Source organism: Rhodococcus sp. MEB064, assembly GCF_000834565.1.
In the GTDB taxonomy this organism is placed as follows: Bacteria; Actinomycetota; Actinomycetes; order Mycobacteriales; family Mycobacteriaceae; genus Rhodococcoides.
This window is the reverse complement of record NZ_JXQS01000014.1, coordinates 1-57,671: the sequence shown is the minus strand read 5'-3', so window position 1 is coordinate 57,671 and position 57,671 is coordinate 1. Positions and strand designations below refer to the sequence as shown.

The following is a 57,671-nucleotide window of genomic DNA, read 5'->3' as shown; positions in this document are numbered from 1 at the left end:
GCGGTGAAGCCGGCGCGCGCAAAGCATTGAGCGGCTGCATCGAAGATGTCCTGGCGCGTCTGTTCCACACCGGGACGAGTGCGGATCGTGGGACCGACGGCGTGGCGTTCAGGTTTACGTCGAGATTCGGCTCTCGTGGAGTTCACGAATCCGACGCCCGTGGTTGGTTTGGTAGCACGTGCTCAATATAGCTGCCCGGTAGGCGCCCTGGCTTCCCCCGGACGGGCGACATCGGATGGGGTCCATACCGTGGAACGGACCCCTGGCTGTAGGCCGGATTGATTGTGATTCTGACAACACGTAAACATCACCGGTTTCGTACCAGTCGAGCAGCGAGGGGAACAGGACATGAGTGGGTCAGTCAAAGAATTGGATTATGCCGTCGGCCGAAGGCCGTCGGACGAACGGGCACGGTTCGATTTCAAAGTTCAGGGTCGGGCATCAGCAATGTTCGTCGGTTCCGCCCGTTCGGCGGTTCACGCATGAACGAGAACGGTGTCCGCATGTCCCACAACGGAGAGTCTCGCTGGAATGCCACCGAGCAACTTGTGGACACTACTGCGGGAATGATCGACCCGCGGGTCTATTCCGACCCGGACATCTACCAGCGCGAACTCGAGCAAGTGTTCGGTCGCTCGTGGTTGTTCCTCGCGCACGACAGTCAATTACCCAAACGCGGCAGTTTCTTGCAAACCTATATGGGTGAAGATCCCGTGCTCGTCGTACGGCAAAAGGATGGGACGGTCAAAGCCTTCTTGAACCAGTGCCGCCACCGCGGAATGCGTATTTGTAGGTCCGATGAAGGCACTGCCAAGAGTTTCACATGTAGCTATCACGGCTGGTCTTACGACCTCGAGGGCAACCTGATCAACGCGCCGATGGAGGAGCTTGCCTACGGCACTCACCTCGAGAAGTCTCAGTGGGGTGCTGAGAAAGTGGCACGAATCGTTGAATATAAAGGCTTCCATTTTGGCACCTGGTCCGACGATGCGCCCAGTTTCGAGGACTATCTCGGCGATTTCAAGTATCATTTCGACTCCACTGTCGATCGGTGGGACGACGGACTGGAATTCGTGAAGGGCGCAAGCAGGTGGGTGATCGACTGCAATTGGAAGTTCGCGGCAGAGCAATTTGCGAGTGATATGTACCACGCACCCGTATCGCATGCATCTGCTCTGGCCGCGCTGGTGGAGGACCCCGCGATGCGGTCCTACCCGCAGGTGAACGGGGTGCAGTATTCTGCAAACGGTCATGGAACAGGGACCATTCCCAATCCGAATTTCGGGCCGGACCCGTTTGTCGGTCCTGAATTCAGCGAATGGAACACCGCGAACAGCCAGCAGGTATACGACCGTGTCGGAACGCAGCGGGCAGAGAACGTCATGGTGCACAGCACTCTTTTCCCGAATTTTTCCTGGCTCGCGACTGGAGCGCCGATTTTCATGGCTCCTACTATGCGGGTCTGGCATCCGCGTGGGCCGAATCAAGTGGAGGTCTGGTCATGGGTTTTCGTACCCAAGGGTGCACCGGCCGGTGTGAAGAACAGAATTCGAGAGTTGAGCTTGCGCCAGTTCAGCCCCGCCGGCGTCTTCGAGACCGACGACGGTGAGAATTGGACGGAGATTCAGCAGGTACTTAAAGGATGGAAAGCGCGAACTACGAAATTCAATGCTCAGATGGGCTTGGGGACCGAGTCCAACAATAAGGACGGCGTTCCGGGCCTGTCCAGCGGGTTGTTCAGTGAGGCCGCAGCGCGCGGCTTCTATCATCGGTGGCAAGACCTGATGTCGGGACGTTCTTGGGCGGAGATCACCGATCGCGAACATACTCGGCGCACCTCCTTCGACAAGAAAGTGGAGTCGTTGTGACTACATCGATGGACGCAGCAGCAGGGCCCACGTACCGCGAGACCGGATTCGAAGAACAGCACCGTGTGGAGAAATTCATCGCGGCGGAAGCAGAGTTGCTGGACGACCATAGATATGCCGAGTGGATCGAACTCTTCGCGGCTGACATCCACTACTGGATTCCTACACGGATGACCCGGACGTTCCGCGAGAGAAATCAGGAGATTGCCGGTCTCGGCGAGAATGCGATCATCGACGATGACTTCATTGCGCTGCGGGGTCGAGTCCGCCGGATCACCTCCGGCCAGCAATGGTCGGAAGAACCCCCGTCGAGAACACGACGATTGATCACCAATGTTCGTATCGATGCCCGTGCAGACGGCAATCTGGACGTTCGGTCGAACTTCTGGGTGTATCGCAGCCGGTTGGAGAGACACCAGGACTGGTTCGTGGGTGAACGGTTCGACACGCTTCGTCCGTCCGATGGACCGTATCCGTATCTCATCGCGAAGAGAAAGATCGTCTTCGAACAGTCCACTCTTTTGTCGCCGAGCGTGACTCTGTTCCTCTGACACCGGAGCGAACCGACACTCTCCGCATCTGAAAGGTGACCTCGACCGCGCCGAGCGGCGGTCGAGGTCACCTGGACAGCGACGCCGGTGGAACGCGGCTCCGACCCTGGAGCGGGCGGTAGGCGCAAGGCCACCGGTTTCGGCAGTTGATGCGTGTCAGCAGAGTGCGTGGGAGGACGTCAGGCGGTCCGAGAGCAACTGTGACGCATTGTGCACGCGCTGCCGAAAACGGGCGCTGTTGACATGGCCGGCAGACGTGCTGACCGAAATCGCAGCGATCGGGCGGCCGGTGTTCCAGTCCAGAATGGGAGCAGCGACGCAGGACAAGCCGGGGCGGCACTCGGCTGTTTCCGTGGCGAATCCCTCATCGCGTGCACGCGACAATTGCACGAGCAGGGCCGAAACGCTACCGACGGTGTTGGGTGTGGTTTTGTCGAGTCGACCATCGTGGGTGAGACCGTGAACGAGGTCCACGCTGGTCCGTGACAGCAGTGCCTTGCCGAGCGCCGTGGCGTGCGCGCGGTTCCGTCCACCCACAGTCGTCGGGCAGGGTGGGCCTCCGTGGCCGAAGATCTTCTCAACGTAGAGAACGTCGGGGCCGTCCAGAACGGCCAGGTGCACGGTGCTCAGCGTCTCACGATGCAGTTCCGTCATGTACGGAGTCGCGATGTCGCGCAATCTTCGTAGTCCCGAGACGTGAGAACCCAGCTCGAAGACTCGTGAGGCCAATCTGTAGCGATTCCCGACCCGCTCAATGTATCGCTGGGCCAGAAGGATTCCCAGCATACGGTGAGCGGTCGATTTGGGCACACCCGCTGCGAGAGCGACGTCACTGACGCCCAGTACCCCGAGCGGGCCACCGAACGTGTCGAGCACAGCGATCATTCTGCTCGCCGCATTGGTCGAGGGACGCCTCTGGGCACCGGCGATGTACTCGGTCGATTCTCCGGCGATGTCGGCGTCGTGCGTCATGGCATCGAACGGTGCCGGGAGGGGTGCCTCCACGTGGACTAATTGAACGCTCATTTATTTAACGTAGTGTGAGGTGAGTCACTTGGCAAGCAAGAATTGACGTGGGGTTCGGCAGGGGTCTCGGTGGACTTTCGGGAGAGGTTCCATCTGCCGGGACGCGTGGTGGGGAGTCGCCCTCGAACTGTGGTCTAGTCGGGATCGACCGCACCGGCGGCACGACCGTGTGAGTACCTATGTAAGGAGTGAGATGTCCGAGGCATTGACCGACAAGGGCACGAGACGAATCGTCGAGACACCTGATTACAAGATCCAGATCAACGAGGCCGGAACCGGGCATCCCGTGATTCTCATCCACGGAACAGGACCTGGCGCCACCGGCTGGAGCAACTTCTCACCCAACTTGCCGGCCCTGTCGCAGAAGTACCGATGCATCGCGGTAACCATGCCAGGGTGGGGACTCTCCAGCGCTCAGACCGTTGATACCGGCCGCGACCAGGTCGCAGCGATTCTTCAACTCATGGATTCGCTGGGAATCGACAAGGCTGCGTTCGTCGGCAACTCGATGGGCGGCGCCATCGCGCTTCAGATTGCGGCTAAGCATCCCGATCGGATGTCGCACCTGATCACGATGGGGTCGGGCCTCGGGTTGGGAAGCTGGGTATTCAGCCCGGGAATGTTGTCCGAGGGTATGCGAGTCCTGATCGAAACTTACAAGGATCCGACACCGGCCAACTTCAAGCGGTTGGTCGAGGTCATGTGCTTCGATCCTAAGAACGCCTCCGACGAGCTGGCCGCCGAGAGGTCGAAAGCTGCGATGGAGTTCCCGCAGCACAATCAAAATTGGCTGGACATGTGGAACGCGCCCGGGCATGACGGGTCTTGGGAAGATGTGACAGTCGCGCTCCGAACGAGCACGATTCCCACCATGGCGATTCATGGCCGGGATGACCGCACCGTTCAGTTCGAAGCAAGCATGCGTATGGTGTCGACCATTCCGGATTCTCGACTGGTTCTTTTGAACCGTTGCGGCCACTGGGCGCAACTCGAGCACGTTGAAGAGTTCAATCGGCTTGTCGATGGATTCATTTCATCCATGTGATTCTTGCGGTGAAATCACCCGGTCGAGCACTCTTCGAGTGTTCGACCGGGTTCGCGGTCGTCCTCGTATCTCGGTTTTACCGAGTTGACACCGTGATCGACTATCGATCGAAAGTGAACTGCTCCGAGGTGAAGACTCCAGCATTCTTGGTGGTAACCGTTGTCAGCGTGGTGTCGATGTTCGGGACAGCGGTTCCGTCGCCGCTGTATCCTACGTACCAGGGCCTGTGGAATTTCTCGCCATTCATCCTGACTGTCATTTTCGCGGTGTACGTGCTGACGCTCTTGATGACGTTGTTGGTCGTGGGCAATCTGTCGGACCATCTCGGACGACGTTATGTCCTGATGCTGGGGCTAGGGCTCACCGCAGGCGCGATGGTCATCTTCGCCACCGCTGGGGGAGTCGCCGACCTGGTCGTGGCGAGAGCCGTACAGGGTGGGGCAACCGGTCTGATTGTCGGCGCAATCAGTGTCACGCTGGTGGAACTACAACCCAGCGCTCGACTAGGCTCGCTGGCGATAGCAGCGGCACCGACGGTGGGGCTGGGGTTCGGTGCCATCGTCACAGGCCTGCTGGTCGAATTTGCTCCGGCGCCGCGACAGCTCGTGTACCTACTGCTCCTGGGGACAATCTTGCTGCTGATGGTGGCTCTCAATCGATTGCCGGAGACGTCTCCGATACTCGGCTTCGAGTCGCGGCGACACTTCGTCCGCTCGCTACGTCCGGACGTGAGCGTTCCGAAGCAGACACGAAGAACCTTCTTTGCGTTCTCGTTCGCAATGGTGGCAATCTGGGCCCTCTGCGGCTTGCAGCTGTCCCTGGGGTCCTCGATCGTTCGAGTGCTCGACCCCAGCAGCCCGCTGGCGCCGAGCTTCGCATCAGGACTATTTTTTCTCGTCGGCGCACTTTCTTCCGCACTGGCAACGTCCTCGTCCACACGGGTCGGAATGGCACTCGGACTTCTATGCCTTGCGGCCGGGCTGTTCGCAATGCTGGCCGGGATCGTGTATTCCGACAATCTGCTGTACGTCGGGGGATCCGCTCTCACGGGATCAGGTTTCGGATCCTCCTTCGTCTCCCTGATCGCAGGTCTGAGCGCAATCACTACTCCGGAGTCGCGACGTCAAGTATTCGCGAGCATGTTCGTCGTGAGTTACACCGGTTTCAGCGTCCCAGCCCTCGTGGCGGGAATCGTGGCCACACACATAGGTCTTCGTCCGACCGCCGTTGTGTATGTAGTCATCCTGGTTGTCCTCGTCGGCCTTGCCGGCGTTGCCAGCGTGTACGCACGAGAGCCGGCGGAACCGACTCGGCCGCGCTGATTCGGGATGCGAGGCTGCGCTTCATGTCCCGTCAGCCGGGACGCTCACTTCTCCTGGGGCCATTCTGAACGACAATTCGAACAGGGCATATCGGCCGCGTGAATGTTGATCGTTGGATCGCCGGGCGCCCTCCATCCACTAGGAGATCATCATGCCAAAGCCGCATTTCGCGATAGTCGGAGCCAGCGCTGCAGGAATATCCGCCGCGCTAGCTATGCGCACATCCGGTTTCGAGGGCATCATCACCTTGCTCGACAAGGATCCGCGAATACCGTACGAGCGCCCCCCCTTGTCGAAGAAGTTCGATGATATGGCAGTGCTGAAACCTATCGTGGCTGAATCGACATTCGTCGACAACGATATCGACCTGGGCCTCGGGGAAACCGTGACGGCGATGGACCCCGCCACCGGAACCGTGTGTACTGACGAACGCACGATCCGTGCCGACCGTGTTCTACTGGCTACTGGACTGTCTGCCATCACAATAGATGTTCCGGGGGCCGCGCTGGACGGTGTCATGACTCTCCGCGACGCCGACGATGCGTTCGAGTTGTCACAAAGGCTTGCCAAGGGCGGCCGGCTGACGGTACTCGGCGGGGGTTTCATCGGTCTCGAGCTTGCTGCCGTTGCCAGCACTCTCGGAATGGATGTCACAGTCGTCGAGTTGTCGGCGACGCCGCTGGGGGCTCTCAACCCCACCGTCGGCGGACTGCTCCGAGAGCGTCATGAAGAAATGGGAGTCCGCTTCCGGTGTGGTGTGGCGGTGACGTCGTTCGAGGGAGACGGCGCGGTGCGCCGAGTGGTCCTCGCAGACGGATCGCGGATCGACGCCGACGTCGTCGTCGTGGGGATCGGAGCGCGGCCTCGATACGTGCCGACCGGTGAGAACGGAATCAGTCTGGATTCCGGAATCGTGGTCGATCATCACGGCGTGACCAGCAATCCATCGGTGTTCGCTGCCGGCGACATCGCTAACAGACCTCATCGCTCTACAGGTAGACGAGGCCGGATCGAGCACTGGGATGTCGCTCTGCGCCACGGTGCAGCAGTGGGTGCTTCCATGGCCGGTGTTCCCACCGAGGACGTCGAGATTCCGTATGCATGGTCGGATCAGTACGACAACACCCTCCAGATGTACGGTCGTCCCACGGCGGGCGACCGGTTCGTCCTGCGATCCGATGCGACGCCGTCAACATTCATCGCATTCTGGATTCGGTCCGGATCGATCAGCTCCGCAATCGCGTACGGCATGCCTCGCGACGTCCGAGTTGCCAAAGCGTTGATCGAACAGTCGACTCCTGTGTCAGAAGCTGAGCTGGCCGACTCCGCCAACTCCCTACGAGACATCATGAAGGGCGCGCGAAAGATGAAGGAAGTTCATGGCGGTGACTCCGAGTGACGGCACAAGAATCGCGAATGGTGTTCGCCGTTCGCGCCCCATCCTTGATGGATGCGGAGATCTTCACCGACGAAGGTGTCGCTCGACTGTACGCATCCACTATTGCGGAATCTTCCATCGTCGAATCACCCTTGCGGACGAGCCTGGACGGCGCAGACTTGATCGTGGAAAGGACAGTCGTCGTGTCCGCCGGCCAAGTTGTCGCCGACTCGACCCGAACCACGTGGAATTTCCGCGATCCTGGCACATCGGCTCCGGGCGTCGATGTCGAAAGCTATCGGTGTCGGTCGAGACACTGGCACATTCTCGGATTCGGGTCGGACGAAAGCGCGGTCTTCTCGGCGACGCGGGACGCTGTGCAACGCGCAATCAATGATGCTGACGTGTCCGTCGTGGTGACGGCCAGTATGGATCGCAACCGTTGCGCGTAGGGTGCGAAACCCGGTGTGCGGCGCACGTGCCCTGCCATTTCCGCGCGGCGTCACTGATTTTTGCTGTAGTAAGCAGTGGGCACAATGGCGACATGATCCTGCGTGAGGCCGATCAATTTTCCACCCGGATAGAGAAATCCGTGATGTCGGTGCCGTTACTCGCACCCCGATTCCAGTGGGTCTCGACCGAACCGGCCATTAGCATTCCTTGATCGGCGCTCAGCTTGTGGCGTCGTTCGACCGCCGATTGCCCGTCGTGCGTGCCGTGACGACTCCGCCGACGAACACGACGACGATGATGCCTAGGAGCAGCCCCGCCAGAACCGACGACCCGCCAATCAACAGAGTGAAATTGTCCAAGACCAGACCGGTAATGACGAGCAACCCCACACATCCCAGCACAGGTGCGATGCGGGTGTGCCACAGTCGAGTATCCACGCCGGATCGGGCGAAGAATGCCGTGATCGCGACGCCGGTGAGAACCATCAGCAAGAGAATACTCACCGTTGCCAGACCGGACATCCACGTAAAGAGCTGGAGAACGGGATCAGTGCCGGCCGCGGCGAACACCCCGACGACGACGACCGCCGATGCCGACTGGAACAGCGAACCGAAATGCGGCGAACCGTGTCGGGGATGAGTGCGCGCCAGTTTTGCCGGTGCTGCACCCTGACGCGCTAACGCGAATACGTAGCGGCCTATCGCGTTATGGAACGCCAGCAAGGCGGCGAACAGGCTCGTCACCAGCATGAACACCATGACCTCAGCCCACACGTCACCGAGGTAGGTGGCGGCAGCACCGAAGGTGAGACCCGCCGTATCTCCCACCGCTGCGGCGGCCACATCGGCACTGCCGTAAGCCAGCACCACTGCCCAACTCGATACTGCGTAGACCAAACCGATCAGAATTACTGCGGCATACGTCGCTTTGGGCACGGTCCTTGTGGGGTTGCGTGCTTCCTCACCGTAGATCGCGGTCGCTTCGAAACCGATGAACGACGCTATTGCAAACATCAGCGCGATCCCGGGTGATCCTGAGAAGAACGATGACGGTGTGAAAGAGACGACATCGATCCCCGTGGAGCCGCCCTGCACGAGCACCGCGCCTGAGAGAACCAGAATGATGCCGATTTCGAGGACCAGAAGAACCGCGAGAACCTTGGCGCCGAGGTCGATACTGCGATATCCGAGCGTACCGACGATGGCAACCAGCACGAGAGCCCAGATCCACCAGGCGATGTCGGGTCCTCCGTAAGAGACCACGAGATCGTGAATGGTCGACGCTGCCAAGCCGTAAATCGCCGCCTGGATTGCGGTGTACGTCAACAACGCCAGTGCTGCCGCGCCCAGGCCCGTCTCCCTCCCGAGACCCGTCTGTACATAGGCGTAGAACGCGCCGGTGTCGACCATATGACTGCTCATTGCGGCATAGCCGACACTGAAGACGAGTAGAACTGCCGCGGCAACGATGTACGCCATCGGTGCCCCGGCCCCGTTGCCGGCGGCAATCATCACTGGTAAAGCCCCGCCGATGGCCGTGAGCGGTGCGGCAGCGGCAATCACCAGGAACACGATCCCGGTTACTCCGATCGAACCGCGTAACCCGCTTGCCTCCGAAACGCCTGTCCGCTCTGGTGTTTCGGTCATGACGCATCGCCATCGTGGCACGCAGTGGCACAGTGAGCGGACGTCGAGGCGGGAACGTCGAGTGTCGGATTCCGGTCGAAGAAACCGGACGGCTTCAGGGTGAATCCGGTGTAGTCCACGGGCATGATCGGCCAATCCTCGGGGCGCGGGAAGTGCGTCAGACCGAACGTGTGCCACACCACGATGTCGTCGTTGTCGACGTTTCGATCGGCCGCGGCATACATAGGAAGGCCTGCCCCTCCTAGGTGTTGATTGACGAAATCACCGGCGGCATAGCGCTCGTCGGGATGATACTGAGTCACCCACAGGTGCTTCGTCGCGAACGCTGCGCGCCGCGCAATGGGCGATCGATCATCCGCCAACAAGAGCGGTCGGCCTTCGGGGTGCAGTGAATATCCGACCGGCCGCCCGAGCGCGTTCAGCGAACCGGGGTTGCTGATATGCCAGGTCCGGCCGACTGACCCGTCGGCAACCCGCTGAGCATCGGACTCATGGGTGAGGGGCGTACGACGCTGCGTGAATGCGTTGCCGTGCGGGTTGTCCGGGCCCATCGCGATCCGCGCAGTGTCGACTTCCTCCACCGAATTGGATGCTCCGTCGACCATCATGTCCAGTCGGGCACTGAAGAGGTGCTGGTGAAAAGGTGCACCGAGTCCCGGGGCAATTTCGGTCGCGTAGGGGTACTCGCCACCGGGGTGTGCCGAGGTGAACACGATCCCTGTCGCCTTGACTTCGAACTCGATGGTGCCGTCGAGGTAGAGGTACCAGAAGAATCCGTAGTCGTAATTCCCGATGGTGGTAAAGAACGAGATGACCAATCGCCGTTGGCGACGTGTCTGTCGAGATCCGCTCCAGATGTCGGTGTGCTTCCACAGCACTCCGAAATCTTCCTCGTGCATGCACACCGCGTTGGACAGAGTTTTCGGGTTGCCCAGTTCATCGGCGATGACCGCATCGAAGTAGGTGATGTCGCCGACACAGTCACATCCCAATTCAAGCGAATTGGCATAGCGACCCACGAGGTATTCGCCGGTGTCGAAGTAGTTCTGCCACGACCGGACCGGCGACGGGTCTCCGTAGGGCACCACCATCTCCGCAATCGAGGCGCGGTGAACAATGGGCCGAGTCGTACCGTTGTCCTCGAACCCGATCTGGTGAAGCACCAGACCCTCGCGGGCGTCGAAACCGACGCGTAGTGACCACTTCTCCCAGTTCACGAGATTCCCTTCGACGGTGAAGCTGGGTCCGTCGGGCTGCGTGATCTCGATGGGTTTCTGGGTGGTGCGCATCGGACCGGTGACGTCGGGGTCGTCGAAGTTGCCGGACTGTTCGGGTACTGGAACCGTGCCGAAATCATGCACTGCTTGAACAGTTCTGTTCATGACGTCGACGAAAGCGAGGAGCCCGTCAATGGGGTGCGCCCAGGCGCTGTCGGCCGGGTGATCCTGCCGGAACGCGAGTCCGCGGAGGATGCGCCTGCCTGCTTCGTCGGGGTAGTCGAAGGTTCCTGCGGACAGTGGTGCGACCCGCACCTGAGTGACGTCGAGACCGCGGCGCTCGAGGGCGGCTAGCCACTGCGGGTCGGTGGCGAGCACCGTTTCGACGAGCTCGAATTCCTCGTCCAGAACCGGCATCTGGCCGTCCTGCTCGGCGTCGAGGGTTACCGACGACAAGACCTCACGGCTGGTGGCGGAGACCAGGACGTCGCGTGCGTTCGGCGACGAGGCATCGTGTAGCAGCACCCGAAAAACCCGGTCGATTGCCGGGTTGGTCTGGTAAAGAGCAGCTTTCGGTGGCTCTTCGAGCCCGGTGTAGACAAATCTGGTGTCCGACGTGATCAAGCCGGCATCTGTGAGGATCTGCCGAACGTCGTCGATCTCGCCCGGGGTGGCAAGCGAGAGTGGGTGATCGATTCGGGTGGGGGACAAAGTGGGCATGGCCGTCCTCGGGATTGTTGACCGGTCGTATCGCGTTGTGAAGGAGGATGATCGAGGTGTGGGTTGCTCAGTGCCGCAATCGGTCGATGAAGTCGTCGACCATCGCGATCTGACGTGTGGGCGACGTCCGCTCCGGCGTGAGGACGCCGAGTACTTGCATTCCCATCGTCATGTTCAGGAGCTGTTCGACGGTCAGTGCGACATCGATGTCACCGATCTCGTGGAGCTCGCGAGCGTCGTCGAGGTGCTGGGACATCGACAGGCGCCAGTGTTCGAGGGTCCGGCGATTCGCGTCCTCGAGGTGCTGGTCGTACATCGCCCGGTGCCACAAAGACACTGCGATACGAGCTTCGAGCACCGTCTCGGCCGTCGTGGGCATGACTTCCATGCAGAGGACGCGCAGGGCCGCCAATCCCTTCGCATCCCCGGCCACCGACGCGGCGCGTTCGTCGGTCGCTTCCGAGACCAACTCGAACGCCGCCCGCACTATCTCGTCCTTGCCCGAAAAGTAGTGACTCAGAGCGCCGTTCGTATACCCAGCCGCAGCGGCAATGTCGCGCATGTTGGCAGCATCGATGCCTTTCGAGGCAATCAGTCTCCATGTCGCTGCGGCAATCGCGCGGCGGCGTTCGTCGTGATCGACCAGCTTCGGCATAATTGAAACGTAGCGTGTCGGCGCCGGCGGGTCGGTCAGATCTCGGCCACGAGTGCTGCGGCAGCATCGATCGCCTCCTTCTGATGTGGCTGCAGCTCTTTGCCGCCGAATCCGCCGACGACCACGTAGTACGGGTCCTCGCGCGACTCGACGCCGGCAAGTGCTTCTACGCAGGCGAGCGCGCAGAACGGCACGTACAGGGGGCTGTAGCCACCTTCCTGAACGACGACGACTTTTCCCTCGCACACCTCGTTCGCGACGGCCAACACACGTTCGGTCATTGCGCGAAAGCCGCGCGAGGTGACGAGCATGCGAGCCAATGGGTCCATCGCATTCGGATCCATTCCCGATGCAATGACGATCAGGTCCGGCGCGAACGCTCGAAGGGCGGGCACCACCACGGTGTCGATGGCATAAAGGTAGCCGTCGTCTCCGGTGCCGGGGGGTAGAGGAGCATTGATGTTGTACCCGAAGCCGGCGCCCTCGCCGCGCTCCGTGAGAAATCCGGAGTTGGGGGGAAAGCAACGGTCCTGGTGTACCGACACGGTCAAGACGGAGGGATCCGACGCAAAGATGGCTTGCGCGCCGTTGCCATGGTGCACGTCCCAATCAATGATTGCGATCTTTTCCACGCCCATCACCTCGCGTGCGTGGGCAACAGCCACGGCGCCATTGTTGAACATGCAGAATCCCATACCGGTGTTCGACGGTGCGTGATGCCCGCAGGGGTGGACCAGGGCATAACCGTTGTCGACCTTCCCGCTGACGACAGCGTCGACCATCTCGATGACACCACCGGCGGCGAGCGTTGCGATCTCGTAACCGCCCTTGCCGAACGGCGAGATGCCGTCACCGGCGTCGCCCCCTTTGGCTTGGGTGCTCTCGTGGCGAATGCGGTCGACGTGCTCACGGGTGTGCACTCGAAGCAGCTCCGCCTCCGTCGCGTGTCGCGGAGTCAGCCGATCGAGACTGTCCACAAGGCCGGACACCACGATGAGTTCGTGGATACGCCGCTTGGTGTCGGGATGTGCGACGTGATGGGAGATCGGTTGCAGACCGACACCCGCGTCCGCAGGAAAGAGACCGCCGCTACCGGTATCGCTCCATCCGTACAGCTCGTGCCAGATGTATCCCGTGGTCATCGCTACCCCTCGATTTTTGTTTCTACGTCCGTTGAATAAAGAATCCATGCGTTCGGTGACGGTCCTTGTACGGGCCCGTGACGATCATGTGAACGATGTCGCGGCTGTGCGTGCCCCGGGGATCGTTCCCCGAGACACGCACCGCAACGTCTTACAAGACGATCGTGACGACCTTCTCCTCGGTGTTGGCCTCGATGCCTGCCCATCCGAGCTCACGGCCGGTTCCGCTCGACTTCATCCCGCCCCAGGGAAGCGCCGGATCGATGGCAGCCCAGCCGTTGACCCACACCGCACCGGACCTGACGCGTGCAGCCATCGTGTGCGCATGCGAGACATCGCGGGTCCAGATGCTCGCTGCGAGACCGTAGGCGGTGCCGTTCGCGATGGCAATGGCTTCGTCGGCCGTGTCGAATGGAATGACGGTTCCGACGGGCCCGAAGATCTCTTCCTGGGCGATCTTCATGTCGTTGTTCGCGTCGGCGAAGATGGTTGGCTCGACGAAGAAGCCGTCGCGGTCCGGTTGTCCGCCGCCGGCGGCCACGCGGGCACCCCCATCGCGGCCGGCCTGGATGTAGGACAGCACCGAGTCGCGCTGCTTGGCGTTGACCAGTGCACCCATGGTGGTGGTCGGATCGAACGGGTCACCGAGCACCTGCGCCTGCGCTGCTGCCGAGAGGCCGTCGACGACGGTGCCGTACAGCGATCGATGAACGAGCACGCGGGTACCGGCAGCGCAGACTTCGCCCTGATTGAAGAACAGTCCCATGGCGGTCCCGTTGATCGCCGCCTCCACGTCGGCATCCTTCATGATGATCTGCGGGGACTTTCCGCCCAGCTCCAGCGTCGTTCGCTTGAATGTGTCCGCTGCCCGTTTGGCGATGATCCGGCCGACTCTCGGGCTACCCGTGAAGCTGATCTTGTCGACGCCGGGGTGGCCCACGAGAGCATCGCCGGTCACTTCTCCGAGCCCCGGCACCACGTTGACGACGCCGGCGGGTACGCCTGCTTCCTGGATCAAACGCGCGAGATGAAGGATCGACAACGGCGCGTCCTCCGGCGGCTTGACGACGAGGGTGTTCCCGGCCGCGAGAGCAGGAGCCATCTTCCACCCGGCGATCATCAAGGGCGTGTTCCACGGCACGATCGCGCCGATGACGCCGACCGGTTCTCGCACGGTGTATGAATGCGTCGGCTGTCCGAAGTAGCCGGCAGTCGCGATGGTCGAGCCGTGAATCTTGTCGGCCCATCCCGCGAAGTGACGGAAGGTGGCGATGGCATTGGGGATATCCAGCATCGCCGGCTGACCGACGGGCTTGCCAACGTCGTGCGCTTCCAGGCGCGCCAGAAGCTCTGCGTCTCGTTCGATCAGGTCGGCGATGCGGTTGAGCAGCTTGCCACGAATTGCGCCGGGAGTGTTGCCCCATTCCCCATCCATTTGGGCACGGGCCGCGCCCACGGCGACGTCGATGTCGTCTGCCGTTCCGGATGCAATATCCACCAGCAGCTTTCCGGTGGTCGGGTTCAGATCGGCGAAGGTTCCACCGTCCGACGCGTCTTGCCATCGGCCGGCGATGAACAGTTGGGTGGCGGTGTTCTCCGGCAGACCGGATTTCATGCGTTCCTCGACAGCAGTCATCGTGCAGCTCCTAATATGAGATCGGATGCGCGCTCGCCGATCATGATCGACGGCGCGTTGGTGTTTCCGGCAGGGACGGTGGGCATGATGGACGCGTCCGCGACGCGCAGGCCGTCTACTCCTCGCACTCGCAGGTCAGGTCCTACGACGGCGTGGTTGTCTCCGGGTGCGCCCATCCGGCAGGTACCGACTTGGTGGTGGTAGGTGCCGGCGGTCTGACGAACGAACTCTCGCAGCTGATCTCGGGTCGTGGTCGCGGGTCCCGGTGCTATCTCGGACTTACGCCACGGGGCGAACGCGGCGGACGCGCCGATCTCCCGGCACAGCTCCACGGCATCGACCATGGCTTCGAGATCGTACGGGTCGGCAAGGATATTGGGGTCCGCCAACGGCAATGCGGTCGGGTCCGACGACGCCAGCCGAAGCGTCCCGCGAGACTTCGGCGCAACCAGGCCGGGTGCGATGGTGTACCCGTTCTCAGGGACCGGGTAGCCGTCAGCGGGATACGGAATGTGCATGAACAGGGGCTGCAGGTCAGGAGCGCCGCCGACCCAGCCACTACTCTGCGCGAACAGTTGGGCCTCGAGCAGGTTGTTCGTTCCGGCGGTGAGCGGCTCGTAAGATTCGTAGATATTGCTCAGTAGGAGGTGATCGTGCAAGTTCTCGCCGACACCGGGGAGATCCACCACCGCGTCCACTCCGACCGACCGCAAATGTTCAGCGGGTCCGATTCCACTGAGTAGCAACGCCTTCGGCGAACCCAATGCGCCGCCACTGAGGACCACCTCTGCATCGGCGTAGGCACGTTCGGGAGAGTTCGACCCGACTGAAAATTCGACGCCGATTGCGCGGGAACCGCCGAGGACGATGCGGTGAACGAGGGCACCGGTGGTGACAGTGAGGTTGGGGTGGTCCAGAACCGGCCCGACGAAACCCTTCCATGCGCTGACACGTTCGCCACCGGATGTCGTGGTGTGGTTGTACCCGGCCCCGACCATTTCCTCGGCATTGAAATCGTCGATGCGTTTGTGGCCCTTCTCCACCGCGGCGTCGACGAACGCGGCAGACAAGGGATGGGGAGTTCCCATCAGCGAGACAGGGAGGGGTCCGTCGCCCCCGTGGTACTCGTTCGCCCCGAGTTCGTGCGACTCCGATCGTTTGAAGAGCGGAAGCACATTGCTCCACGCCCAACCGTCGTCACCGGTGGCCCGTGCCCAGCTGTCGTAGTCGGCGGCGTGCCCGCGCACATAGATCATTCCGTTTAGCGAGCTGCTACCACCGAGAACTTTCCCTCTCGGCCAAAAGATTCGTCGCCCGTTCGCGTGCCTCTGCGGCGTGGTGAATAGACCCCAGTCATGATCTCCACCAAGGAGACTGGGCCACCCTTGTGGGGAGTGGATGGCCGGATCGGTGTCGACCGGGCCGGCTTCGAGGACGTGGACGCTGTGTCCGGCGTCGAGGAGGCGTCGCACCACGACACTCCCGCTCGAGCCTGCGCCCACCACGACGTAGTCCGCCGAAGTTTGCGGTTGTGACATGAACCCTCGCTCTCGTTGATGTGACTACTGCCACAACTATGGAGCGCCGGAAGTCGCAGGTCTTGGTTGTGGGCGCACACTCCTGGGCCATACGCGCACTCCTCTCGGTTCGACCTCGTCGCGGTGGTCCGTCATAGAGTGTCGACCGAAGCGGTGGGTGACGACTACGACGAATGTGCGGCCACCACGACGTGAAGCACGGCGGTCACCCTTCCGGCCGAGTCCGTGATCGGCACGTTTTCCGGGTACCAGTAGCGCTCGCGGAATTCTCCGCCTTCGACTGCGGGTGGTGCGTCGTATCGTTGCCGTGGCAATTTCTCGGACTGCCCGCTGGTGAACGCCCTTTTCAGGGACGCTCGCATGACGGCCGTTCCGTCCGCATTCGGATCTGCGGGATTGTCCGGAAACGTTTCGAAAACGTCTGCTCCGACTACGGCGTCGCGAGGGCGGCCTATCTCATCCAGCAGGCGGTCGGTGACGGCGACAATCTTCCAGTCCTCGGTCACCACGTATGCGACAACCGGCATCTTGTCGAAGTAGGCCCGGATCTCGGCTTCGGTAGGAGGCATCGAACCGGGGCTCCCTGGTCGACACGCTTGGTTGACCTGATCATCACACCGTCACCGTCTCGCCGGGACTCATCGCCAGGACACGATCGCCGACGCCATGCGCGTCCGCCGCGTTCTTGGCGCTCACGGTTGTCTGCGTGAAGTGCTCCCACGAGTCGGCGTGCACAGGAATCACGATGGCGTCGGCCAAGACGTCCGCGACCTCCACGACAGTGTCGTCCGACAGGGCTATATATTCGCCACCGAAGGCCTCGAACTTGGGGCCACCAGCATTCACGACGGCTACTGCAATGTCGGGGAACTCGCCTGCCACTTCCCGCACGACCTCGACCGAACAGTTGTCACCGGAAAAGTAAAGGGTGCGTTCTCCCGGGCTCGTGAGAACGAACCCGAGTACAGGTCCGAGCGCTTCGCGAAGAGGGCCGGGTCCGTGATGGGCAGGCACAGCAGTGATCGTCACCGTCGATGTGTCAGGTCTCGACACCTCGCGCGACTCCCACTCCTGAAGCACCGTCGTGTTGGGGACAGCTGCTGCGACGACGTCAGGACCGAAGACATGGGGAACGCCGGCGGCGAACTCTCGTCCCGATTCATCCAGGTTGTCCCAGTGTTCGTGTGACGCGAGCACCACATCGACACGACCCAGTTCATCCAACTGCACCGCGGGACCCGCGTTCTTCACCATCACGATGCCCTCGACGCCGTGCTTTTCTGGCCCATACGAGGATGGCGGGTCGAATGTCGGATCCGTGACGAAGCGGAGTCCCGCATAGTCGATCACGGCGGTGGGGCCACCGACGAGGGTGACGGAGATGGACTGGGTGCGTGTTCGGGTCATGATTCCATCTCAGCGCCGTGTTCGATTTACGTATAGTTCGAGAATCGAACCGATTGCGATCCCCCGCGACCCTGTCTGCTGTGTGTTAGCCTGCGCTTTCAGCGCCGGAGGTAGCTATGAGTGTTCATAATTTGGTATCGGCCTCGGCGCGCGCGGATCGGTCACCGTTACACGCGGATCGAGACGCCATGAGCACAGCGCTCCACCTGCTGGGAGATCGCTGGTCGTTGCTTCTACTCAGAGAACTCGCAGTAGGGAATGGTCGATACGGCGAGATACTGACTGCGCTTCCTGGCATTTCTCGGAGTCTTCTCTCGTCCCGACTCCGACATCTCGAGCGCGCCGGCCTGTGTGCACGGTCGGCGATCGCCGGCGACAAGCGATCGCCACACCGATATGTGTTGACGGAAGCGGGGGCGGAGTTGAGTCCCGTCATGGACAGCCTTGCGCGGTGGTCGACACAGTGGATGACGCATGTAGACGCCAGCGAGCAGCTGAGCGTCTCCGATCTGATCGAGCAAGTGAGTACCGCGGTCGACCGAACCCTTGTGCCCGACGGCCGTGTCCGAATCGCTTTCGTGTCCGGCAACGCTGGGCGCGAAGAAGGGTGGGTCGACGTCGGCGATTTCGGAAGCCATGCTGGACTCGGCTCTACCGCCGCCGAAGCGGATCTGACCGTCAAAGCATCCTTACGGGTGCTCAACGATCTCTGGAGTCGCCGACGATCCTGCGACGATACGGTCCTGCGGCGAGATATCGCGTTCGATGGGCCCATCTCCTACGCCCGAGCTTTCACGACGTGGTTCCCTCGGCGGCCAGGCGACGCCTCGTCCAGCACGCCGAGCTGAATGCGACGCAATGCGAGTAGCGTAGCTGGACTCTCCCGCGTCACCGAGGATGCGGTCTTGTCGCGGTTCATCTTTAGCGCCCGGGCCACGGCCGCCGCGCCTGGCAGTTTCGCGCAGACACGACGGCCGCGGGCCGACTGCAGGAGGAGAAACAGGGAGTTGAGTTGGCCGACAACAGCCACGGTTCTCAGTTGCCGCCGAACGACTCGGGTCAGTAACTGATGATCTGCGGTGCCCCGAGCTGTTTGAGGCCCTCGACGCCGAATTCCAAGCCGTAGCCGGACTGCTTTGATCCGCCGAAGGGAACGCGCGGGTCTACGGCGCCGTGCTTGTTGATCCACACAGTGCCCGCCTCGATCCGAGCGGCGACCTCACGTGCCTTATCGATGTCTGTCGACCACACGGACGCGCCGAGACCCACGTCGAGGGCGTTCGCCATGGCGACGGCCTCGTCGATGGTGGAATAGCGAATGATGGGCAGTGCCGGGCCGAATTGCTCGTGCGTGACCAGGTCATTGGAGTTGTCGATGTCTGCGACGAGCGTGGTGGGGTAGAAGTAGCCCGCCTGTTCTGTGGCAGGGTCACCTCCGACAAGGACCGTTGCTCCCGATTCCCGAGCCGTTTCGACCAACGCTGCCACGATGTCGAACTGGGTTCGGTTCTGCAGTGGGCCGAGGACGTTCTGCTCTTCCAGACCGATACCCATCGGCATACTCGCGGCAACCTCGACGAGCGCATCGCACACCTGCGCGTAGACGTCTTCGTGGACGTACAGGCGCTTGAGTGCGGCGCAGGTCTGTCCAGTGTTGATGAAAGCTCCCCAGAACAAATCCTGGGCAACGGCCTTGACATCAACATCGGGCAGAACGATTCCTGCATCGTTTCCGCCGAGTTCGAGTGTCAATCGTTTCACGGTGTCGGCTGACGATCTGATGATTGCCTTACCCGTCGCCGTCGACCCGGTGAACATGAGCTTGTCGATACCTTCGTGCGCTGACAGCGCTTCTCCGATATCGCGCCCTCCTGCGACGACGCTCAACACGTCGGGTGGCAGGACAGTGTTCATCACGTACGCCAGGGCCAGAACCGACAGTGGCGTGTACTCGGACGGCTTGACCACGACAGTGTTACCCATGCGCAATGCTGGAGCCACCTGCCACACTGTGATCATCATCGGCCAGTTCCACGGACCGATCGCACCGACGACGCCCAATGGTCGATAGTGCAATTCGGCGTGTCCGACTCCGTCGTCCACGACTTTCTCGGGTTCGATCTCGAAGCTCGCGGTGGTGCGGAGCCACGAGGAGCACGCGCCTACTTCGAACCGTGCATTGGGGCCGTTCAGTGGCTTGCCCTGCTCCCGTGAAAGAAGTTCGGCCAGCGCCTCGCTGTTGGCATCTACCGCGTCGGCCGCCTTGTCGAGGTAGGAACTGCGCTCTCTGTGCCCGAGCTGAGCCCATGATCGCTGAGCGGCACGTGCGCGCGAGATCGCGGCGTCCAATTCAGCGGTGGTGCGCTCTGGCGCGCGACCGACAATTGCACCGGTGGCGGGATCGAGAATGTCACGGCCGCCGTCGCTCGGGGCAATCGCGTCGAGCAATTGTGCCGTGGTGAATACACCGATATCTATGGTCCGGGTCATCGGAGTCCTTCCGTCGTGGACTTCCATTGTATATACGAATCGTTCAAAATATATACGTATAGTCTAAATAACTTGTTGCCGGCAGAAACTTGACAGGACGCCGGCTCAAGCTGACGTCGAGTCGGGTCGTGCGCGAGCCGACTCGGCCATGCCGACCGCAAACCTTCGCTGCTGGACCGCTAGTGCTTGACGGATTCGAGGGATCGTTCGAACGCGTCGAGAGCAATCGGTACATCGGCCGGGCCGAACGCCAGGGGAGGGCGAATCTTGAGAACCTCATCATGGCGTCCTACGCGGCCGATAAGAACGCCGTTCTCGCGCATCGCGTCGACGACGGCTTTCGCAGTCGAGCCGTCGGGGGCTCCGGTCGCCGGGTCGACGAATTGCATGCCCATGAACATGCCGGTTCCGCGTACGCCGGTGAGCCGGTCGTCGCCGTGGACAAGCTCTTCGAATCCCTTCCTGAACAACGTCGAGGATTCGCGCGCCCGCTCCATCAGACTCTCGCTGTCCATCACTTGCAGGACCGCGTGCCCCGCGGCCGCGGCAGCGGGGGTTGTGGCAAACGTGTTGAAGTAGGTGTTTGCTGCGGAGAAGGGTTCGACGATACCTGCCGGTGCGATGACCGCACCCAGAGGAAAGCCATTTCCCATCGGCTTACCCAGAACGACCATGTCCGGCACGAATGCGGCCGCTTGGAAGCCCCATACGTGCTCGGCGGTGCGGCCGAAGCCGCTCTGGACCTCGTCACCGATAACGAGGCCGCCGGCGGCTCGCACTCGGGCGCACAGGCCGTCCATGTAACCGTCGGGAACGTCGGGAAGGCCTTCCGTGGAGAACAACGGATCCAGGAGCACGGCTGACACACCGTGACCGCCACGTTCCAAGTCGGCGATAGCGGCGTCGACCTGGGCAAGAGAATCGGACAGTGATGTGGACGTGACACGAGAGTCGGGGGCACGGAATGTTCGCACGTGATCGCCGAGCGGTTCGGACATTTTGATACCGGTCGTCAGCGACATCAATGCCTGCGTGTTGCCGTGATAACTATGATCGCTGATCAACACGCCGGTATGGCCCGTCTGGAACCTGGCCAGACGGAGCGCGAGATCGTTTGCCTCAGATCCGCTGTTGGTGAAGAACATCCTGTCCAGACTCGACGGGAACAGGTCGAGCAACGCTTCGGCGTAATCGATGGGTGTGTCGGTCAGGTACCGGCTGTGCACATTGACCCTTGACATTTCCCGGGTGATGGCTTCGATGACCCGGGGGTGGCAGTGCCCCACGTGCGGGACGTTGTTGTACGCATCCAGGTACGTGCGACCGTCCGACCCCGTGACCGTGACCCCGGTCGCCGACACGATCTGCAGCGGGTCTTCGGAGTAGAACAGCGGTGTGTTAGGACCCAGAACGGACTCTCGGCGCGCGAGCAGGTCCCTATGACCCGAGCTTCTGCGTGTCGTGTCCGAGGAATTCGTTGCGGTCATCGATGCCTCCGAGTGGAGTGAGAGTGGAATGTCGGCCGTGGTCGTCCGGGCAGTTGACTGCTGCTCAGCAGACAGGGCGGTCGAGGACCATGGGTGGTGTCAGTGCCCGCATGGCTACGGCAACGTCAGCTTCGTCCCTCTGGCAATAAAAGTCAATACGGTTCGTTCAAAAAATGTACGACTAGGGTAGGGAGACACCCTCCTGCGCTCCGAGGCAGGCAAGGAGCGCAGGGTCGCCCGAACGAAACGAACCTACTGCGGCGGTGCAGGAATCACTGTGTGGATGACGTAGCGCACCGAGCCGTCGTCGTCGAGCACAGGGACATTCTCCGGTAACCAGTAGCACTCCCGGAATTCTCCTCCTGCTTCGGCGGGTGGTGCGTCGTATCGCTGGCGGGGCAGCTTCTCGCTGTGACCGGTATCGAACGCGCGTTGCAGCGACTCGCGCAGCACCCGCGTGCCATCGGCGCTCGGATCGGCTGGGTTGTCAGGAAACACGTCGAAAACATTCTGGCCGACTATGTGATCGCGTGAGCGATGGATCTCGTCGAGCAGTCGGTCGGTCGCAGCCACCAGCTTCCACTCGGTGTCCACGGCGTAGCCGACAATCGGCATCTTCTCGAACAAAGATCGGTAGAAGGAGTCGGGAGTAATGGTCGCCGCGTTCACGGACGTTCCGTGTTCGCCATTGACTGGTTGATTCACGATGAGCTCTTTCCTCGAAACTAGTTGTTTATTTTTTGTCATGGCGCCTTGTTCATGCAACGAGCAGGACGGTTCCCACCACGGCCGAGATGGCAGTGGTCATTGCAGTGGTGACCATCGCGGCACGTGGTCTGGACAAAGCGAGCGGTATGAATCCGGATCCGTCTTGGCTGATCAGGTAGGTAATGAGTCCCGGGAGCGGTATACCGCCCGCGACGAACAAGCCTGCCACTGCGAGCTCGACGCCACAGGCGGGTATCAGCCCGATGAGGGCGGCGGTGACGACCGCCACTATCCCGGTGAGCGGACTCGAAGTCACAGCGGCGAACCAACTGGTTGTGGCCAGAAGATCCCAAATGACAAAAGCCGCACCTGCCCAGACAGTCACGCGAGACGCTTCTCTGACGCCGACCACCCATGCCGCTCGAGTGTCTGTGCCGCACTCTCCGCATTGACGCCACGACGACGTACGCCACAGGACTACCAGGCTGAGAGCGAATCCCACCGATCCGAGAACCAAGTAAGCGTGCGGTCCCCCCCACCACCACGCCACGACGTCCTGATCGACGGCGTGGACCGCGACGGCGGTCGACAAGGGCAGCGCCGCAAGGCTGACAAGCGCCAAGGCGCCGGTCGACCAGCGCCCGCGCTCGCTCGGTGCCGTGGGGAGACCGATCGTGTCTACAGTTGTAATATCCAGCGCTCGCGCATCTGAAGTCATTGAAGGCGACCCCGGCTGCAGGGTCGAAGGGACGATGGTGCCGCTCGCGGACGCGCTCTCAACGAGGGTCGGAGCGGGTACCAGGACACCCAGTCGGTCGACGACCGAGCCGACTGCGACACCGAGCAGTACCAACGCTGCTTTGAGACCGACAGTGAGCATCGGGTGTGTAGCGAGAAGCAGCCACGCCGAGTCCCCCATGGTTGCGAGGAACGCGGCCAGGAGAGTGCCGTAGGTGACGCGACCGGATGAATACAGCCTTGCCACTGCCAAGACACCGATGCAGCCGGGGGGAAGGGTCGCTGCAGCACCGAACAGCGGACCCAACCCCGGTCGGTCCGAAAGGGGCGCGGAAATGCGTTCACCGAATATCCGGAACAACCAGATACCTGTCCCAGCGAGTGCGAAAACCAGAGTGCCTATCGACATGTACGCGTCGGCGAGTGACTGCAGCACAACGGAGGTCATGGGGACGCCTTCGGCTCAGTCGAGAGTGGTTGTCAGAACACGGCAATGGGCGCGACCATCGACCCCGTTGAGCCTTTTGTTTTGATCGGGGTGCAGACGAACAGGAATTCCGCGCGATCCCGTCCGACCAGGTCTTCGGTCTTCATGTTCTCGAGGAGGTAAGTTCCGGTCTCGGCGAGCATGTGCTGATGAACGACCATCGGGGCGTCTGCCTGCTCTCCGGGGAGGACTTCGATCGCCCAATTGTCGGCGCCGACGAGAGAAACGCGGCGGTCGGTGAGCCAGTGAGCGGCGTCCCAACCGATGCCCGGGGAGTTGCCGTTGTACTTTTCGTTGTCCACCATCCACAGGGCGGCGCCGTACCCGGTGTGGATGATGACTGCGTCGCCCGCGCGCACCTCGACGTTTGCAGCAGTGCAGGCTGCCTCGAGGTGGTCGGGAGTGATGACGAAACCTTCGTCGAGCATGTCTGTTCCGACGACCGCAGCTATGTCGAGGAAAACCCCACGTGACATCCAGGGCTTGACCGATTCCATCCCGAACTTCGTGACACCGGTCGGCGTGTAGAAGTCGCCGTACTTGTTCCCGTTGTAGTGGGTTCCATCGATACCGACGTGACCGAATCCGTCGAGATGAGTTCCGATGTGGTAGATCTGGGTGACCTGTTCCTCGAACCAATTGACTCGGTTGCCGTCTTTCCCCCACCGGGTCTGCTCGAGAGTCCCGTGTGCGAGCGTCACTTGGTGGTAAAGCCGGGACCCTCCCATCGTGGGAGCCCCCATCTCGAGGACGCGCGCAAGTTCGACGATGACGCCTTCCTTCACCAGACTTATTGCAGCGAGAAGTCCCTCCGACGTGAGCTCATTTCCGGCGCCAAGCAGATCGTCAGCGCCGTACCTGGAGGGCCACCATTGGTCGGTGGTGTGCGCATTGCCGTTGAAGGTACCCGGTTCGGCCGGGAAGACGCAGTCCGCGTTTCCTTGCGCTGCCGGGATGTTGCTGACGTTGCACGCATTGCACATAACTTGTTCTCCAGTTCGGATCGATTGTGGATAGTTCAGGCGAAGCTGAGCGATCAATTCGAGCGAGTCGACGGCTATCGTCGGAATCGCTGGGTGGCGGAGAGATAGTCCCGCGCGTTATCGACGACTTGGGAAACTAGTTGCGCGGCAATGAATTCCGCGGTCTCATCACCTCGCCTCCTGGCGGCCCAACCGAGGTAGGTCATGCCGCGCGCGAACAACATCGCAGCAATCATGTGGTCATCGATCACGCCGCGTGTGCTCGCGTATCCGGACACTGCCGCGTCACGGAACTCGGAAAACTTATGGTGTCGCTGGAACCAGAAGAGCAGTGTCGCCAGTTCGAATGCGTGCCAACCGGATCCGAAGTCATCGAAATCGATCAGTGTCATTGTCGAATCAGCAACCAGAATGTTCTCGGGTGTCATATCGGCATGGATCACCGAGTAGTTGGTCGATGTCTTTCCGATCGACGTAAGGTGCGCTCGAAGTGCTTCCGACGCTTCGTCGAGTATATCGCGCACTGGCGTCACCTCGCTGAGTTCGAACGGGTCGCCCCAGATGGCATGCTCGCCGACCAGTCCCTCGTAATCCCACGCCTGACGCTTGTCACCGGTGATGGTGGTATGTCCGGCGAGGTGGTTGTGCAATCGTCCCGCCAGTTCCCCGCAGCGACGAAATGCGTTTGGAGTGATGGTTGAGCTTCCATCGAAGCCCGACTCGATAGAACCCAACGGTGTGGCCTCCGGAACCCATTCCAGCACGCTGACGTACTGGTGGACGTCTCCGTTTCTCACCGAAGTGAACAGCTCGCCGTTCTTGGTGTCGATTACTTTCGGAACGGAGAATCCGGCCTGATCCAGCGAGCGCAGCAAATGCAGTTCCGACTCGATCGCTGCGCCGTCGTTGTAGTGGGCGCGATGGAGTCGAACGGCGAAGTCGCCGCGATCGTTCGTCAGCCGGAACACATGATTTTCACGGTATTTCACCAAGTGAACCGGTCCCGTGAGTCCGTACTCGACGAGTGCCGAGATCACCGCGTGTTCCGCTGTGGCGGACTGATCAGTCATATCTTCGAGTCTTTCTCGGTGAGTTTCCGTTGGAAAGCGCGTGTCACCCGAGGCCGGCGACCACGATGCGGTCCTGTCTCAGCAGATCGCGATGGGATGGAGTGGGCTCTGCACGGCACCAACAAGTTTGGGTGCTGCCATGACGAACATGAATTCGTGAACGTTGTCCGCCGCCAGGTCTTTGGTCCAGACGTTCTCGATGATGTGTACTCCACGTTCGCGAATCAAATAGCCGTGGACTGGCAGGAACTGCTCAGGATCTGCAGCCGGAATGACCTCACATGCCCAGTTGTCGGCTCCGATCGTGACCACTCCGAGCTCTTCGACGAGGTACTTCGCTGCGGGAATCCCGATGCCGGCCTCGGTCTCTGCGAACTTTTCGGTGAAGGTTACGTCGTTGATGGTGCCGGTGTTGATCAAGACCACGTTGCCAGGCGTGATCGCGATCTGCTGGCGCTCGAGCGTGTTCTTGATGTCGTCGACCGTGATCTCGTAACTGTTGTCGAGGCTGTCGACGCCTCGGGTGGCCGCGATGTCGAGCAAAACGCCGCGGGTGGCGACGGGTGGCACGGTCTCGATCCCGTGCTTCACCGCGCCGCGCGAACGAATGACGTCCGCGGTATCGAAGTCACCGTAGTGCTTGCCGTCGATGGCGATATGACCGAAACCGTCGAGGTGGGTTGCCACCCCGCACCACATGGAGATGTAGTCGTCGACGCCCGAAAGCTTGTTCGATCCGTACTCGGCATCGTCGCCGACCCAGATAGTGTCCGTCAGGACTTGAAAGGATCGTCCCGGCCATGCCGGGCTCTCCGGGTTCGTCTGTACTGCCAGCGAGTAGATCTTGCCACTCTGCACCAATGCAGCAGCGTCGCGAGTGTTGCTGGCGTCGAGGGTGGCGACAGCACCGCCCTCTACGAAAGTGTGTGATGAGTCCATTGACGGCTCCAGATTCTTGTCGAACACCGAGTGTCGCGGGGGGCGCTATGTGGCATGCGCCGGCGCGTTCGACGGTGACGGCGCTCACGTTGACGCCGCTGGACCAGCATCGCCGACGCTCGACCCAGAGTCAATACGAACCGTGTAAATAATGAACGGTGTAGTCAAAATTAACGCTGTTGGAACAAGATGCAGCGTCGACCTAGCCCTACACGGCCGAAGAATTTCGCGCGCCCGTTACATCGGACTCTCGGCGTCCAGCATTCGTAGGACTGCGTGCCAAGCGGAAGCGCGAGCCGCGGTGGAGGAGTCGAAGTAGCTGATGCATACCAGTGCGATGCTTGCCGGACTCCGCCCCGCTCGGGCTACGAAACCGGAACGGTCTCCGAGACCGTCAGGTCGATCGGGTAAGAGTCCGTGGCTAAGTATTGGCTAAGTAGCAGTGGCTACCAGACCCTCGGCGAGCGCTCGCATCGCGCGAGTCACCTCATCACCGGTCCGTGAACCGTGCGCAACGCTGATGAGCGCGGTACGCATAGCCCCGGTGAGTAGCTCAGCGACGGTGTGGGAGTCTGCGAAAGGCGTGCCAATCGGATCCTGGCGCGCGAGGAGCTCCGCGTAGTCCTCGGCGATGAGCTGAGCGATGACGCTGGACGCGTGGCCTCTCACCGGGGAGAGTGCCTGGTCGAGTGAGGGGTCGTCGATGGCGTAGAAGCGGCCCAGCTTCGGGCGGGCAGCGACGTCGGCGACCGCGGAGGTCATGGCGACGACACGATCGACGAAGCCGGACTCCGCGGCGTGGATGGCGGTCGCGGTGTCGATGAGTTCGCCGTTGATCTCTTCGTAGAGCTCACAGAACAGCTGCTCCCGGCCCTGCGGGAAGTAGGTGTACAGCGTCCCCTTGGCCGCTCCGGCCCGCTCTGCGATGTTCTCCACTGATGCAGAACCGTAACCAGCCTCGGCGAACACCTCGAGAGCGGAATCTAGGAGCGCTCTGCGGGTTTGAAGGCGGTTGCGCTCTCGCAGTGTCATCCTCGGCGCCTGCGTGTTCGTTCCCATGTCCGCTCCTTCCGTTCCGCCGCAGCGGGGCCGGCGCGAGTTCGATCCGGCGGTGCTGCCGGCGTCTCCTGCAGGCGGCCGCGTGTGCGTGCCGCGTCAGACCTCGACTGCAGCGATCGTATACGCGGCGCGTCGGTGCGCAGGCGCTCGGTGACTCACGGCGGCGCGTCTACGCGGTGGAGGAGATGGTGCGGCTGTCACCGCGAAACTCTGCGACCACTTCGGTGCCGCGCGTGACGCGCACGTCGTAGATGCCGTTGCGGCCGAAACGGGCCCGTTCGACGGCTTCGGCGACGAGGACATCCCCGGCCTTGGTCGGGCGGAGGTAGCGGATGTCGCATCGCGCGGCGACGGCGGAATCGCTGTAGCTGTTGCACGCCATGGCGAACGTGGTGTCGGCGAGGAGGAAGACGAATCCTCCGTGGGTGATGGCATGACCGTTGACCATGTCGTGCGTGACCGTCATCGACATCACGGCATGCCCGTCGCCGAGTTCGACCATCTCGATCCCGAGCTTCTGCGACGCGACGTCGGCGGCGAACATGGCGTGAGCCACTCGGTGTCGTTCCATGGCGCGCACTCTCCTGGGCAGGGGTGGATCGGAGGTTGGGGCCGGCGGGACACGGGGTCACGGGGTCGGTGACGCGCCCGTGACCCGCCGGGGTTTCAGAGCGCTATGCGCTGATCGTTCTGGGCGAACATCGTGACGCCGCCGGTGGCGAAATTGCGGACGTCCTTGCCTGCGGCGCGCATCTGCGGGGAGGCCAGTGCCGCCGCCAACGAGTCGGCATCGGCGAAGTGGAGGTACGCCACCGCGTAGTACGGGGGCTCCTTCCCGTCCATCGATTCGACCTTGCCCCAACTGAACTCGGTGAGCCCGGGAACGGCAGCAGCGAGCGGTACGTGCACGGAGGTGTAATGCTCGTCGAACGCAGCGTTGTCCTGCGGTGCGCCGTAGCAGATGACGATCCGTGAACTCATTTCTGTCCCTCCGGCTTCGCGACGAGGGTGAGCACGTCGTAGGTGGCGACCGGGTCGCCGTCCTGGTTGACCACCACTGCGTCCCACCGCACTTCGCCGTAGTCCGCGGACTGGCGGGGGGTGATGAGCTTCGCCGTCAGGGTCACCGTCAGCGAGTCCTCCGCCTTCACCGGGGAGAGGAAGCGGAGGTCGTCGACGCCGAAGTTGGCCAGCACCGGACCCGGATCGGGGTCGACGAAGAGTCCGGCAGCGAGCGAGACGACGAGGTAGCCGTGCGCGACGATGCCGCCGAAGAGCGGGTTCGCGGCTGCGGCCTCGGGGTCGGTGTGAGCGTAGAAGGTGTCACCGGTGAACTCGGCGAAGTGGTCGATGTCGGCGCGGGTGACCTGACGGGGTCCGCCGACGATGGTGTCGCCGAGCCGCAGCTCGCCGAGGTTCTTGCGGAACGGGTGCACGTCGCCGACGGTCTGCTCCGAGCCCGTCACCCACTTGTTCCCGATGCTGGTCAGCATGTCGGGCGTGGCCTGGATCGCGGTGCGCTGCATGTGGTGCAGCACTCCGCGGATACCGCCGAGCTCCTCGCCGCCGCCGGCGCGCCCCGGCCCGCCGTGCACCAGGACCGGAAGGGGAGACCCGTGACCGGTCGACTCACGGGCGTTCTCGCTGTTGAGCACGAGGATGCGGCCGTGGTACGGCGCCGATCCGAGCGTGACCTCGCGCGCGAGTGTCCGGTCCTTGGTGACCAGGGACGCCACGAGTGAGCCCTTGCCGCGGGCGACGAGGTCGAGCAGATCTGCGGTGTCCTCGTAACCGATCACCGTCGAGACGGGGCCGAAGGCCTCGATCTCGTGCGGTTCCGGTGCGGTCTTGTCACCGGCCGTCAGCAGGACCGGTGCCATGAACGCGCCCGGCCGGGGGTCGACGCTGTCGGGGTCACCGAAGACGACGGACGCCGACTTCGTCAGGCCTCGTACTGATTTGAGAACTTCGTCGCGCTGATCGATGCTGGCGAGGGCTCCCATCGTGACGCCCTCCTCGCGGGGGTCGCCGACGACGACGGCGCCCAGGCGAGCGGTGAGTGCCTCGACGACCGGGGTGAGCATGGCAGTGGGCACGAGTACGCGGCGGATGGCCGTGCACTTCTGGCCGGCCTTGGACGTCATCTCCTGGAACACGCCCTTGACGAACAGGTCGAACTCCGGATCCTGCTGCGTCACATCGGAACCGAGGATGGAGGCGTTGAGGGAATCGGCCTCGGCGGTGAAGTGCACACCCTCGCCGACCACGTTGGAGTGCGAGCGCAGGGACGCCGCGGTGTCGGCGGAGCCGGTGAACGCGACCGAGTCCTGACCGCCCAGATGGTCGATGATGCCGCGGGCGCTGCCACACAGCAGCTGGACCGAGCCTTCGGGGAGGATCCCGCTCTCGATGATTCTGCGGAAGACGAGTTCGGTCAGGTACGCCGTCTGGCTCGCGGGCTTGACGATGGTGGGAACGCCGGCGATGAAGGCGGGAGCCAGCTTCTCGAGGAACCCCCACACAGGGAAGTTGAAGGCATTGATCTGCACGGCGACACCGCGACGTGAGGTGTAGATGTGCTGACCGAGGAATGTGCCCTTCTTCCCCAACTGCTCTGCCGGCCCGTCCAGGTGGACGGTGTCGTTCGGTAGCTCGCGACGTGCCTTGCTCGCGTAGCTCAGGACCGTGCCGAAGCCGCCGTCGATGTCGACGCCGGAGTCACGCTTGGTGGCACCGGTGTGGGAGGACAGCTCATAGAACTCGTCCTTGCCCGCCAGCAGGGTCAGGCCCAGCTGCTTGAGCAGCGCGCCGCGCTCGTGGAAGTTCAGGTCGGCCAGGGCCGGTCCGCCGACCGTGCGCGCGTAGTCGATCATGGCGGCGACGTCGAGTCCCGTGGACGAGATCCGAGCGACCTCGCTGCCGTCGATCGCGCTGAGCAGCGGAGTCCCCGCATCGCTCGCAGCGAACCAACGCCCCTGTGCATAGCTTTCCAACATTGAGCTCACAACAATTCTCCGTCTCACCGTACGTTCGGTCGGTAATTACCATCGCCCCAGGAGCGCCCCCGTGTCAAGAGACCAGGTGCATGAAGCGAGCCGTGGATCCTGACCGCGACACGGCCAGTGAGCGGCGTCCTCCGGGTGCGCCGCAGCCGGTCAGCGGGCCTGGCGCCGCAGCCCGTCGAAGGTCAGCGCCACGACCGCATCGGCAAGTGCGTCGGCCGATCCTCCGGTCCTGGGCTTGTACCACTCGATCAACGAGTTGACCGTGCCGAAGAGCAGACGCGAGACCAGTGCGGGGTCGATGTCCGCCCGCAGGTCGCCCTCGCGGGCGGCCGCGACGACCAGGCCCGAGACGAAGGCGTCGAATTCTCGGCGGCGAACGAGTGCACGCCGCTCCACCTCGGTGTTGCCGCGGACCCTGAGCAGCAACGTCACGTAGGGCAGCTCGGCGACCAGGATCTCGACGCTGCGCCGCACCAGGTACTCGAGGCGGTCGATGTAGCGGCCCTCGGTGGCGCCGGTCTCGGTTGTCACCGCGAACAGTGCGTTCAGTGCGCGAGCGAGGGCGAGTTCGAGAAGTTCGGACTTGCCGGAGACGTGGTGGTAGATCGAGGACTTGGTGATGCCCAACCGGCCGGCCAGGACCTCCATCGACGTGCCGTCGTAGCCCTTGTCGTTGAAGACCTTCACGGCGACGGCCAGCAGGGAGTCGAGGTCGTAGCCGGGTCGTCCCGGCAGACCCGTCCTGCGCGGTGCACGTGCGGTCGTCATGACTCCATCCTCTCAGGTTCGCCGAGTTCGACGTGGCTTCACACCCCATCCGTGTCGTCAAGTCTTGCGTGACGACCGAATGTTCGGTTATTAATATAGGGTTGAATCGGCCGAAGGAGCACATGGTGGGTGAAGTATTTTTGGTGACGGGCGCTCGGACGCCACACGGTCGCTACGGCGGCGCGCTCTCAAGCGTGCGCCCGGACGACCTCGCGGGGATCGTCGTCCGCGAGGCCGTGCGACGTTCCGGTGTTCCCGCCGACGCGATCGACGAGGTCGTCCTCGGGGCCGCCAATCAGGCCGGCGAGGACAACCGGGATGTCGCTCGAATGGCAGCTCTGCTTGCCGGGCTACCGGACTCGGTGCCTGGCTACACCGTCAACAGGCTTTGTGCGAGCGGACTGACCGCGGTCGCCAACGCCGCGTCGACGATCCGTAGCGGCGAGGCCGACATCATCGTCGCGGGCGGCGTGGAGTCGATGACGCGTGCGCCCTGGGTCCTCGCCAAGCCCGGAACGGCCTGGGCCAAGCCCGGCGAGATCTTCGACACCGCACTCGGGTGGCGATTCACCAATCCGGCGTTCACCGCGCACGACGCCGACATCGCTGCCGGCGCTGGACCCGAGGTCCGCAAGGTCACGCTGTCGATGGGGGAGACCGCCGAGGAGGTCGCTGCGGCCGAGGGCATCACCCGCGAGGAGAGCGATGCTTTCGCCCTGCGCAGCCAGGAGCGCGCCATCGCCGCCGTCGACGCAGGACGCTTCGCCGACGAGATCGTCTCGGTACTGACGCGCCACGGCGACGTCACCGAGGACGAGACCCCACGACGCGGAACCACCGCCGAGAAACTGGCGAAGCTGAAAACCGTGTTCCGCCGGGACGGTGTCGTCACTGCCGGATCCGCGTCCCCCTTCACCGACGGCGCAGCGGCACTGGTCGTGGCCAGCGAGGCCGCAGTGCGCAAGTACGGACTCGAGGTCCGCGGACGCATCGTCACCAGCGCGAGCGCCGGCATCGCCCCCAACATCATGGGTCTCGGTCCCGTCCCGTCCACGCACAAGGCGTTGGCCCGCGCCGGCTGGAGCATCGACGACCTCGGCGCCGTCGAACTCAACGAGGCCTTCGCTGCCCAGTCCCTCGGCGTCATGCGTCAACTCAAGCTCGACGACACGATCGTCAACGCCGACGGCGGCGCCATCGCGCTCGGACACCCCCTCGGGGCTTCCGGCGCCCGCATTCTGCTGACACTGCTCGGCCGCATGGAGCGCGAGAAGGTCTCCCGCGGACTGGCGACCCTGTGCGTCGGTGTCGGCCAGGGTGTGTCGATGCTGATCGAGGCCCCGTGACCACCTTCGAGACCCTCGCCGTCGAGGAACGCGAGGACCGCGTGGTGGTGACGCTGGCACGCGAGAAGCAGCGCAACGCCATCGACGCCCAGATGATCTCCGAACTGCACGAGGTCTGCGCCGGTCTCGAGCAGCACCCCAGAGTGCTGGTGCTCACCGGACAGGGAGATCACTTCGCCGGCGGCGCCGACATCAACCAGCTCAGGGCGCGGACCCGCGACGATGCCTTGCGCGGAATCAACCGCAACCTCTTCGACCGCATCGCCGCGCTGGCGCTACCGACGATAGCCGCGGTCCGCGGATACGCCCTCGGCGGGGGAGCGGAGCTCTCCTACGCCTGCGACATCCGCATCGCCTCTGCCACGGCAGTGTTCGGAAATCCCGAACCCGGCCTGGGCATCATGGCCGCCGCCGGTGCCAGCTATAGACTCCCGACCCTGGTGGGCGTCTCGGTCGCCAAGCAGGTCCTCCTGGGCGCCCGCACCCTCGACGCCGACACCGCGCTGCGCACCGGTCTCGTGATGGCCGTCGTCGACGATCCGCTCTCCGCAGCGCACGAGCTCGCCGACCGCATCGCCCGGCAGGCGCCACTGGCACTGACTCTGACCAAGAAGATCGTCGACGCTCCGGGCTCGCATCCGTGGGCCGACGACATCGCTCAAGCCGTCCTGTTCGAGACCGAGGACAAACAACGCCGCATGACGGCATTTCTGGAGAAGAAGAGATGACCTATCCCCAGCACGTCGGCGTCGTCGGCGGTGGACGCATGGGCGCGGGCATCGCGCAGGTGTTCGCGACCCTCGGCTCATTGGTCACGATCGCCGAGGCCGGCGATCAGACAGCTTCCCTCGAACGGGTGGCCGACGGTCTCGCTCGGGCGCACGAACGCGGGAAGCTCGGCGGAGCGCTGCCCGCCGATGTCCTACGTCGCGTCTTTGTGGTGGGTGGACCCCACGAACTCGGCCGCGACCTCGATCTGGTCGTCGAGGCCGTCCCGGAGATCCCGGCCCTCAAGGTCGAGGTCCTGGCCGCCCTCGACGCCACGGTGTCCCCCTCGACGCTCATCGCCTCCAACACCAGCTCGATCTCCATCGCCGAGCTCGGCGCCGCGTTGACCGACCCGTCGCGGTTCGTCGGCATGCACTTCTTCAATCCGGTCCCGGCCTCGACACTGGTGGAGATCGTGCGAGCACCGGCGACCTCGCCGGACGTCGTCGACAGGGTGCGGCAGTGGGTGAGCGAGCTGGGCAAGTCCGAGATCCTGGTCAACGATTCCCCGGGTTTCGCCACCAGCCGCCTCGGCGTCTGCCTCGGACTCGAAGCCATCCGCATGCTGGAAGAAGGCGTCGCCGACGCCGAATCGATCGACCGAGCCATGGAACTGGGTTACAAGCACCCGATGGGGCCGCTGCGCTCGACCGATCTGGTCGGGCTCGACGTCCGCCTCGCGATCGCCGAGCATCTCGCCTCCACCCTCGGAGAGCGCTTCACCCCGCCGCAGCTGCTGCGCGACAAGGTCGCCCGCGGCGAGCTGGGCCGCAAGTCCGGTACCGGGTTCCACCGTTGGGAGAACGCATGAGCATCACCTTCTCGGTGACCGACGCACTCGCGACGATCACCCTCGCACGCCCCTCGGCTCACAACGCCCTCGACGCCGAGATGAAGATCGCCTTCAAGGACGCCGTCGACGCCGCGCGCGCCGACGACTCCGTCCGCGCCGTACTCATCACCGCCGACGGCAAGAACTTCTGCGTCGGACAGGATCTCGGCGAACACGTCGCCGCGCTCGACGCCGACCCGTCGACGGCGATGGACACCGTGGAGAACCACTACAACCCCCTCGTCCGGTCGCTGAACGAGCTCGGCGTCCCGGTCGTCGTAGCGATTCCCGGAGCCTGCGTGGGAGCGGGCTGGGGCATCGCGCTGGCCGGCGACATCCGCGTCGCCGGAACCTCGACGACCTTCGCCACCGCCTTCACCGGGATCGGTCTGGCCAGCGACTCCGGCCTGAGCCACGCACTCGTCGAATCCCTCGGCGCGAGCCGCGCAGCGGCGCTGTTCCTGCTCGGCGACAAGGTCACCGCCGGACAGGCCGAGACCTGGGGCCTGGTGCACCGAGTCGTACCCGACGAGGAGGTGCGCACCGCCGCCGAGACGCTCGCCGGCGCGCTCGCTGCCGGACCCACCGAGGCGTACCGGCAGGTCAAAGCTCTGGTGCGCGCCAATGCGACCGGCCTGTACGAGACGCTCGACCGGGAAGCCGCAGCGCAGACCGCACTGGGACAGACCTCCGACCACCGCAGCGCGGTGTCCGCCTTCCTCGCCAAGCAGAAGCCTGCGTTCACCGGGCGCTGAGCGCTCAAGAACCAACGATTCAGATTGCCTCTTGTGTGCCGTGCCACCCACGGCGCATACTGGAGTTACCAACCGATCATTCGGTAATGAAAGTGGGACATATGACCATGTCAGACGCACCGACCGTCGAGTCGTTGCAGGACACGTTCGACACAACGATCTCTGCGGAGCAGCGCGTCGAGCCCCGCGACTGGATGCCGGAGGGCTACCGCAAGTCGCTCATTCGCCAGATCGCCCAGCACGCGCACTCCGAGATCATCGGCATGCAGCCGGAGGGCAACTGGCTCACCCGCGCGCCGTCGCTGCGTCGCAAGGCGATCCTCATGGCCAAGGTGCAGGACGAGGCCGGACACGGCCTGTACCTGTACTCCGCCGCCGAGACTCTCGGCGCGGACCGGGCGGACCTGACGGTCAAGCTGATCGAGGGCAAGCAGAAGTACTCCTCGATCTTCAACTACCCGACGCTGACCTACGCCGATGTCGGCACGATCGGCTGGCTGGTCGACGGCGCCGCGATCTGCAACCAGGTGCCGCTGTGCCGCAGCTCGTTCGGGCCGTACGCACGCGCGATGATTCGCGTGTGCAAGGAGGAATCCTTCCACCAGCGTCAGGGATACGAGCTGCTCTCGACCATGATGCGCGGCACCGACGCGCAGCGCGCGATGGTGCAGGAATCGGTGAACCGCTGGTGGTGGCCGGCCCTGATGATGTTCGGACCGCCCGACGACGAGAGCCCCAACACCGAGCAGTCGATGAAGTGGGGCATCAAGCGCCACACCAACGACGAGCTGCGTCAGCGATTCGTCGACATGTCCATCCCGCAGGCAGAGGCGCTGGGAGTCACCTTCCCCGACCCCGACCTGGCATGGAACGCCGAGCGCAAGTCCTACGACTTCGGCGAGCCGGACTGGTCGGAGTTCATGCAGGTCATCAAGGGCAACGGCGCCTCGAACGTCGAGCGCATCGCCAACCGCCGAGCAGCCCACGAGGACGGCGCCTGGGTGCGCGAAGCCGCCACCGCGTTCGCCGCACGTGAGCGAAGGATCGCAGCCTCATGACCGAGTTCACCGCCGAGGGCGGCCACGGCGCAGTCCCCACCGAAGGTGTCCCCACCAAGCCGGAACCGGCTGCGGTGAAAGCGGACTGGCCACTGTACGAGGTGTTCCTGCGAGGCAAGCGCGGACTCAACCACGTCCACGTCGGGTCCCTGCACGCGGCGGACGATCACATGGCACTGCGCCATGCGCGCGATGTGTACACCCGCCGCAACGAGGGCGTGAGCATCTGGGTGGTCCCGTCCAACTCCATTGTCGCGTCCTCGCCGGCGGAGAAGGACCCCTTCTTCGCCCCCAGCGGCGACAAGGTCTACCGCCACCCCACGTTCTACGAGATCCCCGACAACGTCCCCCACATGTGATCGCCCGACCACGAGGATTGACAGGAACCCAATGACTGACCACGACAACGCCTACGAAGGTCTCGTCGACGAGAACTCGCACGGGCAGTGGGCGTTCGGGACCAGCTTCGACGACCCGCTCGCCGGCGTCGACACCACCGTCCCCGACGATGTCGACCTCGGGGCACTGGCGGCGTACTGCCTCATGCTCGGCGACGACGCCCTCATCAGCGCGCAGCGCCTCGCGCAGTGGGCCACCCGCGCCCCCGAACTCGAGGAAGAGGTCGCGCTGGCCAACGTCGGGCTCGACCTGCTCGGACAGGCCCGACTGCTCCTCGCCCGCGCGGCGGCAGCGGACACCTCGCTCGTCCCCGTCGTCTCCGACACCTCACCCGCGCCCGCGGAGGATGCGTTGGCGTTCTTCCGCTCCGACGCCCAGTTCCGCAACGTCCGCCTCACCGAGCTCGACAACGGCGACTTCGCGAAATCCATCGTGCGCATGCTCGTCTTCACCACCTGGCGGCTCGCGGTGTTCACCCGCCTGCAGACCTCACGCGACCCGGTTCTCGCCGCCGTCGCCGCCAAGGGCGTCAAGGAACTGACCTACCACCGCGACTACTCGGCGCGCTGGGTCGTCACCCTCGGATGCGGGACCGAGGAGTCCCAGCGGCGGGTACGCGACGCCCTCGACTTCGTCTGGCCCTACGTGGGGGAGCTGTTCGCCCCCACCGACGAGGAAATCGCGCTCGCGGCAGTCGATGTCGCTGTCGATCCGCGCACTGTGCGCGAGGAGTTCGACTCCGTCCTGACCCAGGTCTTGAAGGCAGCAGAGCTCGAAGCACCACAGGGACGATCCGTCGGCACCATCGGCGGCCGAGCAGGACGCCACGGAATCCACACCGAAGCCATGGGACCCCTGGTCGCCGAGATGCAGGTCGTCGCACGGGAACACCCGGAGGGAGTGTGGTGATGACACTCGACGAGACGACCAGCACGACCGATCTGACCACCACCGAAGCGCGCAAGATCGCGGCCACCGTGATGGACCCGGAGATGCCGCTGCTCACGCTCGACGACCTGGGCGTCCTGCGCGAGGTCGAGGTCCGCCGCGACGGCAGTGTGCTGGTCACCATCACCCCGACGTACTCCGGATGCCCGGCGATGGCCACGATGCGCGACGACATCGAGCACAAGCTCCTCGACCACGGCTACACCGACGTCGAGATCATCACCAGCCTGACGCCCGCATGGAGCACGGACTGGATCTCCGAGGACGGTCGCCGAAAGTTGCGAGAGACCGGCTACTCCGTGCCCGGTCCCGCCCCGGCGCGCACGACCGGCCCGGTTCCCCTGACTCTGACGGTCAGGCCCCGGCTGATCGACTGCCCGCAGTGCGGGTCGTCTAACACCCGATTGACCTCCGAGTTCGGCGCCACCCTGTGCAAAGCGCAGTACCGATGCGACGACTGCCTCGAACCGTTCGACCACGTGAAGGAAATCTGATGACCGTCACCGACGAACCCGTCGTCACCCCGAGTCGTAAGAAGGCCTTCCACACCCTCACCGTCGCCGACGTCGAGAGCCTGTGCGACGACGCCGTCGCGGTCACCTTCGACGTCCCCGAAGACCTGCGCAGCGAATTCGACTTCCGCCCGGGACAATCGGTGATGCTCAGCCGCACCGTCGACGGCGTCGAACACCGACGCTCGTACTCCATCTGCGCCCCCGCCGGCGAACGCCCCCGCGTCGGGGTACGCGAAGTCACCGACGGCCTCTTCTCGTCGTGGCTCGTGCACGAGGTCAAGCCCGGCGACCGCATCGATGTCCAGGGACCGTCGGGCACCTTCCACGCCGACCCCGCCGCCGGCGGCAGGCACGTCCTGATCGCCGCCGGGTCCGGCATCACCCCCATGCTGTCCATCGCCGGATCCGTTCTGGCCAACCCGGACGCGGAAGTCGTACTCCTGTACGGCAACCGGCGCACCCGCTCGGTGATGTTCGCCGAAGAGATCGCCGATCTCAAAGACCGCTACGGCGCGCGCTTCGACGTCATCCACGTGCTCTCCCGCGAACCCCGCGAAGTCGAGCTCTTCAGCGGCCGACTCGACGCCGAACGCCTGCGAGCAATCCTCGCCGCCGTCGTCCCCACACCGGAGATCGACCATTTCTGGTTGTGCGGACCCTTCGGCATGGTCAACGACGCCCAGGACGTGCTCTCGGAGTTGGGTGTGCCCAAGAGCAGCATCCACCACGAACTGTTCTACGTCGACGATGTCCCGCCGCCGCAGGAGAAGCACCGTGAACCCGGCGTCACCGGCCCGAGCAGCGAAGTCACCATCACCCTCGACGGCCGCAGCGTCACCGGCACCCTCCCACAGGACGAGTCGATCCTCGACGCCGGCGAACAACTGCGCTCCGACCTCCCGTTCGCCTGCAAGGGCGGTGTGTGCGGCACCTGCCGCGCGAAAGTCACCGGCGGCGAGGTCGACATGCGCCGTAACTACGCGCTCGAGGACAACGAGGTCGCAGCCGGCTTCGTCCTCACCTGCCAGACCTTCCCCCTCAGCGACACCGTGACCGTCGACTTCGACGCCTGACACCGGAGAACAACACATGACCAGCGTGATGGCCACCCCCACCGACACACCCGACATCGAATTCGCGTCGCGTGATCGCATCTCCACCCTTCAACTGGAGCGACTGCAGTGGTCACTGCAGCACGCCTACGACAACGTCCCGCACTACCGGTCGGCCTTCGACGCGGCGGGAGTGCACCCCAGCGACCTGAAAGATCTGTCGGATCTGGCGAAGTTCCCCTTCACCGTCAAAAGTGACCTGCGCGAAAACTACCCGTTCGGCATGTTCGCCGTACCGCAGGACAAGGTGTCACGCATCCACGCATCCTCCGGAACCACCGGTCGCCCGACCGTTGTCGGTTACACCGCCGGCGACCTCGACAACTGGGCGAATCTGATCGCCAGGAGCCTGCGCGCCGGCGGCGTCAAGCCGTCCGACAAAGTGCACATCGCGTACGGATACGGGCTCTTCACCGGTGGTCTCGGCGCGCACTACGGCGCGGAACGACTCGGCTGCACCGTGATCCCGATGTCCGGCGGAATGACTGAACGTCAGATTCAACTCATCCAGGATTTCGAGCCCGACGCGATCATGGTCACCCCGTCGTACATGCTCACCATCGTCGACGCGATGATCAAGAAGGGCATCGACCCCTCCACCACCTCACTCCGGACCGGCGTCTTCGGTGCCGAGCCGTGGACGGAGGAGATGCGCAAGGAGATCGAGAAGACCCTCGACATGGACGCGGTGGACATCTACGGCCTCAGTGAGGTCATGGGCCCGGGTGTCGCGATGGAATGCGTCGAAACCAAGGACGGGCTGCACATCTGGGAGGATCACTTCTATCCGGAGGTGATCGACCCGGTCACCGGTGAGGTATTGCCCGATGGTGAGGAGGGTGAATTGGTGTTCACCTCGCTCAGCAAGGAAGCGATGCCGGTGATTCGCTACCGCACGCGTGATCTCACGCGACTGCTTCCGGGTACCGCGCGTACGATGCGCAGGATGCAGAAGGTCACCGGGCGCACCGATGACATGATCATCCTGCGTGGGGTCAATCTCTTCCCGACGCAGATCGAAGAACTCATTCTGACTGTGCCGTCGCTGGCACCCCAATTCCAGTGTGTCCTCGACCGAACCGGGCGCATGGATTCCTTGACCGTCCTGGTCGAGTCTCGACCCGACGCCGCGGCAGATACCCGCGTGGCCGCCGCGAGCATCCTGAAGAAGCTGGTTAAAGACCGCATCGGCGTGAGCGTGGAAGTCGATGTCGTCCCACCGGCGGCGCTGGAGCGGTCGATCGGCAAGGCTCGGCGCCTGATCGACAACCGTCCGACCGTGTGAAGTGTCGGTGACGGTGGAAGCCACGGATGACTTCGAGCAGTGGCGAGAGCACGTTTCGAACGCTTTCGTACCGCTCGATGCCGTCTCTGTCGGCGCTGCCCGGTTCGAAGGCAGCGTCGGATCCGCGTCACTCAGGTCGTTGAAACTCAGCGAGGTCGCCGGACGTCAGGTCGACGTCCGGCGCACTCGTGCCACCATCCGTTGCGCCGACCCGGGCCTGATCAAGGTCGGGATGCAGCTCACCGGGCACGGAGTCATCACCCAGCACAATCACCGAGCTGTGCTGGCACCGGGCGATTTCGCGGTCTACGACACCCGGGAGCCCTACGACCTCCGGTTCGACGGAGACTTCTCGATGTTCGTTCTGATGTTTCCCCGCGACCGGCTGCGCATCGGTGCACAAAGGCTCACTGACATCACCGCTCGTCGTATCGACGGCAATCACGGACTCGGGCAACTGATGTCGACCTTCCTCGCCGGCCTTCGCCGAAGCCTCGCCGACGGTTCCCTCCCGACCACCGCGATGTTCGAGGACGCGATTTTCGACCTGCTCGGCGCGACACTGGAGGCTGAAGGCGCGCACACACCACCAGGTTCGGTGCTCCTGGTCGAAGCCGAGTCGGTCATCGATTCGACGTTGGCCGACCCGTCCTTGTCGACGGCGGCCATTGCTGCTCAACTACATATCTCGACGCGCTATCTGCAGAAACTGTTCGAGGCGGAAGGGCGCACGGTGTCCGGGTGGATCCGCGGTCGTCGGCTCGAGCAGTGTCGTCGAGACCTGTCGGACCCTCGACTACGACCGGACAGCATCGCGACGATCTGCGCCCGGCACGGACTGCCCGACCAGTCGTCGTTCTCGAAACTCTTTCGTGCCGCCTACGGAGTGTCGCCCAGCGACTACCGCGCCGACCCACCCGCCGTTTGATCTGTTGGAGGTGGGTCGGCGCGGTAGTCGTGACGGCTCGAGATCAGAGGACTACTGCACAAGCACTTCCCGTGGCCCGGACCGCGAGGTGGTCGGGAATGTCATGTTCTCGATTCCTCGTGCTCACTCCGGTCCACTTCTTTGCCGGCAGAGAGCTTCGAGATCAGAACACCCGCGATGAAGACCAGGACGACGAGCACTAGAAGCAACGTTGCCAGAACGCTCGATCCCCCCACCAGCAACGCAAAGTTGTCGACGACGAGGCCGGTTATCACGATGAGGCCAATGCAGCCGAGGACAGGTGCGATTCGCGTATGCCACCACCGTTTGTCGACATCGGAACGCGCGAAGAAGGCGACTATGGCGACGCCCGTGAGGATCATGAGTACCAGAATGCTGACCGTGGCCAGGCCGGACATCCACGTGAACAGTTCCAGAACCGGATCGGAGCCGGCGATGGCGAACGCTCCGACGACGATCACGGCTGACAACGTCTGAAACAGGGAGCCACGATGAGGCGAGCCGTGTCGAGTGTGGGTGCGCGCAAGCGAGCGTGGTCCTACGCCCTGCCGCGCCAGCGCGAAGACATATCGACTGATCGCATTATGGAACGCGAGAAGTGACGCGAACAAACTCGTCACCAGCATGATGAGCATGATGTCGGAAGCTGTGTCGCCCATGAACAATGCGGCTGCACCGAATGTCAGGCCCGCTGTATCGGCGGTCGCTGCCGCGGCCACGTCGGCGCTGCCGTACGCGAGAACAACGGCCCAACTCGACACCGCGTACACCACACCGATCACAATCACAGCAACATACGTCGCAATGGGTACCGTCCTCTTGGGATTGCGAGCCTCCTCTCCATAGATTGCAGTCGCCTCGAATCCGATGAACGACGCTATGGCGAACATCAGTGCGATACCGGGTGAGCCGGAGAAGAACGATGCCGGGGTGAACGACACGACGTCGATCCCTGCCGCCCCGCCTCGAGCGAACACGGCGACCGACAACGCCAGGATGATCCCTACTTCCAGCACCAAGAGAACAGCCAGAACCTTCGCGCCGAGGTCGATGCTGCGGTATCCCAGGACGGCCACTATCGCGATCAGGCCCAGAGCCCAGGCCCACCAGTCGATGTCCGGTCCTCCGTACTCGACCACCAGGTCGCGAAGTGTCGACGCAGCAAGCCCGTAGACAGCAGCTTGTATCGCGGTGTAGGTCAACAACGCCAGAGCGGCTGCGCCCAATCCCATACTTCGGCCGAGGCCCTTGTGCACGTACGAGTAGAAGGCGCCGGTGTCGACCATGTGGCGGCTCATAGCGGCGTAACCGACGCTGAAAACCAGCAGGACCACACCAGCAACGATATAGGCCATCGGTGCGCCGGCACCGTTACCGGTTGCGATCATGACCGGGAGCGCACCGCCGATAGCTGTGAGGGGCGCTGCAGCCGCGATCACCAGGAAGACGATTCCGGCGACCCCGATAGAACCACGCAAGGTGCCGGTCTGTGACGCCTCTGCGTGGGTGGGCTCACTCGTCATGATCGGGCACCTGCACAATGCGGTGAGGCACTGCGATCAGCCAATGCCTTGCTCCAGCCGCCTCTGTCGATCGTATTGTCTGTCAGCACAATTCAAGTCCTTCGAGTGGTCCCATGGTTGTCGATCGGTGGGAGTGAGCTACCGCGCTGGGGCCGACTCGGCGAGGGTCGGCCGGAAACCAGCGTGCGGGTGTGGATTCAGGGGAATTGCCGACACGGCGTTCATGTAAGAGTGCTGTGGCGTCCGCGTAACATCACCCGTGAGCCAAGAGTTCTCCACCTGTACATGTACGGCGGCCGTGACAATCATTACGACTCTGAAGCGGCAAGACTTGGCTGTCGGCGTACAAATCTTGTCAAGGAACGCACACGTCGGCGGCGCCAGCATCGAAGTGGCTGTCGAACGGTCGAGTAAGCCCTCGCCGGAGTATCTCTTGCTCGGATAAGAAGCGTGAGGCGACCTAGGACCGCGAGAAGACCGTGCGCCCGGCGAAGACTGTGCGATCGACGACGGTGTCGTGAATCGACGAACTGTCGACCTTCATCAGGTCGCGATCGAGGACAAGGAAATCCGCGGACTTGCCGACGGTGATGGTGCCGGTCTCGGCGGCCAGTCCCATAGCGGCCGCCGGTAGCGAGGTGTAGGTCTGCAACGCTGCCTCCAGGGCGATGCTCTGCCCGGCGTTGAGGGTCCCGGCGAACTCGCCGCTCGGGTCGGCGCGGGTGATCATCGCTTCCAGGCCGACCCAGGGACTAGGTGTGGGGTGCGCGCAGGGCCAATCGGATCCTGCCGCGAGCATGACGTTGTCGGCCAGCATGTCTCGGAAGGGCCACATGCGGTCCATCATCGCGGCCGGTACCACTGCTCTGATGGCCTCGGACATGGGGCTGGGGAACCACATTGCCGGAGACAGGTCAGCGACCACACCGAGTGCCGCAAATCGTGGGATATCCTGTGGGTGAACGAACTCCGTGTGTGCAATGTGTATCACCGGGCCGGGTCCACGGCTACCGCGTACCGCGTCGACGGCATCGAGAATTTGCCGCACTGCACCGTCTCCTGTGGCATGGAGCTTGCACCCCAGCCCGCGGTCGTGGCAGTTCTCGAGTAGGGCCGTCAGCTCCGGCATACTGAAATAGCTTGTCCCGGCGTAGGACTTCCCGTGGCAGTGCGAACCTGCGTAGGGCTCGAGTAGCGCTGCGGTGTACGACATCGGAATCCCGTCCACGACGGCTTTGACGAAGTCCGGACGAAGATGTGTCGAACGGAACTGCTCGGCGAGGTCGAACAGCTCGTCCCCCACCTCGCCGACATCGACGACGAAGTCTCGTGCGGGCATCGACGCAACAATCCACGCGTTGAGCTCGTCGGCGTGGTCGAGCTGGTGGAACGCCTCGAGTGCCGTACGGAATGTGGCAGCCTCCTGGACGGCGGTGACCCCGAAGCTGTTCATGATCTCGACTGCTCGCCTCGCCGAGACCCGCTTGCGGTGGGCGAGGTCGCGCAACTGTGAAGTTGCCACCTCCTCCGCGTGCCGTGATGCAAGCTCGTAGAGTACTCCGGTCAGCGCGCCGGAATCGTCCCTCACGTACGTCCCGCCAGGCAGGTCTGGAGTGTCCGCCCCGACGCCCATGCGTTGCAATGCTGCGCTGTTGACCCACCGGTTGTGCTGGGTGTCGTCACGAAGCATGACCGGTCTGCCCGCGGACGCGTCGTCGAGAGCGCGGAGATGGCGTCCGTTGTCGATCTGGTTCATCACCAGACTTCCGACGATGCCCCCGATGATCCACTCGCCCGCCTCGGCGCTGGATGCCTCCCGGCGGACGGATGCAAGAATGTCATCGAGAGAATCGGAGGGCTTGATCCCGAGTTCCCATGCGTCAGCCGCGCCTCCCAGCATGAGGTGCGCATGTACATCGGCGATGCCCGGCATGGTCATGCGTCCCTCGAGGTCCACCACTTCGGTGCCGGGGCCGGCGGTGGCCATCACATCCGCATCGGACCCGACCACGGCGAATCGCCCAGCCGCCACGGAGAACGCCTCCACAGGTGGTGTCTCGAGACCGCGGTCGCCGGTGAAAACGCGTCCGTTACGAACAATCATGTCGGGAATTGATTCTTGGTCAGCCATCGGCTCGCTCTCGTCGTCGATCGACCGCGACCGGCACTCTCTGCTGGAACCTGCGTGCATGAGAGCCGTGCGTGTCGGGTGCTGGTCAGCGCACTTCGGAAGAGATTAGTACACGAATCGGCTAAATACTGAACGAACCGTTTGCACAATTGAGCGTCAGTCAAGCCGCAGACCCGACGCGGCGTCGAAGACGTGCATCTGCTCAGGGTCAGCCGCCAGGTGAAGCGTCGATCCTGCCCTCGGCGCAGCGCGACCATCGACCCGAACGACGAGAGGGGTGGCCTGGTCCTCGAGAGGCGGGGCGACACCGTCGCGGAGGGCTCGGCCGTAGACGTACGCGTCGGCACCGATCTCCTCGACGACGTCGACCTCGATGGCCAACCCGCTCGCGGCACTCGTCACTCTCAGAGCCTCGGGTCTGATACCGAGCAGAATGTCACCGGTCACCTTCCGCGTCACCTGACGTGCGAGGGGTACGCGAAGATCGCCGGCCACCGCATGTCCGTCGACGGTATCGGCCGACAAGAGATTCATCGCGGGCGAGCCGATGAAGCCGGCCACGAACGAGTTGGCGGGGCGGTCGTACAGCTCGCGCGCCGTCCCCACCTGTTGCAGGACGCCGGACTTCATCACCGCGACACGGTCTCCCATCGTCATGGCTTCGACCTGGTCGTGCGTGACGTAGAGGGTGGTGACTCCCAGGCGACGCTGCAAGGCGGCGATCTGCGTGCGCGTCTGCACGCGAAGTTTGGCGTCCAGATTGGACAGCGGTTCGTCCATCAGAAAGACGCGAGGTCGGCGAACGATGGCGCGGCCCATGGCCACTCGCTGTCGCTGCCCTCCCGAGAGGGCCTTGGGCTTGCGATCGAGGTAGTCGGTGAGATCGAGCACGCGTGCAGCGGCCTCCACTCGACTGCGGGTCTCACTCTTCGACATTCCGGAGATCTTCAACGCGAAGCCCATGTTGTCCGCGACCGACATGTGTGGGTACAGCGCGTAGTTCTGGAAGACCATCGCGATGTCGCGGTCCTTCGGTGGTAGATCGGTGACGTCCCGGTCGCCGATCGAGATGGTGCCTTCGGTCACGTCCTCCAATCCGGCGAGCATGCGTAACGACGTGGACTTGCCGCAACCGGACGGTCCCACGAGCACGAGGAATTCCCCGTCGGCGATCTCGAGATCGAGTCGGTTGACGGCGGGGCGGTCGGACCCCGGGTAGTGCTGCGTCGTCTGGTCGAATGTCACGGTAGCCACGTCAGGACTCCTCGGTCGGTGTGGAGACGGGCAGGAACACCCGCATGGTGGAGGGGCCGCGCTCGGCCCAGTCGGAATAGGGCCGGAGAACGACGGACACCGAGTCGCCCTGCGGCGCAGCGCTCCCGGGGGAGTGGTACGGCCACGGGTCGCTGTCACGGTCGTGTACCCAGCCGTGCACGCGGATCCTGTCGCCCCCGTCGTCGACAGGACCCCGCGCCGGATCGACGACGAAGTCGTCGACGTGTCGCCGGTCGGGCATGTCGACCGACTCCAGGCAGAGCACCTGTGGCCCGCGTTCCACGGCGACGGTGCCCCGCACGGCGTCGATCCGGGAATCGGCGACCGTGAGACGTGGCGCTATCGGGAGCTCGAGCACGAGGAGATCGCCGGATACCAGCACCCGGGTGGTCGTGACCGTCCCTGGTGCGGCCGAACGGGTCACACCGCGGTCGGTCAGCGTGGCGCCGACCGCCCAACCCGGCACTCGGAAGGTGATGTTGACCGGCGTGGACGGCGCGGAGTCGACATAGACTTCCACGCGTCCGGCTCTCGGGTACTCGGTGCGCATGGACAGAGTCAGCCTGCGTCCACCCGGAAGTGTCGTCGTGATGGTCGCCGGCGCGTACTGGTGCAGCTGGATGCCGTCGTCGTCCGCGGTGGCGAGCAGTGTCTGCAGGCTGGCGAAGGTGCGAGCGACATTGGTGGGGCAGCACGAGACGGCGAACCACGGCGCTCGCAACGAGGACGCCGCGCGCGGAACGGCTCTGGTGGGATCGGGCACCGTTCCCAGCACCCGCTGGTGAAGCGTGTTGGTGTAGAAGAACGCGGTGCCGGAGTCGGACGGCCCCGCGGCGACGACGTTGTAGAGCGTGCGTTCGATGAGATCGGCGTAGCGCGGCGAGCCCTCGGCCAGCAGCAGTCTCCATGCCAGCTGCACGGATCCGATTCCTGCGCATGTCTCGGAATACGCACGATCGGGCGGCAGCACGAAGTCCTCACCGTACGCCTCGTCCTGGTGGCGAGATCCCATGCCGCCGGTCAGGTAGGTGCGCCGCGCGACAGTGTTCTCCCACTGCCGGACGATGGCCCCGAGCAGCTCCGTGTTGCCGGTCTCGACCGCCACGTCGACTGCGCCGGACGAAAGGTAGGTCGCACGGACGGCGTGCCCGCGCAATACGTCTGCCTCGAGAACAGGGATATCGTCCTGGAAGTACGAGCTGCCGAACTCGATTTCTCCGAGTAGATGCCGCCCGCGCCTGTGCACGAACAATTCCGCCTGGTCGAGATAGCGACGGGTGCCGGTGACGCGATAGAGCTCCACGAGTGCCGGTTCGATCTCGGGGTGGCCGCACACGGCGTCGCGCCCGTCCGGACCGAAGACTTCGCACACCAGATCCGCAGCGCGGGTGCACACGGCGAGCAACTCGTCGAAACCGGACGTCCGCGCGCGGGCGACCCCTGCCTGGAACAGGTGGCCGAGGCAGTACAACTCGTGGCCCCATTCGAGATCGCTCCACCGCGCCGGGCCGCCGGGCCGTCCGAACACGGTGTTGAGGTAGCCGTCGCGGTGCTGTGCTGCGGCGATCCGCGCGGTGATCGCTCGGATGCGCCGGTCCACTCCGGGATCGCCACTGCGGCCGTGTTCCCAGGCGAGCGCTTCGAGCAGCTTGTAGACCTCGCTGTCGGAGAACTCGCGCCCCGTCCTGCCGGCGGGAGACTCGCCGGCGGCGGTGGCGTCGAAGTTTCCCAGCCACCCTTCGTGCTCGAGCCAGTGCTCGATGTGGGCGAGCGTCGCGGTGGCGTTGGCATCCTGGCGGCGTTCCCACGGGCCGCCGGTGATGGTCACTTCGCCGACGCCGAGGGGGCGCAGTCGGGATCGGGTGGGAGCCACCGGCACCGCCGGAATTCTCACGTCGGCGCCGGTGGAGTTCGTCGGGTCGTCGTGAGTCGACGCCCGAAGTGTGAGAGGCATGGAGGAGGAGTGGGTCACGGTCATCCTTTGAGTGCGCCGGACATGAAGCCGCGGACGTAGTGACGTTGCAGGAGAAGGAAGATGAGGATGCAGGGTGCGGCGAGCACGACCACGCCGGCTTCGGTGGCGCCGTAGTCCACGATGCCCATCGTCTGCCCGCGCAGGTTCGCGATCGCGAGGGGCAACGGAATCTTGTCGGAGTCGGAGACGAGTATCAGCGGGGTGATGAAGTCGTTCCACGCCGCCAGGAAAGCGAAGAGTCCCACGGTGATCAGTCCCGCACGAACTGCCGGCAGCAGCACCCGGACGAGAGCGGTGAAGGTGCCGCAGCCGTCGACGAGTGCGGCTTCCTCGAGTTCCTTCGGCACGGCCTCGAACGAGATGCGCATCATGAAAGTCGCGAAGGGCAGCTGGAACATGGTCAGCACCAGCGCCAGTCCGACGAGGGAGTTCTGTAGTCCGATTCCGTTGAGCAGGACGTACAGGGGAATGAGGAGGGTCGCGTACGGCACCATCAGGATGGCCAAGGTGCCGAGGAAGAGAATATTCTTTCCCGGAAACTCGAAGCGGGCGAAGGCGTACCCGCCCAGGAGCGAGACGACGACGGTGAGCACGACGGTCAATCCCGACACGAACATCGAGTTGAGCAGGTACTGCCCCACGCCGGCCTGATAGTCGATCAGGGTGCGATAGTTACCCAGACCGATCCCGTCGGTCTGCGCAGTGCCCCCCTGTGGTGACACCGACGAGACCGCCGCCCAGATCATCGGAAACAGGAAGAGTAGGGCGAGCCCTCCTGTGAAGGTGTTGCGGCCCATGGTCGAGAGGGAGCGCGCGCGACGAGGACGGCTCCGTGGGGATGTCGGCACGGTGGTGGGAGTCGTGGTCATGTCAGTCCTTGTCCTTACGAAGACCGAGGAACTGGACGGCGTTGAGGAGAATCAGTCCGGCCAGCACGATGATCGACAGCGCGGCGGCTCTGCCCAGGTCGCTGGATCCTTGGAAAGCCATGGAGTAGACCAGTTGGACGATGGTGACCGTGCTGTTGTCCGGCCCGCCCTTGGTGAGGATGTAGAACTGGTCGAAGGCGAGCAGCGATCCGGTGACGCAGAGGATCGTCGACAGCGCCAACGACGGTCTGAGCAACGGCAGCGTGATGTGCCGGAACGTCTGCCAGGCACTCGCGCCGTCGATCCGCGCGGCTTCGAACACGTCGCCGGGAATGGACTGCAGTCCCACGAGCAGCAGCAGCATGTAGAAGCCGGCGAAGCGCCACACGACCAGGGCGACCGTCGACCACAGCGCCCTGTCCGGGCTACCGAGGAAGGACACCGGGTCCTCGCTCAGACCGGTCCACCGGAGCAGGGCCGTGAACGGCCCCGCCTGAGGGGAGTACAGCGCGTAGAAGAGCAGTGAGGCCGAGGCCAGACCGAGTGCGCTGGGGATGAGGAAGGATGTGCGCACGAAGGACGACCAGCGTCCCGACTCCTGCACCAGCAGAGCCATGCCCAGCGCGAGGCCGAGCAGGATCACGGTGGTCACCACGGTGTACTTGACGGTGAACCACACTGCGGGCCAGAACAATCGGTCGGTTGCCGCATCGGAGAAGTTACTCGGGAAGTTCAGTCCCCGGTCGCCGGTGAAGAGCCCCCAGTCCGACACCGACATTCGGAAGACGAGGACGACGGGGATCACGAAGAAGACGACGAGGAACGCCGCGGTCGGAGCCGCGTAAAAGATGCCTTGCCGTTTCCGGGCCCGTGTGCTTCCCCGCTTCCGCACCAGAGGCGGTCGGGTTGCGCGGGCCGGCGGGGCCGCGGTGGGGGTGCTGGTCATACTCGTACTCCTCGTCGAGTCCGTGACTGTCTCTACTTCTGGAGAAGATCGGTGATCGCGTCGTTGTCCTGCTGCAGCGTCGACGGGTCACCGAAGACCTGGTTCCGCACCAACGTCGACCACGGGCTGCCCACCGCGTTGAAGGCCTGCTGGAAATTGAGTGCCTTGGGGGTTCGGCTGTCCGGGGCCGTGGACACCGAGTTGATCAACTGGACGCGGGGATCGGTGGTGAACTGGTTGTCGAGTAAGTCGGCTCGGGCCGGCGTCACGTTGTTCGCGGCCAGCACTCCGACCTGCGCGTCTTCACTCATGAGCCACTGCATGAAGTTCCAGGCCTGGTCGGGGGTGTCCGAGTCCTTGCTGATGCCCAGACCGTCGCCGCCCACGAATGTGGACGTGCCGCCGTCGACGCCCGGGATGGCGCTGACGCCGACGTCGACCGTCTGACTCGCCTTCTGGAGAAGCGTTGCGGGGTAGGGCATCACGCCGATCTGGCCCTGCTGGAAGGCGGCGGTCCACGTGGCGCCGGTCTCGTCGGCCGCGCCGGGCGCGATCGCGCCGGCATCCTCGAGATCCCGCCACACGCCGTAGATGTCCTGTGCGGTCTCACCGGCCAGGTTCGCCGTGGTTCCGTCGTCCTCGAGAACGTCCTCGCCGCTCGCCCACATCATCGGGAACCACGTGAAGATGCTGCATCCACCACAGTTGCCACCGAAGTAGGTGCCGTGTGTGTCGGGCTTGTTCAGGGCCTCGACGGCGAGTGCCTGATCGCGGAACTCGGTCATCGTGGTGGGGCCTTTCTCCGGATCGAGCCCGGCCTCCCGGTAGAGATCTTTGTTGTAGAACATCACCGACAGATCGAGTACGAACGGCAGCACGTACTCCTGGTCCTCGAAGGTTCCCGCCTCGACGATCGAAGGGTTGATCTCGTCGCGATAGTCGAGGTTGCCGATACGTTCGGTCAGATCCCCGAAGAGGCCCGCCGATGTCCAGTTCGGCAGATACACGGCGTCGGCAGCGAAGAGGTCGGGCAGGTCACCGGAACCGGCCGCCGCGCCCACCTTGGCGACGTAGTCGTCGTTGGGCACCACGGTGAGCTCGACCTGGTTCTGGTGTGACGAGTTGTAGGCGTCGACCAGCAGGTTGGCCTGGGCTTCGAGAGGTGCTCGCGTCCAGAGCGTCAGCGTCGTTCCGTCGTCGACGCCCTCCACATTGGACGGATCGCCCTGCACAGCGGTCGAGGACGAGCCGCAGGCGGAGAGTGCCACGGTCATCGTGACGACTGCGAGCGCGGCGGCGGCGCGGGTGGTGCGGCGGCGTGGAGTCCACGTCATCGTGTTGCCTTCCTGGTGCGCGGCATCGACGCCGCATCGTGAGCGAAAAGTTTCGGGCTGATTAGGAACGCGGAGACTGCCGCATTCGTTCGGTACCTGTTCGCAGCGGTTCTAGGTCGCAGCCGAGTGTGATCCACGTCGCTAAAACGTTTTCGGACCATAGCGCCGTTTCAGCACGCGGGTCAACCCCCGCCGTCTAAAGTCGTGTCGGAGAACAGCCCGGGTTCGGGGCTGCGAAGGAGGGCGATGAGCGTCGAAGAGGTGCCACCGAAGCGTCGGGGGCGGTCGGCCACACTGCGTGACGTGGCGACACTGGCGGGAGTCTCGATAGCCACGGCGTCGAAAGCTCTCAACAATCGTCGGCACGTCGGAGCCGAGACCAGGGTCCGGGTGCAGTCGGCAGCGGATCAGTTGGACTTCTCGCCGAACGCGTTGGCTCAGGGCATGGTGGCGCAGCGCAGCGGCACCGTCGGTCTGATCACGTCGGATCTCGTCGGACGGTTCAGTATTCCCGTCCTCCGAGGAGCCGAGGACGCCTTCGGGTCGGAGCGCATGTCGGTGTTGCTGTGCGATGCGCGCGAGGACCGCATCCGCGAGCAACATCACCTGCGTGCACTCATGTCCCGGCGCGTCGACGGACTCATCGTGGTGGGTGCGCGCCCGGACCCGAGGCCGTCACTGGGCAAGGGACTGGAAGTACCCGTCGTCTATGCGTATGCGCCGTCCGACGACCCCACCGACATGTCGGTGGTCGCAGACGATTTCGCGGGCGGGCGACTCGCGATAGATCATCTGCTGGTGTGCGGTCGTCGCAGAATCGCCCACATCACCGGTGATCCCGGCTACGGTGCGACCCACGAACGCGCCAGAGGCGCGAGCGAGCGTCTCCAGGAGGTTGGGCTGCAGCTTGCCGGCGGGGCCGTGATGTTCGGCGAGTGGTCGGAGGCATGGGGCAGGGGAGCGACTCGGCTGCTGTTGGAGCGGCAGCCGGATCTGGACGCCGTGTTCGCGGGGTCCGATCAGATCGCCCGCGGGGTGCTCGACGCTTTGCTCGAAGCGGGGCGCCAGGTTCCCGAGGAGGTCGCCGTGATCGGTTTCGACAATTGGGAGGTGCTCGCGACCGGGTCGCGGCCACCCCTGACCACAGTCGATCCGTCGCTGGAGAACATCGGACGGGCGGCCGCGATGCGTCTCGCGGCCGCGATCGAGGGGCATGTCGGAAGTGGGATCGAGGTGGAGCCCTGCCGCCTCGTCACCAGGTCCTCGACTGCACCTCTGCACTAGCCCTTCGGAGTCCATCGAGGGGCCGGTTGCGGGCGCTGGCTGCTGGCGCCGGACCGGTGCTATGGTCGGGAATGACAACGTATGTTGTCACAAAGCTTCTTCATGGGGGTTCCATGACCACATCGATACAGGCCCTTCGTCACGAGGTCGCGCAGCAGACAGCACTTCTGCCTGGCATGTACGGATCGATCGACTTCGAGCGCAGGCCTGAACGGTTCACCGACGACGTGGAGGTCCGATGCTCGATGCCCGACGAGACGCTCGACCAGCGTCCACGTCTACTCGCGGATCGCGACATGGTCGCCGCCATGGAAGCGTTCACGATGTTGGGCGACTCCGTGGCCGACGCCTATGCGGCATTGATCCCCGAAGTGGGATTTCGCCGTCTGCTGGAGATGCTGGACCAAGCATGTACCCACGGGGTCGAGGCGGTGGAGGATGCGCCGGGTGAGCTGGTCGCCCTGATCGAGGACATGGAGCGAGTTCCGGACTGGATCGACATCTCGCTGATCGAAAGAGGCGCATTCGAGCAGCGCAAGATCAGCGCAATCGTCATGCCATTTTTGTATCGAGCCGCTTTCGTGGCGACGTTCGTCAATTCCTATGCAGCTCTACCGATGGTCACGACGGGCGCACTCAGCAGCCGCGCAGCTGGAAAGCGCATGACCGAGACAGCCGCCTTCTTCTCGTGCACCACATTGCCAGGCGGCTTACAGCGCTATTCCACGGGATTTCGCGCGACCGCGCGAGTGCGACTCATGCACTCGATGGTTCGATTCAACATTCTCGCTCGCGGACAATGGGATTCGTCCGTCTACGGGATGCCGATTCCGCAGGCCGACCAGATGCCGGTGGGGCTCACTCCGCTGAAACTCGAAGCAGAGCGCGCTCTCAGCAGGGGTCGCGACACATTCACACCTGCGGCGAGAGCCAAGGTCGAGTTCTATCGTTACCGTTGTTTCCTGCTGGGACTGCCGGAAGAGTTGCTACCCGACACTCCGCAGGGGGTGCTCGATGTCCTCGCCACGCGTGAAGCTACCTTGCGCGACAGGTATGACGATGACACCTGCGGCACACTCGTGCGCACGACCATGTCAGCGAATGTCGAGCCGGATCGATCTCTGCTCAGTAGAACACGGCACCGGTTCGGCCTCAGTTTCGCCACCGTGTTCTTCGTTCGCTTCGTCTTGGCAGGGGACACCGGACGCGCGGCCGAGATGGGATTGCTTCCGACCGCGGGCGACTGGCTGCGCGCCGCAGCCACCGGTGTGTATGTCGGCGTCCAACTCGTCGGTCATGTGGCGCTGGAACGGATCCCGGTCCTGCGCCACATGCAGGACGGTCGTCTGGTGAAGAAATTGAATCGAGAACTCGACCGGTACGGTTATGCCGAGTTCGTTACCGATCCGTCTACCTACGATCGGCCCTGAGTACGTCCCGAACTGCCAGCACGGAGACCACAGCAGCGACGCGCAGGATCAGTCGAGGGACAGCCTGCGTGTGATGTCGCCGGCAGCGCGAACCACGGCTGTAGTGACCGCCTCGGTGTCCACGTCATCGATCCGCAAGCGTGGAACGGTGACAGTGACGGAACCTCGAACCGTTCTGTCGGTGAATATCGGCGCGGCGATGCCGAACGCCTCCGCGATGCGTTCGCCGTCCCCGGTCGCCCACCCGCGGCGGCGAATTCGGTCGAGATCGTCACCGAGGGAGGTGCGGTCGGTGTTCGTGCGGTCGGTGTGAGCGACCAGGTCGACGACACGTAGTGCGTCAGGACCGAGATGAGCAAGTATGGCCTTGCCGGACGCACCCGCGTGCAGAGGTATATCCCCCTCCGTGGTCATCCAGTAGTGCATCTGATGGCTGCCCGGGACGACGAGGGTCTGCTGTGCTCGCGATGTCTCATGGTCGTACTCGATAAGTCCGACGGTTTCACCGGTGTCGTGGGACAGCGCTCGCACGACCGGTACCACCAGGTCGGCAATCGAGCTCGTCCCTAACAGCGCCGCCCATCGCATCAGCGTCGGACCCACACGAAGCGTATCGAGCCTGGCGACAGCAAGACCCGAATGCAGCGCGTGCACAGCGAGTTTGGATGCAGTGGCCGGGTTGGCGCGAATGGCGCGCCCGAGGGCACGGCCGGTGGTAGGCAGGCCGCCGGAATGGCTGACGAGCGCGGACAAGAATCGTTCGAGCCGCGCTACGGCAGTGCCGCCGTCGGATGCGTCGGCGATGCTCGCGTCCTGTGTGCGGGCTTCTCGGGACGCATGTGCGTCGGTCGTCTCGGCGAGTTCGCGTACCGAGTCCTGTAGGTCGGGAAGCAGGGCGAGCAGCTTCTGCTCGGTGGTGCGGGCGCGAGGACTGGTGACTGTGAGAGCCCCGGTCAGCCCGTCGACGACGAAGGGCACCGAAATACCCGCCGCCTGGGGGAAATGGTGCCCGACGCTCAGCACGTGACCCGCCGTCCGGTCCTCGACCATGCGTTTTGCCAACTCGTCTCGATCGGTGATGGTGTCCGCGGTGAATCGGTACAACTCGATCGTCTCCGAGATGCTGCTGTCGTATCGGGACATCAAAGCGCGACCGGTGGCGCCGGCGTGCAGAGGGAGAAGTGTTCCGGGACTGAGGTTGTACCCGATCGGTCCGATCGACGAGCGGCGCACCGCGACGAAACCGAATGCAGCATCGGGACCCATGACGTTGACGGTCGCGGTCGCTCCGGCCAGGTCGGCCATGCGTTGCGCAACGACGCCTCCGACGCGAAAGACGCTGTGACGGTGGTGAATCTGCGTCGCCAACCAGCGAAGTCGTGGGCCCACGCGATAGTGCCCGAGGTTGTCGCGTTCGGCCAGGCCGACGTCCGTCAGATCGCCGAGAACTCGTGCGACGGTGCTCTTCGTGGAGCGGATATCGGCGGCGATGTCTCGAACGCTCGCGGACTCGTCGGGAAACCTACGTACCAGTTCCTCGACCAGTGCCACGACGCGGTCGGTGCCGGGTGGAAGGGGCGCGGGGTCGGTCTCTGCGTAGCCCCCAGCGAGCGGTGTCGTCGACGGTGAATCGCGTCGGTCCGTGACCACCATGTGTCCCCACCCATCTCCGCTCTCGTTGTCCGTTCGGTGTCGAGCCTAGTGGCGCGCGGCCTACGGCCGTATTCCTGCACCGCAGATCCAACACTTGACAGGAGGGAGTGACCGCAGACACACTGTTGATCATCAAGTAGGACACTGTCCCGCAATTTAACCGGAGGTTCCGATGGATCCCACTACTCTCGACGCCGTGGACGCGCACACCGACGAGCACCGCCGCAAAGCCAAGAAGGCCACGGGCGTCGCAGCGTTCGGAACTTTCATCGAGTACTACGACTTCAGCGTCTACGGTTATGTCGCCGCGACGCTGTCCGTCGTCTTCTTTCCGAGCGACAACCCCACAGTCGGTCTGCTGAACACTCTTCTGGTGTTCGGGTCGGCATTCCTCGTGCGCCCGCTCGGGGCTCTCTACTTCGGACGACTCGGCGACCGAGTCGGTCGGCGTACAAGTCTCATCGCCAGCATCGGCCTGATGAGCGCCGCCGCGGCTCTCACCGGTTTGTTGCCCGGGTACGCGCAGATCGGCATCGCAGCGCCGATTCTGTTGGTGCTGTTCCGGATGCTGCAGGGATTCTCCACCGGCGGCGAGATCGGCGGCGCGGCCAGCTACATCCGCGAGTGGGCGGAACCAGCCAAACGACCGTTCTACATCTCGTTCATCCCCGGCGTCGCTCAGATCGGCAAGGGCGCCGCGGCAGGTATGGCAGCGCTGGCCGCCAGCATGCTGCCGGCCGAGCAGATGGAGTCGTGGGGATGGCGCATCCCCTTCCTCCTCGCCGTCCCTCTCGGCATCCTGTGCCTCTACCTCCGCCTCAGCGTCGAGGACAGCCCTGAATTCACGGCCTCGAAGAAAGAGCCCGCAACCAGCACGGACAGCCCGTTGAAGCGCCTGTGGGCAGACCACCGGCGCCCCCTGCTGAAGGTGGTCGCCATCTCCACCGTGCAGAACGTCGGTACCTATATCGGCACGGTCTTCATCGCGGTATACCTGAGCACCTCCCTGGACTTCTCCAAGGCACAGGCATCCACCATTGTGCTGTTCGCAGTGCTCAGTGCGTCGGTGTTGATTCCTTGCGTCGGCTACTTCGGATCGCGGGTCGGAGGCAAGAAGCTCCTGTTGATGGCCTACGTCGCGTACATCATCGTCACCGTTCCCTCGTTCCTGCTGATGGGACTCGGCTCGTTCCCTGTCGCCATCGCCGGACTCCTGCTCGGCATGATCCCGTACGCCTTGTGCCAGGTCGGTACGTACAGCTCCATGACGGAGTTCTTCCCCGTACAGGTCCGTCACAGCGGGGTCGCCTTCGGTCACAGCATCGGCGCGGTTATCGGCGGCGGCGCCGGACCGTACGTCTCCACCTGGCTCATCGACGCTACCGGCAACGTGCTCATTCCCGCCTTCATCCTGGTCGGCTTCGGAGTCTTCGGTATCGCCATCGTCGCCGGAACTGTGCGCTCCAGCGGCAGCGACCGCCACCTCTACCGCTGACACCCCACCACTTCTCAGACAGGCACGCCATGCACAACTTCTATGTCTCCGACCCCATCCACCCCGACGCCTTGACCGAACTGAGTGAACTCGGACGAGTCCATCTCGGCTACGGAGACAAGGCCGTCCGATACACCGACATCTGCGGTGACGTCGACGCGGTCCTGCTCCGCGCCGAGACATTCACCAGGGACATGATCGCGGCGTCACCGAAGTTGACGATCATCGCCCGCCACGGTGTCGGAACCGACAACGTGGACCTGGACGCGGCAGCGGAACATCGAGTGTGGGTGACCACCACGCCTGGTAGTAACAGCCGCGCCGTCGCAGAACATGTCTTCGCTCTCCTTCTGTCCGTTGCCCGGCGCACACCGACAGCGAGCGCAGGCGTGGCCGCTGGCCAGTGGGCCGAGCTGAAGCCGTCACTGAACGGGGTCGAACTCGGTGGTCG

General features: G+C 63.8%; 51 protein-coding genes and 1 pseudogene (1 of these 52 running past the window's edge). 22 read left to right on the top strand and 30 right to left on the bottom strand.

Features of this window, described 5'->3' with window-relative positions; translation table 11 throughout:
* Nucleotides 1–68, bottom strand: partial view of a TetR/AcrR family transcriptional regulator gene (locus RU01_RS22075; protein ID WP_052493170.1) — the beginning only. It extends 499 nt beyond the left edge of the window; only the first 68 of its 567 coding nucleotides appear in the window; its start codon is at nt 66–68; the stop codon falls past the left edge of the window.
* Nucleotides 69–482: 414 nt separating this feature from the next.
* Here RU01_RS22075 and RU01_RS07775 point away from each other — a divergent pair, with 414 nt between their 5' ends.
* Nucleotides 483–1,868, top strand: a complete 1,386-nt coding sequence (locus RU01_RS07775) for an aromatic ring-hydroxylating dioxygenase subunit alpha (RefSeq protein ID WP_231568632.1) — start codon at nt 483–485, stop codon at nt 1,866–1,868.
* Nucleotides 1,869–1,876: 8 nt separating this feature from the next.
* Nucleotides 1,877–2,419 (top strand): aromatic-ring-hydroxylating dioxygenase subunit beta, encoded by a 543-nt coding sequence (locus RU01_RS07770; protein WP_042573967.1) that lies wholly within the window; start codon nt 1,877–1,879, stop codon nt 2,417–2,419.
* Between the two features lie 156 nt (nt 2,420–2,575).
* On the opposite strand, the gene RU01_RS07765 is transcribed toward RU01_RS07770, so the two are convergent.
* Nucleotides 2,576–3,445 carry an IclR family transcriptional regulator gene (locus RU01_RS07765; RefSeq protein ID WP_082042964.1) on the bottom strand — a complete coding sequence of 290 codons (870 nt, stop codon included), beginning with the start codon at nt 3,443–3,445 and terminating at the stop codon, nt 2,576–2,578.
* Between the two features lie 193 nt (nt 3,446–3,638).
* Here RU01_RS07765 and RU01_RS07760 point away from each other — a divergent pair, with 193 nt between their 5' ends.
* The 4 genes from RU01_RS07760 to RU01_RS07745 all read left to right on the top strand — a co-directional run bounded on the left by RU01_RS07760 (nt 3,639) and on the right by RU01_RS07745 (nt 7,642).
* Complete coding sequence (locus RU01_RS07760) at nt 3,639–4,490, top strand: alpha/beta fold hydrolase (protein ID WP_042573976.1); 852 nt, start codon at nt 3,639–3,641, stop codon at nt 4,488–4,490.
* 92 nt (nt 4,491–4,582) lie between these two features.
* Entirely contained in the window at nt 4,583–5,812 is a 1,230-nt protein-coding gene (locus tag RU01_RS07755) for an MFS transporter (protein ID WP_156148830.1), read from the top strand.
* A 151-nt stretch (nt 5,813–5,963) separates the two neighbouring features.
* Complete coding sequence (locus RU01_RS07750) at nt 5,964–7,211, top strand: NAD(P)/FAD-dependent oxidoreductase (RefSeq protein WP_042573966.1); 1,248 nt, start codon at nt 5,964–5,966, stop codon at nt 7,209–7,211.
* A gap of 17 nt (nt 7,212–7,228) precedes the next feature.
* Entirely contained in the window at nt 7,229–7,642 is a 414-nt protein-coding gene (locus RU01_RS07745) for a hypothetical protein (protein ID WP_042573965.1), read from the top strand.
* A gap of 219 nt (nt 7,643–7,861) precedes the next feature.
* On the opposite strand, the gene RU01_RS07740 is transcribed toward RU01_RS07745, so the two are convergent.
* From RU01_RS07740 to RU01_RS07705, 8 genes are all read right to left on the bottom strand, one after another.
* The gene (locus RU01_RS07740; RefSeq protein ID WP_042573964.1) at nt 7,862–9,289 is read right to left on the bottom strand and encodes an APC family permease; all 1,428 of its coding nucleotides are present in this window, start codon (nt 9,287–9,289) and stop codon (nt 7,862–7,864) included.
* On the bottom strand, nt 9,286–11,226 hold the full coding sequence (locus tag RU01_RS07735; RefSeq protein ID WP_042573963.1) for a primary-amine oxidase: 1,941 nt from the start codon (nt 11,224–11,226) through the stop codon (nt 9,286–9,288). The genes RU01_RS07740 and RU01_RS07735 overlap by 4 nt, the downstream gene beginning before the upstream one ends.
* Before the next feature lie 67 nt (nt 11,227–11,293).
* On the bottom strand, nt 11,294–11,881 hold the full coding sequence (locus RU01_RS07730; RefSeq protein WP_042573962.1) for a TetR/AcrR family transcriptional regulator: 588 nt from the start codon (nt 11,879–11,881) through the stop codon (nt 11,294–11,296).
* 35 nt (nt 11,882–11,916) lie between these two features.
* Entirely contained in the window at nt 11,917–13,023 is a 1,107-nt protein-coding gene (locus RU01_RS07725) for a class II histone deacetylase (RefSeq protein WP_042573961.1), read from the bottom strand.
* 151 nt (nt 13,024–13,174) lie between these two features.
* Nucleotides 13,175–14,659 carry a phenylacetaldehyde dehydrogenase StyD gene (gene styD / locus RU01_RS07720; protein ID WP_042573960.1) on the bottom strand — a complete coding sequence of 495 codons (1,485 nt, stop codon included), beginning with the start codon at nt 14,657–14,659 and terminating at the stop codon, nt 13,175–13,177.
* Nucleotides 14,656–16,197 carry a GMC family oxidoreductase gene (locus RU01_RS07715; RefSeq protein ID WP_042573959.1) on the bottom strand — a complete coding sequence of 514 codons (1,542 nt, stop codon included), beginning with the start codon at nt 16,195–16,197 and terminating at the stop codon, nt 14,656–14,658. Before RU01_RS07715 ends, styD begins: the two co-directional genes overlap by 4 nt.
* A gap of 164 nt (nt 16,198–16,361) precedes the next feature.
* Nucleotides 16,362–16,766 (bottom strand): hypothetical protein, encoded by a 405-nt coding sequence (locus RU01_RS07710; RefSeq protein ID WP_042573958.1) that lies wholly within the window; start codon nt 16,764–16,766, stop codon nt 16,362–16,364.
* Nucleotides 16,767–16,809: 43 nt separating this feature from the next.
* Entirely contained in the window at nt 16,810–17,604 is a 795-nt protein-coding gene (locus RU01_RS07705) for an MBL fold metallo-hydrolase (protein WP_042573957.1), read from the bottom strand.
* 116 nt (nt 17,605–17,720) lie between these two features.
* Here RU01_RS07705 and RU01_RS23530 point away from each other — a divergent pair, with 116 nt between their 5' ends.
* Complete coding sequence (locus RU01_RS23530; RefSeq protein WP_082042963.1) at nt 17,721–18,452, top strand: winged helix-turn-helix transcriptional regulator; 732 nt, start codon at nt 17,721–17,723, stop codon at nt 18,450–18,452.
* Between the two features lie 211 nt (nt 18,453–18,663).
* Here the strand turns inward: RU01_RS23530 and RU01_RS07695 are convergent, their stop codons facing one another.
* The 12 genes from RU01_RS07695 to RU01_RS07640 all read right to left on the bottom strand — a co-directional run bounded on the left by RU01_RS07695 (nt 18,664) and on the right by RU01_RS07640 (nt 31,338).
* Entirely contained in the window at nt 18,664–20,094 is a 1,431-nt protein-coding gene (locus RU01_RS07695; RefSeq protein ID WP_042573955.1) for an aldehyde dehydrogenase family protein, read from the bottom strand.
* A gap of 179 nt (nt 20,095–20,273) precedes the next feature.
* Nucleotides 20,274–21,581: an aspartate aminotransferase family protein gene (locus RU01_RS07690; protein WP_042573954.1), complete on the bottom strand. Its 1,308-nt coding sequence runs from the start codon at nt 21,579–21,581 to the stop codon at nt 20,274–20,276.
* 252 nt (nt 21,582–21,833) lie between these two features.
* On the bottom strand, nt 21,834–22,250 hold the full coding sequence (locus tag RU01_RS07685; protein WP_042573953.1) for a hypothetical protein: 417 nt from the start codon (nt 22,248–22,250) through the stop codon (nt 21,834–21,836).
* 88 nt (nt 22,251–22,338) lie between these two features.
* Nucleotides 22,339–23,475 carry a putative manganese transporter gene (locus RU01_RS07680; protein WP_042573952.1) on the bottom strand — a complete coding sequence of 379 codons (1,137 nt, stop codon included), beginning with the start codon at nt 23,473–23,475 and terminating at the stop codon, nt 22,339–22,341.
* A gap of 32 nt (nt 23,476–23,507) precedes the next feature.
* Entirely contained in the window at nt 23,508–24,497 is a 990-nt protein-coding gene (locus RU01_RS07675) for a cyclase family protein (protein WP_042573951.1), read from the bottom strand.
* A gap of 74 nt (nt 24,498–24,571) precedes the next feature.
* On the bottom strand, nt 24,572–25,567 hold the full coding sequence (locus tag RU01_RS07670) for a phosphotransferase enzyme family protein (RefSeq protein ID WP_042573950.1): 996 nt from the start codon (nt 25,565–25,567) through the stop codon (nt 24,572–24,574).
* 78 nt (nt 25,568–25,645) lie between these two features.
* Nucleotides 25,646–26,533 (bottom strand): cyclase family protein, encoded by an 888-nt coding sequence (locus tag RU01_RS07665; protein ID WP_042573949.1) that lies wholly within the window; start codon nt 26,531–26,533, stop codon nt 25,646–25,648.
* A gap of 405 nt (nt 26,534–26,938) precedes the next feature.
* The gene (locus tag RU01_RS23110) at nt 26,939–27,565 is read right to left on the bottom strand and encodes a TetR/AcrR family transcriptional regulator (protein WP_082042962.1); all 627 of its coding nucleotides are present in this window, start codon (nt 27,563–27,565) and stop codon (nt 26,939–26,941) included.
* A 169-nt stretch (nt 27,566–27,734) separates the two neighbouring features.
* A complete protein-coding gene (paaI, locus tag RU01_RS07655; protein WP_042573947.1) occupies nt 27,735–28,136 on the bottom strand; it encodes a hydroxyphenylacetyl-CoA thioesterase PaaI in 402 nt (133 codons plus the stop codon).
* Nucleotides 28,137–28,231: 95 nt separating this feature from the next.
* Nucleotides 28,232–28,546 carry an EthD family reductase gene (locus RU01_RS07650; protein ID WP_042573946.1) on the bottom strand — a complete coding sequence of 105 codons (315 nt, stop codon included), beginning with the start codon at nt 28,544–28,546 and terminating at the stop codon, nt 28,232–28,234.
* Entirely contained in the window at nt 28,543–30,570 is a 2,028-nt protein-coding gene (gene paaZ, locus RU01_RS07645; protein WP_042573945.1) for a phenylacetic acid degradation bifunctional protein PaaZ, read from the bottom strand. Before paaZ ends, RU01_RS07650 begins: the two co-directional genes overlap by 4 nt.
* Before the next feature lie 150 nt (nt 30,571–30,720).
* Nucleotides 30,721–31,338, bottom strand: coding sequence for a TetR/AcrR family transcriptional regulator (locus tag RU01_RS07640; protein ID WP_042573944.1), 618 nt, complete (start codon nt 31,336–31,338; stop codon nt 30,721–30,723).
* Nucleotides 31,339–31,463: 125 nt separating this feature from the next.
* Between RU01_RS07640 and RU01_RS07635 the strand changes: the two genes are divergently transcribed.
* The 11 genes from RU01_RS07635 to RU01_RS07585 all read left to right on the top strand — a co-directional run bounded on the left by RU01_RS07635 (nt 31,464) and on the right by RU01_RS07585 (nt 41,284).
* Complete coding sequence (locus tag RU01_RS07635; protein ID WP_197074713.1) at nt 31,464–32,684, top strand: thiolase family protein; 1,221 nt, start codon at nt 31,464–31,466, stop codon at nt 32,682–32,684.
* On the top strand, nt 32,681–33,412 hold the full coding sequence (locus RU01_RS07630; RefSeq protein ID WP_042573942.1) for an enoyl-CoA hydratase/isomerase family protein: 732 nt from the start codon (nt 32,681–32,683) through the stop codon (nt 33,410–33,412). The genes RU01_RS07635 and RU01_RS07630 overlap by 4 nt, the downstream gene beginning before the upstream one ends.
* Entirely contained in the window at nt 33,409–34,263 is an 855-nt protein-coding gene (locus RU01_RS07625) for a 3-hydroxyacyl-CoA dehydrogenase family protein (protein ID WP_042573941.1), read from the top strand. Before RU01_RS07630 ends, RU01_RS07625 begins: the two co-directional genes overlap by 4 nt.
* Nucleotides 34,260–35,039: an enoyl-CoA hydratase-related protein gene (locus RU01_RS07620; RefSeq protein ID WP_042573940.1), complete on the top strand. Its 780-nt coding sequence runs from the start codon at nt 34,260–34,262 to the stop codon at nt 35,037–35,039. Before RU01_RS07625 ends, RU01_RS07620 begins: the two co-directional genes overlap by 4 nt.
* Before the next feature lie 101 nt (nt 35,040–35,140).
* A complete protein-coding gene (gene paaA / locus RU01_RS07615) occupies nt 35,141–36,097 on the top strand; it encodes a 1,2-phenylacetyl-CoA epoxidase subunit PaaA (RefSeq protein ID WP_042573939.1) in 957 nt (318 codons plus the stop codon).
* On the top strand, nt 36,094–36,456 hold the full coding sequence (gene paaB, locus RU01_RS07610) for a 1,2-phenylacetyl-CoA epoxidase subunit PaaB (protein WP_042573938.1): 363 nt from the start codon (nt 36,094–36,096) through the stop codon (nt 36,454–36,456). The genes paaA and paaB overlap by 4 nt, the downstream gene beginning before the upstream one ends.
* Nucleotides 36,457–36,487: 31 nt before the next feature.
* Complete coding sequence (paaC, locus tag RU01_RS07605) at nt 36,488–37,405, top strand: 1,2-phenylacetyl-CoA epoxidase subunit PaaC (protein ID WP_042573937.1); 918 nt, start codon at nt 36,488–36,490, stop codon at nt 37,403–37,405.
* 71 nt (nt 37,406–37,476) lie between these two features.
* Nucleotides 37,477–37,938, top strand: coding sequence for a 1,2-phenylacetyl-CoA epoxidase subunit PaaD (gene paaD, locus RU01_RS07600; protein WP_442970474.1), 462 nt, complete (start codon nt 37,477–37,479; stop codon nt 37,936–37,938).
* Entirely contained in the window at nt 37,938–39,032 is a 1,095-nt protein-coding gene (gene paaE / locus RU01_RS07595) for a 1,2-phenylacetyl-CoA epoxidase subunit PaaE (RefSeq protein WP_042573936.1), read from the top strand. The genes paaD and paaE overlap by 1 nt, the downstream gene beginning before the upstream one ends.
* A 16-nt stretch (nt 39,033–39,048) precedes the next feature.
* Nucleotides 39,049–40,356, top strand: coding sequence for a phenylacetate--CoA ligase PaaK (gene paaK / locus RU01_RS07590; RefSeq protein WP_042573935.1), 1,308 nt, complete (start codon nt 39,049–39,051; stop codon nt 40,354–40,356).
* A 13-nt stretch (nt 40,357–40,369) separates the two neighbouring features.
* Entirely contained in the window at nt 40,370–41,284 is a 915-nt protein-coding gene (locus RU01_RS07585; protein ID WP_231568630.1) for a helix-turn-helix domain-containing protein, read from the top strand.
* Between the two features lie 101 nt (nt 41,285–41,385).
* On the opposite strand, the gene RU01_RS07580 is transcribed toward RU01_RS07585, so the two are convergent.
* From RU01_RS07580 to RU01_RS07550, 7 genes are all read right to left on the bottom strand, one after another.
* A complete protein-coding gene (locus RU01_RS07580; RefSeq protein WP_042573933.1) occupies nt 41,386–42,828 on the bottom strand; it encodes an APC family permease in 1,443 nt (480 codons plus the stop codon).
* A 460-nt stretch (nt 42,829–43,288) separates the two neighbouring features.
* Nucleotides 43,289–44,932: an amidohydrolase gene (locus tag RU01_RS07575; RefSeq protein ID WP_197074712.1), complete on the bottom strand. Its 1,644-nt coding sequence runs from the start codon at nt 44,930–44,932 to the stop codon at nt 43,289–43,291.
* Between the two features lie 183 nt (nt 44,933–45,115).
* Nucleotides 45,116–46,213 (bottom strand): ABC transporter ATP-binding protein, encoded by a 1,098-nt coding sequence (locus RU01_RS07570; RefSeq protein ID WP_042573932.1) that lies wholly within the window; start codon nt 46,211–46,213, stop codon nt 45,116–45,118.
* Nucleotide 46,214: 1 nt separating this feature from the next.
* Nucleotides 46,215–48,206, bottom strand: a complete 1,992-nt coding sequence (locus RU01_RS07565) for a glycoside hydrolase family 127 protein (protein ID WP_197074711.1) — start codon at nt 48,204–48,206, stop codon at nt 46,215–46,217.
* 2 nt (nt 48,207–48,208) lie between these two features.
* Nucleotides 48,209–49,078, bottom strand: a complete 870-nt coding sequence (locus RU01_RS07560) for a carbohydrate ABC transporter permease (protein ID WP_197074710.1) — start codon at nt 49,076–49,078, stop codon at nt 48,209–48,211.
* Nucleotide 49,079: 1 nt separating this feature from the next.
* Entirely contained in the window at nt 49,080–50,024 is a 945-nt protein-coding gene (locus tag RU01_RS07555; RefSeq protein ID WP_042573930.1) for a carbohydrate ABC transporter permease, read from the bottom strand.
* A 32-nt stretch (nt 50,025–50,056) separates the two neighbouring features.
* A complete protein-coding gene (locus tag RU01_RS07550) occupies nt 50,057–51,358 on the bottom strand; it encodes an ABC transporter substrate-binding protein (protein WP_042573929.1) in 1,302 nt (433 codons plus the stop codon).
* A gap of 246 nt (nt 51,359–51,604) precedes the next feature.
* Here RU01_RS07550 and RU01_RS07545 point away from each other — a divergent pair, with 246 nt between their 5' ends.
* Both RU01_RS07545 and RU01_RS07540 read left to right on the top strand, forming a co-directional pair.
* The gene (locus RU01_RS07545) at nt 51,605–52,642 is read left to right on the top strand and encodes a LacI family DNA-binding transcriptional regulator (RefSeq protein ID WP_042573928.1); all 1,038 of its coding nucleotides are present in this window, start codon (nt 51,605–51,607) and stop codon (nt 52,640–52,642) included.
* A gap of 113 nt (nt 52,643–52,755) precedes the next feature.
* A complete protein-coding gene (locus tag RU01_RS07540) occupies nt 52,756–54,072 on the top strand; it encodes an oxygenase MpaB family protein (protein ID WP_042573927.1) in 1,317 nt (438 codons plus the stop codon).
* Nucleotides 54,073–54,120: 48 nt separating this feature from the next.
* On the opposite strand, the gene RU01_RS22070 is transcribed toward RU01_RS07540, so the two are convergent.
* The gene (locus RU01_RS22070) at nt 54,121–55,725 is read right to left on the bottom strand and encodes an IclR family transcriptional regulator (protein WP_052493165.1); all 1,605 of its coding nucleotides are present in this window, start codon (nt 55,723–55,725) and stop codon (nt 54,121–54,123) included.
* Between the two features lie 172 nt (nt 55,726–55,897).
* On the opposite strand from RU01_RS22070, the gene RU01_RS07530 reads away from it, so the two are divergent.
* A complete protein-coding gene (locus RU01_RS07530; RefSeq protein WP_042573926.1) occupies nt 55,898–57,220 on the top strand; it encodes an MFS transporter in 1,323 nt (440 codons plus the stop codon).
* 29 nt (nt 57,221–57,249) lie between these two features.
* Nucleotides 57,250–57,671, top strand: a pseudogene (locus RU01_RS07525) (hydroxyacid dehydrogenase); the annotation flags it as partial.

Coding starts and splice junctions, on each gene's coding strand:
- paaC (WP_042573937.1), top strand. CDS start 36,488: ATGACTGACCACGACAACGCCTACGAAGGTCTCGTCGACGAGAACTCG.
- RU01_RS07705 (WP_042573957.1), bottom strand. CDS start 17,604: ATGACCCGAACACGCACCCAGTCCATCTCCGTCACCCTCGTCGGTGGC.
- RU01_RS07760 (WP_042573976.1), top strand. CDS start 3,639: ATGTCCGAGGCATTGACCGACAAGGGCACGAGACGAATCGTCGAGACA.
- RU01_RS07675 (WP_042573951.1), bottom strand. CDS start 24,497: ATGTGCAATGCGTGCAACGTCAGCAACATCCCGGCAGCGCAAGGAAAC.
- paaA (WP_042573939.1), top strand. CDS start 35,141: ATGACCATGTCAGACGCACCGACCGTCGAGTCGTTGCAGGACACGTTC.
- RU01_RS07775 (WP_231568632.1), top strand. CDS start 483: ATGAACGAGAACGGTGTCCGCATGTCCCACAACGGAGAGTCTCGCTGG.
- RU01_RS07640 (WP_042573944.1), bottom strand. CDS start 31,338: ATGACGACCGCACGTGCACCGCGCAGGACGGGTCTGCCGGGACGACCC.
- RU01_RS07680 (WP_042573952.1), bottom strand. CDS start 23,475: ATGACCTCCGTTGTGCTGCAGTCACTCGCCGACGCGTACATGTCGATA.
- paaI (WP_042573947.1), bottom strand. CDS start 28,136: ATGGAACGACACCGAGTGGCTCACGCCATGTTCGCCGCCGACGTCGCG.
- RU01_RS07730 (WP_042573962.1), bottom strand. CDS start 11,881: ATGCCGAAGCTGGTCGATCACGACGAACGCCGCCGCGCGATTGCCGCA.
- RU01_RS07580 (WP_042573933.1), bottom strand. CDS start 42,828: ATGACGAGTGAGCCCACCCACGCAGAGGCGTCACAGACCGGCACCTTG.
- paaK (WP_042573935.1), top strand. CDS start 39,049: ATGACCAGCGTGATGGCCACCCCCACCGACACACCCGACATCGAATTC.
- RU01_RS07540 (WP_042573927.1), top strand. CDS start 52,756: ATGACCACATCGATACAGGCCCTTCGTCACGAGGTCGCGCAGCAGACA.
- RU01_RS07695 (WP_042573955.1), bottom strand. CDS start 20,094: ATGACCCGGACCATAGATATCGGTGTATTCACCACGGCACAATTGCTC.
- RU01_RS07555 (WP_042573930.1), bottom strand. CDS start 50,024: ATGACCAGCACCCCCACCGCGGCCCCGCCGGCCCGCGCAACCCGACCG.
- RU01_RS07530 (WP_042573926.1), top strand. CDS start 55,898: ATGGATCCCACTACTCTCGACGCCGTGGACGCGCACACCGACGAGCAC.
- RU01_RS07725 (WP_042573961.1), bottom strand. CDS start 13,023: ATGACCACGGGATACATCTGGCACGAGCTGTACGGATGGAGCGATACC.
- RU01_RS07650 (WP_042573946.1), bottom strand. CDS start 28,546: ATGAGTTCACGGATCGTCATCTGCTACGGCGCACCGCAGGACAACGCT.
- RU01_RS07670 (WP_042573950.1), bottom strand. CDS start 25,567: ATGACTGATCAGTCCGCCACAGCGGAACACGCGGTGATCTCGGCACTC.
- RU01_RS22070 (WP_052493165.1), bottom strand. CDS start 55,725: ATGGTGGTCACGGACCGACGCGATTCACCGTCGACGACACCGCTCGCT.
- paaB (WP_042573938.1), top strand. CDS start 36,094: ATGACCGAGTTCACCGCCGAGGGCGGCCACGGCGCAGTCCCCACCGAA.
- paaD (WP_442970474.1), top strand. CDS start 37,477: ATGGACCCGGAGATGCCGCTGCTCACGCTCGACGACCTGGGCGTCCTG.
- RU01_RS07740 (WP_042573964.1), bottom strand. CDS start 9,289: ATGACCGAAACACCAGAGCGGACAGGCGTTTCGGAGGCAAGCGGGTTA.
- RU01_RS07735 (WP_042573963.1), bottom strand. CDS start 11,226: ATGCCCACTTTGTCCCCCACCCGAATCGATCACCCACTCTCGCTTGCC.
- styD (WP_042573960.1), bottom strand. CDS start 14,659: ATGACTGCTGTCGAGGAACGCATGAAATCCGGTCTGCCGGAGAACACC.
- RU01_RS07560 (WP_197074710.1), bottom strand. CDS start 49,078: ATGACCACGACTCCCACCACCGTGCCGACATCCCCACGGAGCCGTCCT.
- RU01_RS07710 (WP_042573958.1), bottom strand. CDS start 16,766: ATGCCTCCTACCGAAGCCGAGATCCGGGCCTACTTCGACAAGATGCCG.
- paaE (WP_042573936.1), top strand. CDS start 37,938: ATGACCGTCACCGACGAACCCGTCGTCACCCCGAGTCGTAAGAAGGCC.
- RU01_RS07620 (WP_042573940.1), top strand. CDS start 34,260: ATGAGCATCACCTTCTCGGTGACCGACGCACTCGCGACGATCACCCTC.
- RU01_RS23530 (WP_082042963.1), top strand. CDS start 17,721: ATGAGTGTTCATAATTTGGTATCGGCCTCGGCGCGCGCGGATCGGTCA.
- RU01_RS07770 (WP_042573967.1), top strand. CDS start 1,877: ATGGACGCAGCAGCAGGGCCCACGTACCGCGAGACCGGATTCGAAGAA.
- RU01_RS07715 (WP_042573959.1), bottom strand. CDS start 16,197: ATGTCACAACCGCAAACTTCGGCGGACTACGTCGTGGTGGGCGCAGGC.
- RU01_RS07765 (WP_082042964.1), bottom strand. CDS start 3,445: ATGAGCGTTCAATTAGTCCACGTGGAGGCACCCCTCCCGGCACCGTTC.
- RU01_RS07550 (WP_042573929.1), bottom strand. CDS start 51,358: ATGACGTGGACTCCACGCCGCCGCACCACCCGCGCCGCCGCCGCGCTC.
- RU01_RS07750 (WP_042573966.1), top strand. CDS start 5,964: ATGCCAAAGCCGCATTTCGCGATAGTCGGAGCCAGCGCTGCAGGAATA.
- RU01_RS07625 (WP_042573941.1), top strand. CDS start 33,409: ATGACCTATCCCCAGCACGTCGGCGTCGTCGGCGGTGGACGCATGGGC.
- RU01_RS07745 (WP_042573965.1), top strand. CDS start 7,229: ATGGTGTTCGCCGTTCGCGCCCCATCCTTGATGGATGCGGAGATCTTC.
- RU01_RS23110 (WP_082042962.1), bottom strand. CDS start 27,565: ATGGGAACGAACACGCAGGCGCCGAGGATGACACTGCGAGAGCGCAAC.
- RU01_RS07575 (WP_197074712.1), bottom strand. CDS start 44,932: ATGATTGTTCGTAACGGACGCGTTTTCACCGGCGACCGCGGTCTCGAG.
- RU01_RS07545 (WP_042573928.1), top strand. CDS start 51,605: ATGAGCGTCGAAGAGGTGCCACCGAAGCGTCGGGGGCGGTCGGCCACA.
- RU01_RS07690 (WP_042573954.1), bottom strand. CDS start 21,581: ATGACCGCAACGAATTCCTCGGACACGACACGCAGAAGCTCGGGTCAT.